50 protein-coding genes and 1 tRNA gene (1 of these 51 running past the window's edge) are annotated in these 57671 nt (G+C 62.5%); 20 read left to right on the top strand and 31 right to left on the bottom strand.

The features are described from left to right. On the top strand, positions 1-870 hold the 3' end of the coding sequence (gene recG, locus QN224_RS12760; protein WP_283976980.1) for an ATP-dependent DNA helicase RecG. The gene continues 1236 nt to the left of window position 1, outside the view; the window shows 870 of its 2106 coding nt (coding positions 1237-2106); its start codon lies off the left edge, out of view; the stop codon is at positions 868-870. 15 nt (positions 871-885) lie between these two features. Here recG and QN224_RS12755 read toward each other — a convergent pair whose 3' ends face one another. The 5 genes from QN224_RS12755 to QN224_RS12735 form a co-directional block, all read right to left on the bottom strand. Next, entirely contained in the window at positions 886-1578 is a 693-nt protein-coding gene (locus tag QN224_RS12755; RefSeq protein ID WP_173512925.1) for a DUF502 domain-containing protein, read from the bottom strand. Between the two features lie 18 nt (positions 1579-1596). Then, positions 1597-2094: an N-acetyltransferase gene (locus QN224_RS12750; protein WP_283976979.1), complete on the bottom strand. Its 498-nt coding sequence runs from the start codon at positions 2092-2094 to the stop codon at positions 1597-1599. After that, on the bottom strand, positions 2091-3917 hold the full coding sequence (glmS, locus tag QN224_RS12745) for a glutamine--fructose-6-phosphate transaminase (isomerizing) (protein WP_283976978.1): 1827 nt from the start codon (positions 3915-3917) through the stop codon (positions 2091-2093). The genes QN224_RS12750 and glmS overlap by 4 nt, the downstream gene beginning before the upstream one ends. Before the next feature lie 143 nt (positions 3918-4060). Continuing rightward, positions 4061-5431 carry a bifunctional UDP-N-acetylglucosamine diphosphorylase/glucosamine-1-phosphate N-acetyltransferase GlmU gene (gene glmU, locus QN224_RS12740; RefSeq protein WP_283976977.1) on the bottom strand — a complete coding sequence of 457 codons (1371 nt, stop codon included), beginning with the start codon at positions 5429-5431 and terminating at the stop codon, positions 4061-4063. Between the two features lie 155 nt (positions 5432-5586). Beyond that, complete coding sequence (locus QN224_RS12735) at positions 5587-7233, bottom strand: Na/Pi cotransporter family protein (RefSeq protein ID WP_283976976.1); 1647 nt, start codon at positions 7231-7233, stop codon at positions 5587-5589. Positions 7234-7590: 357 nt separating this feature from the next. Between QN224_RS12735 and QN224_RS12730 the strand changes: the two genes are divergently transcribed. From QN224_RS12730 to glp, 5 genes are read left to right on the top strand one after another with little or no spacing between them, the layout of a single operon-like run. Next, the gene (locus tag QN224_RS12730) at positions 7591-9483 is read left to right on the top strand and encodes a peptidylprolyl isomerase (protein WP_283976974.1); all 1893 of its coding nucleotides are present in this window, start codon (positions 7591-7593) and stop codon (positions 9481-9483) included. A gap of 32 nt (positions 9484-9515) precedes the next feature. Beyond that, complete coding sequence (gene trpD, locus QN224_RS12725; RefSeq protein WP_283976973.1) at positions 9516-10529, top strand: anthranilate phosphoribosyltransferase; 1014 nt, start codon at positions 9516-9518, stop codon at positions 10527-10529. Positions 10530-10544: 15 nt separating this feature from the next. Further along, positions 10545-11360, top strand: a complete 816-nt coding sequence (gene trpC / locus QN224_RS12720) for an indole-3-glycerol phosphate synthase TrpC (protein WP_283976972.1) — start codon at positions 10545-10547, stop codon at positions 11358-11360. Beyond that, positions 11360-11854: a cyclic pyranopterin monophosphate synthase MoaC gene (gene moaC / locus QN224_RS12715; protein WP_283976971.1), complete on the top strand. Its 495-nt coding sequence runs from the start codon at positions 11360-11362 to the stop codon at positions 11852-11854. Before trpC ends, moaC begins: the two co-directional genes overlap by 1 nt. Beyond that, a complete protein-coding gene (gene glp, locus QN224_RS12710; RefSeq protein ID WP_283976970.1) occupies positions 11854-13065 on the top strand; it encodes a gephyrin-like molybdotransferase Glp in 1212 nt (403 codons plus the stop codon). The genes moaC and glp overlap by 1 nt, the downstream gene beginning before the upstream one ends. Positions 13066-13280: 215 nt before the next feature. Here the strand turns inward: glp and QN224_RS12705 are convergent, their stop codons facing one another. From QN224_RS12705 to pcsA, 8 genes are all read right to left on the bottom strand, one after another. Beyond that, the gene (locus QN224_RS12705) at positions 13281-14573 is read right to left on the bottom strand and encodes a hemolysin family protein (RefSeq protein WP_173512915.1); all 1293 of its coding nucleotides are present in this window, start codon (positions 14571-14573) and stop codon (positions 13281-13283) included. A gap of 124 nt (positions 14574-14697) precedes the next feature. Next, entirely contained in the window at positions 14698-15444 is a 747-nt protein-coding gene (locus tag QN224_RS12700) for a FadR/GntR family transcriptional regulator (RefSeq protein WP_283976969.1), read from the bottom strand. A 272-nt stretch (positions 15445-15716) separates the two neighbouring features. Beyond that, the gene (locus tag QN224_RS12695) at positions 15717-16787 is read right to left on the bottom strand and encodes a BMP family ABC transporter substrate-binding protein (RefSeq protein WP_269283833.1); all 1071 of its coding nucleotides are present in this window, start codon (positions 16785-16787) and stop codon (positions 15717-15719) included. Between the two features lie 38 nt (positions 16788-16825). Next, positions 16826-17746 (bottom strand): ABC transporter permease, encoded by a 921-nt coding sequence (locus QN224_RS12690; protein ID WP_283976968.1) that lies wholly within the window; start codon positions 17744-17746, stop codon positions 16826-16828. Next, a complete protein-coding gene (locus QN224_RS12685) occupies positions 17746-18840 on the bottom strand; it encodes an ABC transporter permease (protein WP_283976967.1) in 1095 nt (364 codons plus the stop codon). The genes QN224_RS12690 and QN224_RS12685 overlap by 1 nt, the downstream gene beginning before the upstream one ends. Continuing rightward, on the bottom strand, positions 18830-20404 hold the full coding sequence (locus tag QN224_RS12680) for an ABC transporter ATP-binding protein (protein ID WP_283976966.1): 1575 nt from the start codon (positions 20402-20404) through the stop codon (positions 18830-18832). Before QN224_RS12680 ends, QN224_RS12685 begins: the two co-directional genes overlap by 11 nt. Positions 20405-20453: 49 nt before the next feature. Beyond that, positions 20454-21431 carry a quinone oxidoreductase gene (locus tag QN224_RS12675; RefSeq protein ID WP_173512910.1) on the bottom strand — a complete coding sequence of 326 codons (978 nt, stop codon included), beginning with the start codon at positions 21429-21431 and terminating at the stop codon, positions 20454-20456. A gap of 9 nt (positions 21432-21440) precedes the next feature. Beyond that, positions 21441-22166 carry a phosphatidylcholine synthase gene (gene pcsA / locus QN224_RS12670; RefSeq protein ID WP_173512909.1) on the bottom strand — a complete coding sequence of 242 codons (726 nt, stop codon included), beginning with the start codon at positions 22164-22166 and terminating at the stop codon, positions 21441-21443. Positions 22167-22446: 280 nt separating this feature from the next. On the opposite strand from pcsA, the gene QN224_RS12665 reads away from it, so the two are divergent. After that, positions 22447-23658, top strand: a complete 1212-nt coding sequence (locus tag QN224_RS12665; RefSeq protein ID WP_283976965.1) for a UbiH/UbiF family hydroxylase — start codon at positions 22447-22449, stop codon at positions 23656-23658. Here QN224_RS12665 and QN224_RS12660 read toward each other — a convergent pair. Both QN224_RS12660 and QN224_RS12655 read right to left on the bottom strand, forming a co-directional pair. Continuing rightward, on the bottom strand, positions 23626-24588 hold the full coding sequence (locus tag QN224_RS12660) for an AEC family transporter (RefSeq protein ID WP_283976964.1): 963 nt from the start codon (positions 24586-24588) through the stop codon (positions 23626-23628). The genes QN224_RS12665 and QN224_RS12660 overlap by 33 nt on opposite strands. Positions 24589-24806: 218 nt before the next feature. Then, positions 24807-25553 (bottom strand): cytochrome c biogenesis CcdA family protein, encoded by a 747-nt coding sequence (locus QN224_RS12655; RefSeq protein ID WP_283976963.1) that lies wholly within the window; start codon positions 25551-25553, stop codon positions 24807-24809. Positions 25554-25884: 331 nt separating this feature from the next. Here QN224_RS12655 and QN224_RS12650 point away from each other — a divergent pair. Further along, positions 25885-25960, top strand: a tRNA-Lys gene (locus QN224_RS12650). Positions 25961-26148: 188 nt separating this feature from the next. Next, positions 26149-26415 (top strand): hypothetical protein, encoded by a 267-nt coding sequence (locus tag QN224_RS12645; RefSeq protein WP_283976962.1) that lies wholly within the window; start codon positions 26149-26151, stop codon positions 26413-26415. 123 nt (positions 26416-26538) lie between these two features. On the opposite strand, the gene QN224_RS12640 is transcribed toward QN224_RS12645, so the two are convergent. Beyond that, entirely contained in the window at positions 26539-27831 is a 1293-nt protein-coding gene (locus QN224_RS12640) for a diguanylate cyclase (protein ID WP_283976961.1), read from the bottom strand. Positions 27832-28231: 400 nt separating this feature from the next. Continuing rightward, complete coding sequence (locus QN224_RS12635; protein WP_173512905.1) at positions 28232-29065, bottom strand: response regulator; 834 nt, start codon at positions 29063-29065, stop codon at positions 28232-28234. Between the two features lie 145 nt (positions 29066-29210). Between QN224_RS12635 and QN224_RS12630 the strand changes: the two genes are divergently transcribed. Further along, the gene (locus tag QN224_RS12630) at positions 29211-29747 is read left to right on the top strand and encodes an AAA family ATPase (RefSeq protein ID WP_283977474.1); all 537 of its coding nucleotides are present in this window, start codon (positions 29211-29213) and stop codon (positions 29745-29747) included. Between the two features lie 58 nt (positions 29748-29805). Here the strand turns inward: QN224_RS12630 and QN224_RS12625 are convergent, their stop codons facing one another. Next, positions 29806-30669, bottom strand: a complete 864-nt coding sequence (locus tag QN224_RS12625) for an alpha/beta hydrolase (protein WP_283976960.1) — start codon at positions 30667-30669, stop codon at positions 29806-29808. 169 nt (positions 30670-30838) lie between these two features. Here QN224_RS12625 and QN224_RS12620 point away from each other — a divergent pair, with 169 nt between their 5' ends. From QN224_RS12620 to QN224_RS12610, 3 genes are all read left to right on the top strand, one after another. Beyond that, positions 30839-32248, top strand: a complete 1410-nt coding sequence (locus QN224_RS12620) for an adenylate/guanylate cyclase domain-containing protein (protein WP_283976959.1) — start codon at positions 30839-30841, stop codon at positions 32246-32248. A gap of 97 nt (positions 32249-32345) precedes the next feature. Next, complete coding sequence (locus QN224_RS12615; RefSeq protein WP_283976958.1) at positions 32346-32609, top strand: hypothetical protein; 264 nt, start codon at positions 32346-32348, stop codon at positions 32607-32609. Positions 32610-32675: 66 nt separating this feature from the next. Beyond that, on the top strand, positions 32676-33083 hold the full coding sequence (locus QN224_RS12610; protein WP_283976957.1) for a GFA family protein: 408 nt from the start codon (positions 32676-32678) through the stop codon (positions 33081-33083). Between the two features lie 14 nt (positions 33084-33097). Here QN224_RS12610 and QN224_RS12605 read toward each other — a convergent pair whose 3' ends face one another. The 3 genes from QN224_RS12605 to QN224_RS12595 form a co-directional block, all read right to left on the bottom strand. Continuing rightward, positions 33098-33769 carry a redoxin domain-containing protein gene (locus tag QN224_RS12605; RefSeq protein ID WP_283976956.1) on the bottom strand — a complete coding sequence of 224 codons (672 nt, stop codon included), beginning with the start codon at positions 33767-33769 and terminating at the stop codon, positions 33098-33100. A gap of 145 nt (positions 33770-33914) precedes the next feature. Further along, entirely contained in the window at positions 33915-34487 is a 573-nt protein-coding gene (locus QN224_RS12600) for a DinB family protein (RefSeq protein ID WP_283977473.1), read from the bottom strand. Between the two features lie 266 nt (positions 34488-34753). Continuing rightward, positions 34754-35830: a class I SAM-dependent methyltransferase gene (locus QN224_RS12595; protein WP_283976955.1), complete on the bottom strand. Its 1077-nt coding sequence runs from the start codon at positions 35828-35830 to the stop codon at positions 34754-34756. Positions 35831-35998: 168 nt separating this feature from the next. Between QN224_RS12595 and QN224_RS12590 the strand changes: the two genes are divergently transcribed. The 3 genes from QN224_RS12590 (at position 35999) to QN224_RS12580 (ending at position 38403) form a co-directional block, all read left to right on the top strand. Beyond that, positions 35999-37048, top strand: coding sequence for a GlxA family transcriptional regulator (locus QN224_RS12590; RefSeq protein WP_269283866.1), 1050 nt, complete (start codon positions 35999-36001; stop codon positions 37046-37048). A 130-nt stretch (positions 37049-37178) separates the two neighbouring features. Then, positions 37179-37838 carry a dihydrofolate reductase family protein gene (locus QN224_RS12585; RefSeq protein ID WP_283976954.1) on the top strand — a complete coding sequence of 220 codons (660 nt, stop codon included), beginning with the start codon at positions 37179-37181 and terminating at the stop codon, positions 37836-37838. Positions 37839-37983: 145 nt separating this feature from the next. Continuing rightward, positions 37984-38403: a CBS domain-containing protein gene (locus tag QN224_RS12580; RefSeq protein ID WP_173512895.1), complete on the top strand. Its 420-nt coding sequence runs from the start codon at positions 37984-37986 to the stop codon at positions 38401-38403. A 228-nt stretch (positions 38404-38631) separates the two neighbouring features. On the opposite strand, the gene QN224_RS12575 is transcribed toward QN224_RS12580, so the two are convergent. Continuing rightward, complete coding sequence (locus QN224_RS12575; protein ID WP_283977472.1) at positions 38632-38895, bottom strand: hypothetical protein; 264 nt, start codon at positions 38893-38895, stop codon at positions 38632-38634. A 493-nt stretch (positions 38896-39388) separates the two neighbouring features. Here QN224_RS12575 and QN224_RS12570 point away from each other — a divergent pair, with 493 nt between their 5' ends. Next, positions 39389-40357, top strand: a complete 969-nt coding sequence (locus tag QN224_RS12570; RefSeq protein WP_283976953.1) for a FecR domain-containing protein — start codon at positions 39389-39391, stop codon at positions 40355-40357. A 53-nt stretch (positions 40358-40410) separates the two neighbouring features. On the opposite strand, the gene QN224_RS12565 is transcribed toward QN224_RS12570, so the two are convergent. The 5 genes from QN224_RS12565 to QN224_RS12545 form a co-directional block, all read right to left on the bottom strand. Next, complete coding sequence (locus QN224_RS12565; RefSeq protein ID WP_283976952.1) at positions 40411-42549, bottom strand: adenylate/guanylate cyclase domain-containing protein; 2139 nt, start codon at positions 42547-42549, stop codon at positions 40411-40413. 170 nt (positions 42550-42719) lie between these two features. Then, on the bottom strand, positions 42720-43319 hold the full coding sequence (locus QN224_RS12560; protein WP_283976951.1) for a YdeI family protein: 600 nt from the start codon (positions 43317-43319) through the stop codon (positions 42720-42722). 200 nt (positions 43320-43519) lie between these two features. Next, on the bottom strand, positions 43520-45751 hold the full coding sequence (locus QN224_RS12555; protein ID WP_283976950.1) for a xanthine dehydrogenase family protein molybdopterin-binding subunit: 2232 nt from the start codon (positions 45749-45751) through the stop codon (positions 43520-43522). Then, positions 45748-46725 (bottom strand): xanthine dehydrogenase family protein subunit M, encoded by a 978-nt coding sequence (locus tag QN224_RS12550; protein WP_283976949.1) that lies wholly within the window; start codon positions 46723-46725, stop codon positions 45748-45750. Before QN224_RS12550 ends, QN224_RS12555 begins: the two co-directional genes overlap by 4 nt. A gap of 2 nt (positions 46726-46727) precedes the next feature. Continuing rightward, positions 46728-47291 (bottom strand): (2Fe-2S)-binding protein, encoded by a 564-nt coding sequence (locus tag QN224_RS12545; RefSeq protein WP_283977471.1) that lies wholly within the window; start codon positions 47289-47291, stop codon positions 46728-46730. A 311-nt stretch (positions 47292-47602) separates the two neighbouring features. On the opposite strand from QN224_RS12545, the gene QN224_RS12540 reads away from it, so the two are divergent. Continuing rightward, positions 47603-48511: an AraC family transcriptional regulator gene (locus tag QN224_RS12540; protein ID WP_283976948.1), complete on the top strand. Its 909-nt coding sequence runs from the start codon at positions 47603-47605 to the stop codon at positions 48509-48511. A gap of 149 nt (positions 48512-48660) precedes the next feature. On the opposite strand, the gene QN224_RS12535 is transcribed toward QN224_RS12540, so the two are convergent. Next, a complete protein-coding gene (locus tag QN224_RS12535) occupies positions 48661-49299 on the bottom strand; it encodes a hypothetical protein (RefSeq protein ID WP_283976947.1) in 639 nt (212 codons plus the stop codon). Positions 49300-49522: 223 nt separating this feature from the next. Here QN224_RS12535 and ppk2 point away from each other — a divergent pair, with 223 nt between their 5' ends. After that, positions 49523-50443 carry a polyphosphate kinase 2 gene (gene ppk2 / locus QN224_RS12530; RefSeq protein ID WP_283976946.1) on the top strand — a complete coding sequence of 307 codons (921 nt, stop codon included), beginning with the start codon at positions 49523-49525 and terminating at the stop codon, positions 50441-50443. Between the two features lie 145 nt (positions 50444-50588). Here ppk2 and QN224_RS12525 read toward each other — a convergent pair whose 3' ends face one another. The 3 genes from QN224_RS12525 to QN224_RS12515 all read right to left on the bottom strand — a co-directional run bounded on the left by QN224_RS12525 (position 50589) and on the right by QN224_RS12515 (position 56681). Continuing rightward, positions 50589-51047 (bottom strand): DUF4168 domain-containing protein, encoded by a 459-nt coding sequence (locus QN224_RS12525; protein WP_283977470.1) that lies wholly within the window; start codon positions 51045-51047, stop codon positions 50589-50591. A gap of 482 nt (positions 51048-51529) precedes the next feature. Next, positions 51530-54115 carry a mechanosensitive ion channel family protein gene (locus QN224_RS12520; RefSeq protein WP_283977469.1) on the bottom strand — a complete coding sequence of 862 codons (2586 nt, stop codon included), beginning with the start codon at positions 54113-54115 and terminating at the stop codon, positions 51530-51532. Between the two features lie 286 nt (positions 54116-54401). Continuing rightward, a complete protein-coding gene (locus QN224_RS12515; RefSeq protein ID WP_283976945.1) occupies positions 54402-56681 on the bottom strand; it encodes a hypothetical protein in 2280 nt (759 codons plus the stop codon). Between the two features lie 387 nt (positions 56682-57068). Between QN224_RS12515 and QN224_RS12510 the strand changes: the two genes are divergently transcribed. After that, a complete protein-coding gene (locus tag QN224_RS12510; RefSeq protein WP_283976944.1) occupies positions 57069-57581 on the top strand; it encodes a hypothetical protein in 513 nt (170 codons plus the stop codon). The last annotated feature ends 90 nt before the right edge of the window (positions 57582-57671 follow it).

Genomic DNA, 57671 nt, shown 5'->3' with positions numbered 1-57671 from the left:
CTGAGACTTACCGCCAAAGGCATTTCCCCGCACATGCTCGTGATGACGGCGACGCCTATTCCCCGCACGCTCGTGCTTGCCGCCTTCGGCGACATGGATGTTTCCAAGCTGACAGAGAAGCCGGCCGGGCGAAAACCGATACAGACGGTGACGATCCCCACCGAGCGGACGGACGAGATCATCGACAGGCTCGATGCGGCCCTCGGGCAAGGCAAGAAAGCCTACTGGATCTGTCCGCTCGTCGAGGAGTCCGAGGAGAGCGACACGATGTCCGCCGATGAGCGCTATCAAAGCCTCGTCCGGCGCTTCGGAGACGATGTCGGACTTGTCCATGGCCGCATGTCCGGCCCGGACAAGGACGCCGTGATGCTTGCCTTCAAGCACGGCGAGGTTCGCCTGCTCGTGGCAACGACCGTGGTCGAGGTCGGCGTCGACGTTCCCGACGCGACGATCATGGTGATCGAGCATGCCGAGCGCTTCGGGCTGGCGCAGCTCCATCAATTGCGGGGCCGCGTCGGCCGTGGTGACGAGGCTTCGACCTGCATCCTCCTATACAGGAGCCCGCTCAGCGAGGCCGGCCGCGCACGTCTCTCCATTCTGCGCGAGACCGAAGACGGCTTCGTCATTGCCGAGGAAGATTTGAAATTGCGCGGCGAAGGCGAGCTTCTCGGAACGCGCCAGTCCGGCACACCCGGTTTCCGCATCGCGAGTCTGGAGGCGCACGGAGATCTTCTCGAGATCGCCCGCAGGGATGCCGCTTATGTCATCGAACGCGATCCGGATCTCACGTCGGCGCGCGGCGAAGCCTTGCGGACGCTTCTCTACCTTTACCGACGCGACGAAGCGATCCGGTTCCTGCGCGCCGGTTAGGCGGGTGTTCGGTAACTAGGCCGTCTTCTGGTGGGTGATCGGCCGCGGCGGGGCGTTGGCAAGCGGCTTATGGTCGGGCGCGACAAGGCCGCCGGAAATGAGGAGCTTGGCTGCGTCTTCGGCGCTCATCTGGAGCGGTATGATTTTCTCCCGCGGCACGAACAGCAGGAAGCCGGCCGTCGGAATCGGCGTCGGCGGAAGGAACACTGTGACCATGTCCATCCCCCGCTCATCGAACTTCGCGGCGATCTCACCCTTCACGTCCGTCGCGATGAAGACCAGCGACCAGAGGCCCGGGCTCGGATACTCGATCAGCCCCGCCTTTTTGAAGGACGAGGACTGCTCCTGAAGAACCGTCTGGAAGATCTGCTTCAGCGATTTGTAGATCGTACGGACGAGCGGCGTCCTGTTGACGAGCGACTCGCCGAAGGAGACGATCGACCGACCGACGAGATTGGCCGTCAGAAATCCGACGAGCGTGATGACAATGATCGCAACGAGGAGACCAAAGCCCGGTATGGCGACCGGCGAATAGGTGTCCGGATTGTAAAAGTTCGGCAGGTAAGGTTTCACCCACCCGTCCGCCCATTCGATGAAGGAACGAACCAGCCAGACGGTGATCGCCAGGGGTGCACAGATGATAAGCCCGGTCAGAAAATAATTGCGCAACCGGGTTGCGATGATGCCGCGTTTGGAGCCTTCCGTCATGCCGTTGCCATCAATTCGTCACATCGGCCCAAAAGCCGGATGATACGCGACATTGCCGGAAACCTTCGTTTCCGACAAGGCCAAAACCATGAAATATTGCGGCGCACAACCCGGAAAGACAAGTGTGGGTTCATTGCGAAATCCGAATTTTCGGTAGAACTCCGGCTCGCCGACAACGACGCAGCCGGAAGCGCCGGATTTCCCTAACATATCAAGGCCCTGCCGGATGAGCGCGCTGCCCACGCCGCGCCCCTGCCTGTCTGGCCGCACCGAAACTGGACCAAGGCCATACCACCCGGCGGCAGGGGGAGTGATCGTTACAGGCGAAAAGGCGATATGAGCGATCACCTCGCCCGCGTCTCTCGCAACAAGCGACAGGGCAAGCGCGCCAGCGGCGCGCAGGCGCTCGATGATGAGCGGTTCTGTCTGGTCGCTGTGCGGATGACCGGCAAAGGCGGCCGCCGTTACATCGCGGATAGCCTCGTGATCATCGCTCCGCTCCGGCCGGATGATCATTCGACCGTTACCGACTTGGCGAGGTTACGTGGCTGATCGACATCAGTGCCCATGAACACGGCGGTGTGATAGGCAAGAAGCTGGATCGGCAAGGCGAAGATCATCGGCGCGATAATCTCGTCGACATTCGGCAATACGATCGTATGCATCGTGTCGAGCTTCGACGCGGCAGCTCCCAATTCGTCAGTGATGAGAATGATGCGTCCGCCACGGGCCGCAACTTCCTGCATATTCGAGACGGTCTTGTCGAAGAACCGATCATGCGGCGCGATGACGATGACCGGCATGTTTTCATCGATCAATGCGATCGGACCATGCTTCAGTTCGCCGGCGGCATAGCCTTCCGCATGGATGTAGGAAATCTCCTTGAGCTTCAGCGCGCCCTCCATCGCCAGCGGGAAGCTGGTGCCGCGCCCGAGATAGAGTACGTCACGGCATTTCGACAATTCACGCGACAGGAGCTCGATCTTCGGCTGGATGCTGTTCAGCACCTGGCCCATGATGCGCGGCATCTCGGCAAGGCTTCTCACCAGCGCCTGTTCTTCCTGCTCGCTGACAGTGCCTCGCGCCCTGCCGGCGCCGATGGCAAGCGCGGCGAGCACGGCAAGCTGGCAGGTGAAGGCTTTGGTCGAAGCGACACCGATCTCGGGACCGGCGAGGATCGGAAAGACGGCGTCGGACTCCCGCGCGATTGTCGATTCGCGGGTATTCACGACGGCGCCGATCTTCAGACCGTGTTCCTTGCAGTACCTGAGCGATGCCAGCGTATCCGCCGTTTCGCCCGACTGCGAAATGAAAAGAGCGGCCGATTGCGGCGAGAGCGGGATCTCGCGATAGCGGAACTCGGAAGCGACGTCGATTTCGACCGGCAGACGCGCATAACGCTCGAACCAGTATTTGCCGATCAGCCCGGCGAGATAGGCGGTACCGCAGGCGGAAATAGCGAGGCTCGGCACTTTGGCGAAATCAATGGCGTCGGAAACCGGCGTCACCCGGTTCTCGATGAAGTCGATGTAGTGGCCGAGCGCGTGGGAGATGACCTCCGGTTGCTCGTAGATTTCCTTCTCCATGAAATGGCGATGATTGCCCTTGTCGACCATGTAGGCAGCAGCCATCGAAATCTGACGCGGACGCGTAACGACGTTTCCATCAATGTCGAAGATGTGCGCACCTGCCGCGCCGATAACGGCCCAATCGCCATCGATCAGATAGGTGATTTCATTGGTAAAGGGCGCCAACGCGATAGCATCCGATCCCAGGAACATTTCGCCGTTGCCATGGCCGATTGCGAGCGGCGGCCCGTTTCGTGCCGCCATGATCGTCGATGGATCATCTTCGAAAAGCACGGCAAGCGCATAGGCCCCCGTAACGCGCTTCAACATCGCGTGCATGGCTTCGCGCCGTCCCATGCCGTCACGATGGTATTTCGTCAGAAGATGCGCCACGACTTCCGTGTCGGTGTCGGTCCGGAACTCGGCGCCCGATGCGGTGAGTTCGTCCTTCAATTCCGCGAAGTTCTCGATGATGCCGTTGTGGACCACGGCAACGCCATCGGTGAAATGGGGATGCGCATTGCGTTCGGTCGGGGCGCCATGCGTCGCCCAACGCGTGTGTGCAATGCCGATGCTGCCGGCCAGAGGTTCCTCTTTGAGCCTCGTTTCGAGATTGATCAGCTTGCCCTCGGCACGGCGGCGCTTCAGCCTGCCTCCGTCGATGGTCGCGACGCCGGCCGAATCATAGCCCCGGTATTCCAGCCGCTTCAGGGCGTCGACCAACCGCTCCGATACCGGCTGACTGCCGACAATACCAACAATACCGCACATATCCCTCTCCGCATCCCCTTCACGCCGATGACCGCGTGGCAACTCTCCGAAGCGACTCTCGCCGCCTTCGGGCCTTGGTAACGAAATTGACGCTAGAGGCAATCCACCTCGATTTCACTTTCAGTTTCAGTGTTTAACGAGATCTACTCGGCAGCCTTTGCCTTCTTCTTGGCAGCCTTCTCCGCTTCGTAACGCTCCCGCAGGATCCTCGCCCTGCCCGGCTTGATTTCCTGACGCGCGCGCCCGAAGGCGACTGCGTCCGCGGGAACATCCTCGGTAATGACGCTACCAGAGGCAACCAGCGCACCATCGCCGACCGCCACCGGCGCGACGAGCGACGAATTCGAACCGACAAAGGCATTTTCTCCGATGCGGGTCACATGCTTGTTCACCCCGTCATAGTTGCAGGTGATGGTTCCCGCCCCGATGTTCGATCCGGCACCGACGAACGCATCGCCGATATAGGTCAGATGGTTGACCTTGGCGCCGGCACCGATTTCAGCCTTCTTGACCTCGCAGAAATTGCCGACCTTCGATTTGGGGCCGAGATCGGCGCCGGGGCGAAGGCGCGCAAACGGTCCCACGGTCGCGCCTGCACGAACGAGCGCGCCTTCAAGATGCGAAAATGCGTGAATGATGGCTCCGCTTTCGACGCTGACGGCAGGGCCGAAGACCACGTTCGGCTCTACCAGAACATCCTGGGCAAGCTCGGTGTCCCAGGAAAGGAAAACCGTTTCGGGCGCGATCATCGACACTCCCGCCAGCATCAGTTCGTGCCGCCGGCGCTCTTGCCAGAGACGCTCGATATAGGCGAGTTCCGCTCGTGTGTTGCAGCCGGTCAGTTCCTCCTCGGGGGCCTCGACGGCGATCGCCCTGCCTTCGGTGGTGCGAACGATTTCAACGAGATCGGTGAGATAGTACTCGCCCTTGACATTGGCATTGCCGATACGCCCGAGAAGATCGAGAGCCTTGCGGCCGTTAATGGCCATCAGCCCACCGTTGCAATAGGTGATGCGGCGCTCCGCCTCGGAAGCATCCTTGTGTTCGCGGATTGCGACCAGCACTCCGTCTTCGATGATGAGGCGTCCGTAACCGGTCGGATCGGCGGCTTCGAACCCGATGACGACAACATCATTGCCTTCGGCCAACCCGTCGCGCGCTGCCTTGAGTGGTCCTGCCGTGATAAGGGGGGTGTCGCCGAAGACGACCAGAATGTCGTCATAGCCTCTTGCGATCGCGTCGCGCGCCGCGAGCACCGCATGCCCCGTGCCAAGCCGCTCCTTTTGAAGGAACGAGGTCACGGTAACGCCTGAAGTTTGGGCAGCGGCGGAAACGGCTTCGGCATCACGACCGACAACGAGCGCCGCTTCCGAGATCGAGGCGCTGGCGAGGGCGTCGACGACATGGGCGATCATCGGTCTGCCCGCCACCGGATGCAGCACCTTCGATAGGGACGATTTCATCCGCGTGCTTTCGCCAGCCGCCAGGATGATCGCCAGGCAAGTCCGTTCCATTCTCATTTTCTCCTTGGCATTAATCGCAGGCGGAACGCCCTTACGCCTGACTCGACCGTGTTCTTATTAGCAAGATATTGCGAGAAACATAATTCTCACAATCACGTCGCGTTACCCGCGGTTAAAACCACCACGAAGGTTATCTGGCGCTGCGATCAAGCTTCCGGACGCAGCCTGCTTTCCGTCAGGAGACCGCTTTCCTCGAGAATAGGATAGGCCACGGAAGCAATGTGCGCATTGACGCGCTTCAGGTCTCGCAACATGTCGAGATGCAGCGAACTCGTCTGCAGGCTTTGCAGCAGGCCGTCGCGAAGCCGTTCGAGGTGCCGCTCCGCCGAGCGTTTCTCCATGTGGCGGACGTCGACCTTGACCTCGATCAGGTGGCGAGCGAGGTCCGCATTGCGGCTGACGAAGATCGTCTGAGCGATGCGCAGGTTGTCGATGGTCAGGTTGAACAGGCTTTTCAGCTCCTGATAGCCATCCTCGGAAAACTTCAACCCATTGGTGACTTTCTTGCCGATTTGCTCGCAGATTCCCTTCTCGATGATATCGCCCATGTGCTCGAGATTGATCGCATAGTCGATGATGACGATCGAGCGGCGACCGTCCTCGGCGCTGAGCCCGTCGCGGCCCAGTCGAGACAGGAATATCTTCACCTCCTGCTGGAGCAGGTCGACCTGCTTTTCCATTTTTCCGATGTCACGCAGCTCACCGAGGTCGTTGTTGTTGAAGGCATTCGAGGCGCGTGTCAGCATTGCCTCGACCAGATCCCCGACGCGCAACACTTCACGTGTCGCCCCGGAAAGCGCCATCACCGGCGTATCGAGCGTTGCTTCGTCGAGATAACGGGGGCCTGTCTCGCCAGACTCTTCGTCGGGAACGAACCGGCCCATCAACCGCGCCAGCAATCCTGCGAACGGCCAGGCGATAATCGCGACGACGAGATTGAAAACAAGATGGACGTCGACCGGCAGGTTTTGTCGCGGCAGCGGCAGATGTTGCAGCCATTCGGCATTGATCCCTGCAATCGGAAGCGCAATGAGGCAGCCGATGCCGCGCACCATGAGGTTCCCCAGCGTCACGCGGCGCGCGGGCGGCGCTGAACCGAGTGTGGCGATAACCGGCGGGACGGCTCCTCCGATATTGGCGCCAAGCACCAATGCGACGGTCAGCCCCGCGGACAGCACACCAGCAGAAGACAGGGAAAGAACGAGCATGACGATCGCCAGGCTGGACGACGACGCGAAAGCCAGGCCCGCCGAGATGATCAGCGCAACGGGCCAGGCGCTGTCGAGCATGCCGAGAAATGCTGCGAGCGCACGGGATTCGCGCATCGGTTCCGTCGCGACCGAGAGCAGATCAAGCGACAGCAGCATCAAACCGATGCCGACAAGCGCGAAGCCGGCGCCCTGACGCGCGCTCGACCGGCTCATCCGGTGCATGACAACGCCTGCGAGAATAATGACCGGCGAGAGCCACTCGATCCCGGTGGCGACGATCCAGGCGGTCATCGCCGTGCCGACATTGGCGCCCAGCAGAACGATCTGCGCCATCTGCGCGCGCACCAGCCCCTTCTCGACGAAGGAAGCCGTCATCAAGGCGGTGGCGGTCGAACTCTGCAATGCAAGGGTCGCGATGAGACCTGTCACAAACGAGCGAACAGCGCCGCTCGTTCCCTGCGCGAGGCCGGTGCGCAGCCTCGATCCGAATGCACGGGTGACGCCATCCTTGACGAGCGACAGGCCGAACAAAAGTAGCGCCACCGCTCCGAAAAGATTGACCATCACGATCGTTGACTGCATGGCATGAATTCCCGTAACGGCCGCTGGAATCGGAGTAGTTTACTCCATTATCGAGCACACAATTCCCATTTCGTCGCTATGAGACATGCGCTGGAAATCGCAAATTTCGCAGATCAGTTTCGGTCGCCGGCTAACGAATCCGACATCGACTTTCTTGTTAGCGTCCGATCTTGCCCGAATCCCGCGTTTTTTCTGATCATCCTCGGACGCCACGCGGGAAAAAACCGGTTGCATCCAATCGTCCGACCAACGGGCCGCAATTTGCCGCTGAGCGCCCTTCAATTCCTGTCTGGTTTGTTCTAAGGAACGAATTCGTTTGGCGTAAAGCCACCGCATTACAACAAGGTTTCTGCCCCTATGCTCGAATCGCTTAGAAAAGCTTCCCAGACATGGATCGTCAAAGGCCTGATGGCCATTCTCGTCCTGTCCTTCATGGTATGGGGCGGTCAGACGCTGATGGTGGCGAGTGTTCCCAATGCGGTGGTGACGGTCGGCGACGTCAAGGTCTCGCCCAGTGATTTCCGCCTGGCTTACGAGCGCCAACTGAGCCTGCTTTCGAGGCAGCTCGGGACACCGCTGACGCGCCAGCAGGCCCGTGCCTTCGGCATTGAGGCACAGGTTTATTCCCAACTCGTCGCTGGCGCAGCGCTCGATCAACTTGCCCAGGATATGAATCTCGGCCTTTCCGAGGACCGCCTTGCGAAGCTCATTGGCGAGGACCCGGCCTTCCACAGTGTCAACGGCCAATTCGATCGTCTGACTTTCTCAAGCGTGCTGCGCAACGCGGGCCTTACCGAACAGGATTACATCAACAACCGCAGCCAGGTGGCGGTCCGGTCGCAGATCGTCGATGCGCTGTCCGATGGATACACCGCTCCCAAGGTGCTGACAGACGCCGTTGGCAAGTATCGCCACGAAAAGCGCTCGATCGACTACCTGATGCTCTCGAACGCGAACATCGATGCGGTCAAGGCGCCGGCCGACGACGTGCTTGCACCCTGGTTCGAAAGCCACAAGGCGAACTATCGCGCTCCGGAATACCGCAAGTTCAGCTACATCAAGCTGGAACCGGAAGACCTGATTGCTACTGAAACCGTATCCGATGAGGAACTGCGCGCCGACTACGAGAAGCGCAAGGAAAGCTTCCGCTCGGCAGCAACGAGAACTGTCGAACAGCTCGCCTTCCCTTCGCGTGAGGCAGCAGACGCTGCGGCAGCCAAGCTCTCCACCGGCACGTCGTTCGACGATCTGGTCAAGGCCGAAGGCAAGAGTGCGGCGGATGTTCTTCTCGGCGAATTCACCAAGGATCGCATGCCCGACGCGAAGATCGCGGAGGCTGCCTTTGCCGTTCCGGCAGAAGGTGGTGTTACGCCGGTCGTGGAAGGCGCGTTCGGGCCGGTCATCCTGCGCGTAACCAACATCAAGCCGGAAACCACACGCAGCTTCGACGAGGTGAAGGAAGAACTGCGGAAGGAAATCGCCCTTTCTGCCGCGCGCGAAGAGGTCGTCAGTCTTCACGACAGGATCGAGGATGAACGTGCCGCCGGCGCCACGGTCAAACAGGTGGCCGACCAGATGAAGCTGAAGCTCGTGACCATCGATGCGATCGACGCCACGGGCCAGGATCAAAATGGTGATGAAGTCCCCGGAATTCCGGAGGCGCGCACGCTTCTCCAGGAAGTCTTCAAGGCGGAGGTGGGGCTCGACACGCTTTCGGTCAATATCGGCCGCGACGGCTCTGCCTGGTTCGATCTTGAAGAGGTCATCCCGGCCCGCGATCGTACGCTGGACGAGGTTCGCGACGAAGTGGCTGCGGATTGGACCGCGGAGCAACAGCGAATGGCGCTGGCCACGAAGGCAGCAGAGCTCAAGCAGCGCGTCGAGAAAGGCGCAAAGCTTGCGGACATAGCAACAGAGCTTGGCCTTGTCGTCGAGACGAAAGCTGGCCTCACCCGCTCGACCGAAGATGCTGCACTGAGCCCAGCCGCTGTTGCGGCAGCCTTTGGCGGTCCAAACGGACACGTTGCCAACGCGCCGGGCATCGACGGCGAAGGGCAAATCCTCATTCAGGTAACGGCCGTCGACGACAGCGCCCCGGCCAACGCCCTCGAAAATGACGACCGTCAAATCGAAGCCGTCGCTCGCGCTAGCGGCGACGACATCCTTGACCAGATGGTCTCCACCCTGCAGGCGGTTTACGGGGTGGCGATCAATCAGACGCTCGCCGAAACCGCATTGGCGCAACGCTGACGGACAATGCTGACCGACAAGGAAACGAACTGATGAGTGATTTGAAGCCGTTCGTCGCGAAAGTGGCAGCTCGCGAGGCACTGAATCGTGAGGACGCGCGGGCGGCTTTTGAGATCATCATGTCCGGAGCGGCAACGCCTTCGCAAATCGGCGGCTTCCTGATGGCACTTCGGGTGCGCGGCGAAACCGTCGACGAAATCGTCGGGGCCGTGGGCGCGATGCGCGCGCGCATGCTGCCGGTCGATGCCCCGAAAGATGCGATCGACATCGTCGGCACCGGTGGCGACGGGGCCGGCACCTACAACATCTCGACGCTCGCCTCCCTGATCGTCGCGGGCGCCGGCGTCCCGGTCGCCAAACATGGCAATCGTGCGCTGAGTTCGAAATCCGGCACCGCCGACGCGCTGTCGTGCCTGGGCGTCAAGCTCGACATCGGACCCGAGGCGATCGCCCGCTGCATAAGCGAGGCCGGCGTCGGTTTCATGTTCGCCCAGCAGCACCATTCCGCCATGCGCCACGTCGGCCCAACGCGGGTCGAGCTCGGTACGCGGACGATCTTCAATCTGCTCGGCCCGCTCTCGAATCCGGCCGGCGTCAAGCGGCAGCTCGTCGGGGTCTATGCGCCGCAATGGGTAGATCCGCTTGCCGAAGTGCTACGCGACCTCGGTTCGGAAAACGTATGGGTGGTCCATGGCGACGGGCTCGACGAAATCACGACGACCGGCGTGACCAAAGTTGCCGCGCTGCAGGACGGCAAGATCACGAGCTTCGAGTTGACACCGGCCGATTTCGGCCTTCCCACGGTCACGCTTGAGGCGCTAAGAGGCGGAGACGGGGCACACAATGCCGTCGCGCTGCAGGCTGTCCTCGACGGCGCGGAGAACGCCTATCGGGACATTTCGCTTGCGAACGCCGCCGCTTCATTGATGATAGCGGGGCGCGCCAATGATCTTATCGAAGGCATCGCGCTCGCCCGGCAGTCGCTCTCGAGCGGTGCGGCGAAGACTGCCCTGCAGCGGCTGATCAGCGTGTCCAATGCCGCTTGAGGAGAAGGTAGCTCCATGACGGATATCCTGCGCAAGATCGAAGCCTATAAGCGCGACGAGATCGCCGCGGCTAAATCGCGCGTTCCTCTTGAGGAACTGAAGGCAAGGATCGCGGATCAGACATCGCCGCGGGGCTTCCTTGCGGCCCTCGCTTCGCGCCGCAAGGAAGGCGAATTCGGCCTGATCGCCGAGATCAAGAAGGCAAGTCCTTCGAAAGGACTGATCCGTCCCGACTTCGATCCCCCGGCGCTGGCCAGAGCTTATGCCGCCGGCGGCGCAGCCTGCCTGTCCGTCTTGACTGACGGACCGAGCTTCCAGGGCGCGCCGGAGTTCCTGACGGCAGCGCGCGCCGCCTGTACTCTTCCGGCGTTGCGCAAGGACTTCATGTTCGATCCCTATCAGGTGTTCGAAGCGCGAGCTTGGGGCGCCGACTGCATCCTGCTGATCATGGCGTCCTTGAGCGACGACGATGCGCGCCGCCTCGAGGATTCGGCCTTTGCGCTCGGGATGGATGTCCTTATCGAAGTGCATGACGCCCGGGAGATGGAACGGGCGCTAGCGTTGACTTCCCCGCTCGTCGGCATCAACAATCGCAATCTCAGAACATTCGATGTCGACCTCGCCGTCTCTGAACAACTGGCGGCGATGGTTCCGCACGACCGGCTCCTCGTCGGCGAAAGCGGCATCTTTACGCATGAGGATTGCCGGCGCCTGGAAAAGAGCGGCATCACCACGTTTCTCGTCGGCGAGAGCCTGATGAGGAAGGACGATGTCGAGACGGCGACGCGGGCGCTGCTGACGGACTCCGGAAGCGTATTGGCGGCAGAGTGATGAGCGGTCCCTCCCTCACCCACATCGACAGTGCCGGCGAGGCGAACATGGTCGATGTCGGCGACAAGGCCGAGACCGTTCGTGTCGCCGTCGCCGAAGGCCACGTAAAAATGCGCGGCGAGACTCTCGCGTTGATTCTTGAAGGCAACGCCAAGAAGGGCGATGTCATCGGCACGGCGCGGCTTGCCGGCATCATGGCTGCGAAACAGACATCCAACCTCATTCCACTCTGCCACCCGCTTATGCTGACGAAGGTCGCGGTGGATATCGTGCCTGATGACGCCCTGCCCGGCCTGCGCGTCGAGGCAATGGCAAAGCTGACGGGGCGGACTGGCGTCGAGATGGAGGCCCTGACAGCCGTCAGCGTTGCCTGCCTTACGATATACGACATGGCAAAGGCCGCCGACCGCGAGATGGAGATCGGCGGCGTTCGGCTGGTCAGCAAATCGGGCGGGCGCTCAGGCGATTATCGGCGCCAAGGAGAGACGCGCTAATGTCACTGCTTTCGGTTGAGGATGCACTCGCCAGAGTGATTGGCAAGGCTCGGCCGCACCGTCGGACTGAAACACTCCCACTGCACGATTGTCTCGGCCGGGTGCTGGCCCAGGATATTGCCGCACGGGTCACGCATCCCGCCTTCGATAATTCCGCGATGGACGGCTACGCGGTTCGCCACGAGGATATCGCTGACATCGGCGCGCAGCTTGTCGTCATCGGTCAGTCCGCCGCGGGCCATGGATTCCGGGGACGGGTGCATGCCGGTGAAGCCGTGCGCATCTTCACCGGTGCGCCCCTGCCCGCCGGCGCCGACACCGTGATCATCCAGGAGGATACTGAAAAGCTTTCGGGCGGGAAGATCCGCACGTTGTTTGCCCCGGCAAAGGGCCGTCACATCCGGCTTGCAGGACAGGATTTCGTGGAGGGCGACATTGCGCTTGTCGCCGGCAGCGTGCTCGATGCCGGGCGACTGACGCTCGCTGCGGGCATGAGCCATGAAAGCCTGCCGGTGTTCGAGAGACCGAGGATTGCTATCGTCGCCACCGGCGACGAGTTGTTGCCGCCGGGAAGTTCCCCTGGTGCGGACCAGATCATCGCATCGAATACTTACGGCGTCGCCGCAATTGCGCGCGAGAACGGCGCCGAAATCCTCGACCTAGGCATCGTGCCGGATGACCAGGAGGCAATTTCCGCCGCCGTTGCCAAGGCCCAGGCGGCTGGAGCGGACGTCCTCGTAACGCTCGGCGGGGCCTCCGTCGGCGATCATGACCTTGTTCAATCGACTCTGCTTTCGCGCGGCATGGTGCTGGATTTCTGGCGCATCGCCATGCGCCCCGGCAAGCCGCTCATGGTGGGCGAGCTCGCCGGCATGACGGTGCTTGGCTTGCCCGGCAATCCCGTCTCGAGCCTCGTATGCGCCTTGCTCTTTCTCGAACCGCTGGCCCGGCACTTGGCGCATCTGCCGCCTCGGTCGCGGATGACAACGGCAAAGCTTGCAGCCCCCTTGCCGGTCAATGATCGCCGGCAGGACTATATCCGCGCGCGCCTGACCGTCGAACCTGACGGATCGCTCCTCGCCCATCCGTTCGCGCGCCAGGATTCCTCGATGATGAACGTCTTCGCGCAATCCGACGGGCTCATCGTTCGCGCTCCACATGCCGCAGCAGCTTCGAGCGGCGATCCATGCAACATATTACGGCTGCGCTGACCCGCTCAACCCAAGCAAAAACGCGCCCGCTGCGACTTTCTACATGATCAGCCGCCTGTCATACGACAGACATGGAAAGCGTATAGCTAGGAAATCACTCAGTCATCTGTCCCGGCGGCTGACTACGGATGAACTAGCAGGCGCCAGGGCAGTTTGAGGAAAGGTCGGGTACGCCCCGGCCTTTGCTTTTTTGGCAAAGCGGCTCGCCGGGAACGTCAGGCTTCGTCGTCGGCGCCGCGGGCGACGAGAATCTTGTCAATCCGGCGACCGTCCATGTCGATGACCTCGAAGCGGTAACCATGGGCCTCGGCGATATCGCCCTCCTCCGGCGTCTTGCGCAACTGCTGAACGAGAAAACCCGCGATCGTTTCGAAATTGCCGTCCGCCTCGATGCCTTCGATGCCGATCGCCAGATGAATCTCGTCGATCGGCGTGCGTCCGTCGACAATATAGCTACCGTCCTCGCGCAAACGGATATGCGCGTGCTCGATGTCATCGTAGTTCGACGGCAACACGCCGACGATCGCCTCCAGGATGTCAGCCGTCGTAATGATGCCTTCCGTACTGCCGTACTCGTCGACGATCATCGCCATGTCGATGCTCGATGTCTTGAAGGCATCAAGCGCCTTCAGGCATGAGGCCGTCTCCGGCAGCGTCAGGATCTCGCGGAGGTGCGCACGCAGGTTGAACGACGCAGTTGCGGGGATGTTCAGAACCTCCTTGGCCAGAATCGCGCCGAGAACATCGCCTGTGGGGCCATCTACGACGGGATAGCGGGAGTGGCCGAACTCCCGGACCTTGCGCCGGATCACCTCAAGGTCGTCGTTGACGTCGATGAAGCGCATCTCCGTGCGGTGCGTCATGATCGATTTCACGTTGCGATCACCAAGCCGAATGATTCGGCGGAGCATTTCATGCTCGCTCTTTTCGATCGCGCCGCTTTCGACGCCTTCCGCCATGATCGCCTGAACCTCCTCTTCCGTCACATGATCCGGATCGTCCGGACGCATGCCGAACAGGCGTATCGCCCCTGCAGCCGCCATCTCGAAAAGATAGACGACGGGTGCGGCAATACGGGAGAGCAAAGTCATCGGCCTCGCGACGAACATCGCCAGTCCCTCGGAATTCCTGAGCGCGAGCTGCTTCGGAATGAGTTCGCCGATAACGACGGACAGGAAGGTGATGAGCGTGACCACCAATCCGACAGCGACAGTGTGTCCATAGGGGTTGATCCAGGCCACCCCGTCGAAGAAGGGAGCTATCTTGGCGGCGATCGTTGCACCGCCATAGGCGCCCGCCAGAATGCCGACAAGGGTTATGCCGACCTGCACCGTGGACAGGAACTTTCCGGGATCATCGGCCAGCCTTAGCGCGGCCTCCGCCCGTGGATTTCCCTGTTTTACCATTTGGCGAAGCAATGGTTTGCTTGCCGAGACGATCGCCATTTCCGAGAGCGCGAAGAAGGCGTTTATCAAGAGCAAGACAAAAATGACAAAAAGCTCGGCCATGGTCTCCAGGTCACCGTTGATGGAAGGCCGCACTGCACGGAACGACCGTCTCCCAGATAGGCTACGGGCGAAGCTCGGGCAAGGTCAGGCTTCAACTTCGTGGCGAAAGGCGGCGGCGCCGCCTCTATGCGGTACCCGCGTGCAGCGCCTGTCGAACACGATCGCGACCAACCTTGATGACATGTTCCATCGCCGAACGGGCCGCCGCCTCATCCCTTCTGCCGATTTCTTCGACGATTCGCATGTGATTGCGGGCGACCTCGTCGATGCCGCTCTTTTCGGCGGTGGGCGAACTCAACTTGAACACGCCGACAAGTGCCGCCTCGATCAGGCTGCCGACCGTGCGCAGGAAGGGGTTCCCGGAAGCGTCCAGAACGGAAAGATGGAACTTGAGGTCGGCGACGGCGAGGCTTTCAGCGGTGTGGTTCGCGTCGCCCATCGCGACGGCGAGACGCATCATGCCGCTGATTTCCGCATCAGTCGCGTTTCGCGCCGCCAACGCCGCGGCATGCGGCTCGAACGCAAGCCGCACCTCACTGAGATGGTAAAGGAATTCGTCGTCGACACCGGATGCGAAATGCCAGGTCAGGATGTCGCTGTCGAAGAGATTCCAGTCGTTCTTGGGCCTCACACGCGTGCCGATGCGGGCGCGTGGCACGACGAGCCCCTTGGCCGCCAAGGTCTTCATAGCTTCGCGCAGCACGGTTCTTGAAACCCTGAAACGCGCCGCCAGTTCCGGGTCGCCAGGCAGGATGCTGCCGACCGGAAATTCCCCTGAAACGATCGCTTTGCCGAGTTGATCCACCACTTGCGCATGACTCGTGCGTTTCGGTGCGCCGGATATCACTGTCTCAAACAGGCCCTTGCTCAAACCCGTTCCCCCCTCCCAAGAATACCTCCGCGGAGGCCGCGCACTCGTGTATCGTTCGTGGCGTTTCAACCGCCATCTTCATGCCCCAGCGCGAAGGGAGTTCAACTCTAGTTCGAATATGCGATTCCTCAAAGCCGCTCCGAAGCCACGGCGGGGTCGGTTTGTCGCACCTGATAGTCGGCCGCCCAAAAATCGGCAAACCCCGCGTGTTGACGCGGGGTTTGCCGGCTGTCGAACTAAACGACGTGGCTGGTTTAGCAGGTCTAGCCAGCTTATTGCGGCAGCTTGTCGTCAACGCCTTCAACGTAGAAGTTCATGCCGAGCAGCGTGCCATCATCAGCGCTTTCGCCCGCCTTCAGCCAGGCGCTGCCGTCCTGCTTGTTTAGCGGGCCGGTAAACGGCTTCAATTCTCCCGATTTGATCTTGGCCTCGGTTGCTTCGGCCATCGCCTTCACATCATCAGGCATGTTCGTGTAGGGCGCCATGGTCAGGATGCCGTCCTTCAGGCCATCCCAGCTCGATGTCGTTGTCCACTTTCCATCGAGAAATGCCTGCGTGCGCTTCACATAGTAGGCGCCCCATGTATCGACGATCGCCGTCAACTGCGTCTGCGGACCTGCCGCGATCATATCGGATGCTTGGCCGAATGCCTTGATGCCGCGCTCGGCAGCAACCTGCATTGGAGCGGTCGTGTCGGTGTGCTGCGTCAGGATATCGACACCCTGGTCGACCAGTGCCTTGGCGGCGTCGGCCTCCTTGCCGGGGTCGAACCAGGTATTCGCCCACACGACCTTGATCTTGAAGTCCGGATTGACGGAGCGGGCGCCGATCACGAAGGAGTTGATACCCATTACGACTTCCGGAATCGGGAACGAAGCGATGTAGCCGGCGACGCCCTTCTGCGAAAGTTTGGCAGCGATCTGGCCTTGGATGTAACGGCCTTCATAGAAGCGGCTGTTGTAGGTCGCGACGTTCGGGGCGGTCTTGTAGCCGGTCGCGTGTTCGAACTTCACGTCGGGGAATTTCTCGGCGATCTTGATCGTCGCGTCCATAAAGCCGAACGACGTCGTGAAGATCAGCCCGCAACCCGAACGCGCCAGGCGTTCAATTGCGCGCTCCGCGTCGGGACCTTCCGGCACGTTTTCGAGAAACTGCGTCTCGATCTTGTCTCCAAGTTCCTTTTCGAGCTGTTGGCGGCCGATGTCGTGTGCTTGCGTCCAGCCGCCGTCGGTCTTCGAGCCAACGTAGACGAAGCAGACCTTGGCCTTTTCCTGAGCACTTGCCGCGGACGTGAAGCCGAGCACGGCAGTTGTGGTTGCGAGGGCGAGCATTAGTTTTTTCATTTTGACCTCTGTCGGTTGTCCGTCTGGCTTGTTTTTGTTCATCGGTCCGGCACAAACGGTTTGCCGAGCGACGCCGGCGTGTTGATCAGGGTCATGCGCCGGTTGTGTGAGATAAGAATAAGTACGACGATTGTCGCGATATAGGGAAGCGAAGAAAGGAATTGCGAGGGAATGCCTATACCGAAAGCCTGCGCGTGAAGCTGGCTTATCGAAACCGCCCCGAAGAGATATCCGCCGGCAACAACGCGCCAGGGGCGCCAGGATGCGAAGACCACCAGGGCAAGCGCAATCCAGCCGCGCCCCGCGGACATGTTCTCCACCCATTGCGGTGTATAGACGAGCGATAGCTGCGCACCGGCGAGGCCGGCGCAGGCGCCGCCAAACAAGACCGCCAGATAGCGTGTTCTTATGACATCTACGCCGAGCGCATGGGCCGAGGCGTGACTGTCGCCCACGGCGCGCAGCTTCAGCCCCGTGCGGCTGCTGAACAGAAACCAGTGGACACCGGCAACCACCGCGATCGACAGATAGAAGATCGCGTCCTGGCGGAACAAGAGCGGCCCGAGAAACGGAATCTCAGAGAGTAGTGGTATCGCGATCGGCTGCAGCTTTATCCCCTGCATTCCGAGAAAACTCTCGCCGAGCATGCCGGATACGCCGAGCCCCAGAAGCGTCAAGGCCAGTCCGGTCGCCACCTGGTTGGCGACAAGCGTCAGGGTAAGAAAGGCAAAGAGGAGCGAGAACAACGCCCCACTGGCGATGCCGGCCAGCAGGCCGACATAGGGCGCCCCGCTAAGCTGCGTTGCAGCAAAGGCGCAGACGGCGCCCATGATCATCATCCCTTCGACGCCGAGATTGAGGACGCCCGATCGCTCCGCGACAAGTTCGCCCGCAGCGGCAAGGACGAGCGGGGTAGCCGCCGTGATGACGCTCAACAGGATTGCTTCAACGATGCCCATCAGTGGCTTCCATCCGTCTTGATCGCGGCGAGCCTCTCCCACACGAGCCTTATGCGATAGTGAATAAGCGTGTCGCAGGACAGCACGAAGAAGAGCAACAGTCCCTGAAACACACGCGTGACCTTCTCCGACACGCCGATCGAGAGCTGTGCCGCTTCGCCGCCGAGATAGGTCAATGCCAGGACCAGACCGGCGGCGATGATGCCGAGCGGATTGAGGCGGCCGAGAAAGGCGACGATGATGGCCGTGAAACCGTAGCCGGGCGAGATCACCGGCCGCAGCTGCTGGATGGCGCCGCTCACTTCCGCAATGCCGGCAAGCCCAGCCAATGCCCCGGAAAACAGCATCGAAAACCAGATCATCTTGCGCGACGAAAAGCCGGCAAAGCGCCCTGCCCGCGCGGACTGGCCGAGCACGGTGATTTCGAATCCTCTCAGCGTGTAACGCATCATGAACCAGACCAGGACCGCCGCGATGACCGCGAAGGCGAAGCCCCAATGCGTGCGCCCTGAGGCAAGCATTTCAGGAAGGATCGCATCGGCAGCAAAACTGCGGGTTTCCGGAAAATTCATGCCCTGCGGATTGCGCCAGGGGCCACGCACGATCCAGTCGAGAAAGAGCTGGGCGACATAGACCAGCATCAGGCTCGTCAGGATCTCGTTGGTGTTCATATGCGCCTTGAGGAAGGCCGGTATCGCAGCGAAGAGAGCGCCGCCAAGCATGCCGAGCACCATCATCATCGGCAGCACCATCGGCGATTGCCAGTCGTAGAAGACGACGGGCAGGATCGAGCCCGCGATCGCCCCCATGATGAATTGTCCTTCGGCTCCGATGTTCCAGTTGTTGGACCGGAAGCAGACGGAGAGGCCGACACCGATCAGGATCAGCGGCGCGGCCTTGATCGCCAACTCGTGCAGCGACCAGACTTCGCTCAAGGGTTCGACGAAGAAGCTGTAGAGCGCGATAACTGGATTCTTGCCAAGCAGCGCGAACATGATTCCGCCGAAGATCATGGTCAGCGCGAAAGCGATGAACGGCGACAGAATTGAGAACAGCGCCGAAACCTGAGCGCGTTTTTCGAGTTCAATGCGCATGCGCCACTCCCGCGCCTTCCGTCTTGGCGTACATGCCCCCCATCAATAGACCGATCTTCTCACGCGACAGTTCCCATGCCGGATAAGGATCGGAAAGGCGCCCTTCGCTGATGACGGCGATCTCGGTCGCCACCTCGAATATTTCGTCCAGATCCTGGCTGATGACGAGCACCGCGGATCCTGCCTTGGCAAGATCGACCAGAGCCTGACGGATGCGGCTTGCCGCCCCCGCGTCAACGCCCCACGTCGGCTGGTTCACCACGAGTACGGATGGCTGGCGATCGAGTTCACGACCGACGATGAATTTTTGCAGGTTACCGCCCGAAAGCGAACCCGCCGGCGGGTCCTCGCCGCTCTTGCGAACATCCATAGCCTCGGAAATCCGCCTGGTCGCAGCCTTCACTGCACTTTGGCGGATGATCTTGAGGAATCCGCCACCGAGAAACGCCCGCTTGTCGGATTGATTGCGTGCCAGGACCAGATTGTCCGACAGGGAAAGCGTCGCGACCGCCGCGTGCCCATGCCGCTCCTCCGGGACGAAGCCGGCCCCCATCAGACGTCGCGCGTTGATGTTCCTTGTTCCAACTGGCCTCTGCCGTATCTGCACCGCGTTGTCGTCGGCGACCGGATATTCCCCCGACAGCGCGTCGAAAAGCTCGCTCTGGCCATTGCCGGCAACACCGGCGATCGCCAGCACTTCACCCGCCCGAACCTTGAGACAGATGTTCTTCAGCGAAACCGCAAAAGGCGTGCGCGCCGCGACCGAAAGATGGCGTGCCTCCAGTTGCACGTCGCCCTTGATGTTCGTGCCTTCCGGGGTCACCGGCGCCACATCGCTTCCGACCATCATCCGCGCCAGCGAGGCCGGCGTTTCCGCACGCGGATCGCAAGCCCCGGTCACCCTGCCGTGCCGCAGAACCGTCGCCCGGTCGCAGATGCGCTGAACCTCCTCGAGACGATGGCTGATATAGAGGACCGAACGCCCTTCGGCCTTCAGCTTCTGCAGTGTCTCGAACAGGCGGTCGGCCTCCTGCGGTGTCAGCACGGAGGTCGGCTCGTCAAGAATGATCAACTGCGGATTTTGCAAAAGCGCGCGCACGATTTCGATCCGCTGGCGCTCGCCGACAGAAAGATCGGCAACATGCGCTTTCGGGTCGAGCGGCAAGCCATAGGCGTGCGAAAGCCGCGACGCCTCGTCGGCGACGCCGGCAAGCGACACGTTCCGATCCATCGAAAGGGCGATGTTCTCCGCGACCGTGAGCGCCTCGAACAAGGAAAAATGCTGGAAAACCATGCCGATGCCGAGCTTGCGGGCGTCACTGGGGCTGGCGATGCGCACCGGTTCACCCTGCCACGCTATCTCGCCGGCCGTGGGCGCGAGAACCCCGAAGAGCATCTTCACCAAGGTGGACTTGCCCGCCCCGTTCTCACCGAGCAGGGCGTGGATTTCTCCGGGCTCTATCTGCAGATTGATCGCGTTGCAGGCTGCGAACGAGCCGAACAATTTCGTCAGGTTGCTCACGGCCAACAATGAACCGCTCGCAGTTTGTCCCTTAACAGGCACGCTGCCCTCTTTTCCCCTCTTTTGATCCCCGCCCACCTTCAGGTTTCGGTCACGGAATCAACAATGTCGTTCCACTCGTTTTTCTTGTTTCCAGATCCGTATGCGCCCGGCCAGCCTCGGCGAGCGGATAAGTCTGATTGATATTGATACGCACTTTGTTGCTTTGCACAACATCAAACAGGGAATTTGCACACGCCTCCAGCGCCGGCCGCGTTGCGACATAGGTGAAAAGCGTCGGGCGGGTTGCAAAGAGCGCGCCTTTCTGCGCCAGCATGCCGACGTTGAACGCCTCCACCGGGCCGGAAGAATTGCCGAAACTGACCCACAAGCCGCGCGGTTTCAGGCAATCCAGCGAGGCTGGAAAGGTATCACGGCCAACCGAGTCGTAAACGACGTCGACACCTCGCCCGCCCGTCAACTCCTTCACCCGCGTGACGAAATTCTCCGTCCCATAATTGATGACATGGTCGTAGCCATGGGCGAGAGCGAGATCGATCTTCTCCTGGGATCCCGCCGTGCCGATCACGGTCGCGCCCAGCGCCTTGGCCCACTGCCCGGCGATCAGGCCAACGCCGCCGGCGGCCGCATGAAAGAGCAATGTCGTCTCCGGACCGACCTTGAAAGTCTGGTTGAGGAGGTATTGGGCGGTCATGCCCTTCAGCATCATTGCAGCCGCCGTCTCCAGGCTGATGCCGTCGGGGACCTTCAGCAGTTGCGATGCCTCGACATTGCGTTCGCTCGCATAGGCACCATCGGCGGAAGCGTAGGCAACGCGGTCGCCGACCGAAAACAGGTTCACGCCATCGCCTACGGCGGTGACGATGCCGGCCCCCTCCTTGCCCGGAATGAACGGCAAGCCGGTCGCCGATTTGTAGAGGCCCGTCCGGAAATAGACGTCGATAAAGTTGAGACCGACCGCCACTTGCCGGATCTGGACCTCACCCGGGCCAGGGGCCGACAGCGTGACCCCTTCCATTTTCAGGACTTCGGGTCCACCGAGTTCGCGAACAACGATCGCCTGTGCCATGGTCAACTCCTACATGCGGCCGAGATTGGGGAATATCTGCAGAACAAAACCGATGACGTAGAGATAGACCCCGGTTACCACGACGCCAATAGCTACCCAGGCGGGCGTCTCGAAATGCAGAAGCAGAGCATAGATGCCGAGCGCGGACCATAGCAGGAAGACGCCGAGATTGAGCGGCCTCAGCCTTTCGACGCGCACGGGATGCAGGAAATTGATCGGCAGGAACGTCAGCACGACGGAAAGGAAAACGACGATAGATGCCGTCAGTTCGCTTGCCTGGATCACGAAGAGCGTGAAGACGACCATGTTCCAGACGACCGGAAAACCGGAAAAGAAATACTCGTCCGTCTTCATTCCCATGTCCGCATAATAGATTGCGCTCGATACGACGATCGCGCCGGCGGCCACGAAGGACCAGGGCTCACCGATCATGCCGCTTTGATAAAGCGCGAATGCGGGCAGCAAGACGTAGGTCACGTAATCGATGACGTTGTCGAGCGTATCTCCCGACCAGTTGGGCAGCACTTCCTTGACCCGCACCTTGCGTGCGATCGGCCCGTCGATGCCGTCGACGAGCAGCGCCAGCCCGAGCCACCAGAACATGTCGACGAAACGATGCTCGGCCGCCGCCACGACTCCGAGAAAGGCGAGGAACGAACCGGAAGCCGTCAGGATGTGTACGGAGAAGGCCCTTATCTCGGCGTAAGGAACTCTTCGGTAATTAAAGAACTTCATGGGCGACGCCGCCTATCCCCTACATCCCGTCTTTTTTCGCGACCAATAGGTCACGCCTCGACCGCATCGGCGGCACTTTGGCCGTAATATGCACCGTTTGCGATGCATCGCCAGCAAAATTCAAGTGCAAAAGCATCGTAAGGGAATTGTCCTGTGGACATGCGGCGATTGCCGCCGCGCTGATTCAGCCCATTTATTTCAATGGGCTATGCGAGTAGAACAGTCGCCGAGGTATTGAGAAATGCGCGAGGATGCGCGCGGGAAGAGGTCCCTGTCGGCTATGGATCACTACGACATCGTCATTATCGGAGCGGGCCTTGCAGGATCACTCGCTGCGATCGCGCTGGCGCGAAACGACCACCGGGTCGCATTGATCGGGCCAAAGCCCGCAATCGCCGATGGACGCACCACCGCGCTCATGGACCAGTCGATCGAATACCTCAAGAAACTCGATCTCTGGGACGAGATCGTGCCGCTGACGGCGCCGCTCGTCGCCATTCATATCATCGACGCAACAAAGCGGCTGTTGCGTGCGCCGCCGGTCAATTTCAGGGCGTCGGAAGTAGGATTGGAGGCCTTCGGCTACAACATTCCGAATGCACCTTTCCTCGAAATCCTAGAGAAGCATGAAGCCGGGTTGCCGACGCTCGATCGGCTGACCGCGGCGGCAACGACCTTCGACCTCGCAGAAGAGGAAATGAGGATCGGGCTCGACGACGGCCGAACGGTCACCGCCGACCTGATAATCGGCGCCGACGGGCGGCGCTCTGTCGTGCGTGAGGCCTCAGGCATCTTCGTGCATACGTGGTCCTATCCGCAAACGGCTGTCGTGCTGAATTTCGGCCACGAGCTTCCGCATCAGGACGTGTCGACCGAGTTCCATACCGAAGCCGGACCGCTCACCCAGGTTCCGCTCCCCGGCAACCGCTCAAGCCTCGTATGGGTTCAGAAGCCGCGCGATGCGGAAGAGACGCTGAAGCTCGCGCCGGATATGCTTTCGCGCGTCATCGAGGATCGGCTGCAATCCATTCTCGGCAAGGTTAAAGCAGAGGGCATTCCGCAGTCCTTCCCGCTCTCCGGCATGACTGCCCGCCGCTTCGGCAAGGGGCGCATCATGCTCGTCGGCGAAGCTGCTCATGCATTTCCGCCGATCGGCGCCCAGGGTCTCAATCTCAGCCTCCGCGATGTCATGACGCTCGTCGAACTCGTGGGACGGGCGACCGGCAGCAAACTGCCGGCCGGCACCGGTGACCGGTTCGACAGCCGCAGGCGGATCGATATCGTCAGCAGAACCGCGAGCGTGGATCTTCTCAACCGCTCCCTGCTCTCCGGCTTCCTTCCGGTTCAGGCGCTGCGCGCCGTCGGCTTGCATCTGCTCTCCTCCGCAGGTCCGCTTCGCGGCCTGCTGATGCGCGAAGGCATTCATCCCGGCAGCACCATTACCGCGCTCAAGGAAAGCTTACGGGAAAAGGTCAGCCGGAAGAGCGCCTGAGCGGATCAGATATAGCAGGCCCGTTACGGTTGCGACCGACAGCAGCGTCGTGATCAGGATCGTCGCCGAGGCGCGCTCCTGCCAGACGTGATACTGATGGGCGATCACGAAGACATTCGTCGCCGTTGGCAACGAGGCGAGCAGCACCGCCGTCTGCACCCAGACAGGATCATAGCCACCGCCGAGGCTGAGCGCGGCATACATCAGCAGCGGGTGAAGGATCAGCTTCACCGGAACGATGTAACCGATTTCGACGGGAATCCGTTTGATCGGCCTCAGTGCCAGCGTAACGCCCATGGCAAAGAGCGCGCAAGGAGCAGCCGCCTGCGCCAGATAGTCGATCAGCCTTTGCAGTGGCACCGGTGGCTGCACAGCAAGAAACGCCGCGGCGACACCGGCCAATGTCGACAGAATGAAGGGATGCAGCGCAATCCTGCGCGCAATGCCGAGCGCGAGCACGGCAGGCGGCTCCTTCCGACCGCCCGCAGCGGCCATCATTGCGGGCGCAACCGTGAAATGCGCCGCGTTCTCGAAGCAGAAGATCAGCGCAACGGGAACGGCCGCCGCCTCACCCAGCGCAAGCAACGCCAGTCCCGGCCCCATGTAACCGATGTTGCCATAGGCGGCGGCAAATCCCTGGATCGTCGCCTCGGGGATGGTGCTCCGGCGCAGAAACACTCCGGCCGCGAAGATCAGTGCAAAGACGACATAGGTCGTCCCGACACTGGTCAGAATAAAGTCAGCGCGCGTCAGCTGCTCGACCGGTGTGCGTGAGACCAGCTTGAAGAAAAGGGCGGGCAAGGCGAGATAAATGATGAACGTGTTCAGCCAACCCATCGCTTCGCCGGGATGATCGACGAAGCGAGCAGCGACATAACCGAGAAAGATCAGCCCGAAGAAGGGCAGCACCAAGCCTGCAATTTCCGCCATGTCCCCTTCCCTCGCTCGCCACCGTGCTTACAGTGCCGCGCGTCCAATCAGACGCGCAAGGCCGCTGTAAAGCTTTGAGTTTCTGCATGAATCGATTCCGATTTAAGGAGTCGTGCAGTAGCCCGATTCCAGGGAAAGCATGTAACGGTTTCCGTCCGGAATTGCGTCGTTTCAAAGAGTTGGACCGTTTCACCGTTTCAAATGAACGGCAAAACGCTCTAGCCGATTTGCATCAGGATGGGAAAGGTCTGCTGAAACCAGATCGCGACCGAACTGACGAAGCCGAAGAGGAAGGCGAGGCCCGCCAGGACGAGCAGTGCGCCCATCAGCTTCTCGACGAGGCCGAGATGACGCCTGAAGCGCGAGAGAAACTGCATGAAAGCACCGGAAAACCCTGCTGCGATCCAGAACGGAACGGCAAGGCCGAGCGAATAGATCGCCAAAAGCAGCGCGCCGTCGGTTACCGTGTCGCGCGCGGCAGCGACCCCGAGAATGGTGCCGAGCACAGGGCCGATGCAGGGTGTCCATCCGAACGCGAAGGCAAGGCCCATAATATAGGCACCCGACAGCGTAGCCGGCTTGCCGCCACCCTGAAAGCGCGCCTCGCGTGCGAGCAGCCCGATCCGGAAAACGCCAAGGAAATGCAGCCCCATCACGATGATTATGATGCCGCCGATGCGCGACAGCAGATCCATGTATTGCCGCAACAGGAGACCGATCGACGATGCCCCAGCCCCAAGCGCGACGAAGACGGTCGCAAAGCCGAGCGTGAAGAACAAAGCCGCCGGCAGCACGGCACGCCGGGTGCTGGCGACCGCGACGGTATCGCCACCGCGAAACTGGTCAACCGAGACGCCGGCCATATAGCAGAGGTATGGCGGGACCAGCGGCAGGACGCAGGGCGAAAGAAAGGACAGAGCGCCTGCGAGGATGGCGGTCCAGATGGAAATATCGGCAATCGACAACGGCTACAACTCCGGCACTCGGCATATCGCCTCTCTATACGTATACGTATACAGTGAAACCAAATACGTATACGTATACAGTGAAACCAATCACCTTTTGGCGATCATTTTGCCGCACGCATCGCCGCCCTCGGCCGTGGAACCAGAGTGAAGACACCAGGTTCCGCATTGGCGCTGACACGGCACTTATGCAAATCGGCGGCATTCTCGATTTCAGATCGCTTCGATCCGAATGCATAAGCGCCATGCAACGCAATTTTTGGGTTGACCACGACGAAGCTCGCGTGCATATGTCCGCCCACTTCCACCGGGCTTCACGGCCGCGGCGCGGGAGCGCGTAGCTCAGTCGGTAGAGCAACTGACTTTTAATCAGTAGGTCCAGGGTTCGAATCCCTGCGCGCTCACCACCCAATTGCCAATGAAATAAACGGGTTGCATGCATTTTCTAACGTTACGATGCATGCTGCGTTTAGATATTTACCGCACTTTTCCGGCTTGCGGCACATGATGAGCGCACGGCACAGGGCAGCAACGGAATCGGCTTACCAGAAGCGTCTTCCATGCTAAGCTCTCGCTCGCTGAGCCAAGGTATTCCATGTGCGAGAATCGCTATGACCGTCGCAAAGAAACCGACGGCGCGTGGACGATATTTGACATCTTCATGGGTATGCCGGCACGCGTGAACGATGTTGAGCAGGTCGGTCTTGAGATCGAGCAGGCTGACGTTCTGGTCGACTTTCTGAACGAGTTCTACACAATGCGACGAGCCGCGAGTGTGCATGGAGGGATAGCTACGCGGGCTGCCAAAGCTAGTCAGGGCTCTGCTCGCAAGGCCATGCCTCAGCCAGCGCAGCGCCAATGACCGCCTGCACTGGCCAGTCAGCTAAAAATTATCCGCTGCTATCCGGCATACAACGTCCTGGACGGCTCAACACTTACGCCTGGGAAAATACAGCGCCGAATTTTGCAGCCCTGTCAGCTAACCTTACGACGCCAGCGCTTCCAGTAGCGTCAGTTCCGACACCACCCGGTTCCGCCCGGCATGCTTCGCCATGTAGAGGAATTGGTCGGCGGCGTGGAGATAATTGTCGAAGGCTTCCTGTGCCTCGATGGTCGCAAGGCCGATCGAGATCGTGATCGTCAGTTCCTCGTCGTCGGCGACGATCTTCGAGCGTTCCATTTCGAGCCGCAGCCGCTCGCAGAAATCATAGGCGCGCCGGACATCGAGCGCATTGAAGAGAATGCCGAATTCCTCGCCGCCGAGGCGCGCGAGCAGGTGCTCCTCGCCCACCAGCGACTTCAGCCGCCGCGCCACGTGCTTCAGCACGATGTCGCCGATCTCGTGGCCATAGGTGTCGTTCAGGCGCTTGAAATGGTCGATGTCGATGACGGCGATCGAGGCGCCTGCGCCGCGCCTCAGGCATTGCTCGACGAGGCGTGGCCCCGTGAGGAAGAAATGGCGGCGGTTATAAATGTTCGTCAGATAGTCGCTCGCCGCCATCCGGCGAAGCGCCTGCAGGCGCTTGTGCATGGCGATAGCCTGCGCTACCCGCGCGTTGAATTCCGCTTCGAGGAAAGGCTTTCGGATGAAGTCCACGCCGCCGGCCTCGAGAAACCGCGCTGCCAGCCGGGCATCGCCGTCATCGGAGAGGCCGATGATCGGCGCGGCATCCTCGCCCTGGCGGTTGCGAATTTCGGCGACCAGGACCGCGCCAGTCATGTCGTCGAGCTCCGTCTCGGTGACGATGAGATCGGCAGCCTCGCCGGCATCGAGAAATTGCAAGGCCTCTCCGGCCGTGCTCGCCTCGACGATCGAATAGCGCTGCCGGCGCAAAAGGCCGGCGAGATCGTAGCGCGAGGCCCTGTTGGGATTGACGACCAGCACTGTCGTCCGGCCCTCTGTCAGGGCCCGATCGACCGCCGAGATCAGCCGCTGGATCGACTCCGGTTCGTTCTTCACGATGCAGTCCAGCACGTCCTTGCCGAGGATCTTCTCGCGCGTGCCGTCGTTGAAGGCAGCGGTGAAGACGATCACCGGCAAACGACTGGCGAGAACGAAGTCAAGCGCCTCACAGTTCGGCGCATCAGGCAGGTTGAGGTCGAGCACCGCGAGCGAGAATTCGTCAGGTCCGGCGGCAAGCTCGGTCTTCACTGCTTGGAACGTTCCGCAATGCGTCACCCGCGCACCGAGCCTGGTTTCGAGTCCGTATTTCAACGCCGTCGCGAACATCCGCGAATCCTCGACGAGCAGCAACCGCTTGTCGCGATGCTTCTGCACGCAGTTCGCCTGCCCGGACGTGCGACGCAGTCTCAAAATTCCAGCAGCCCCCATCCCTGCAGCACCGGCGGCCCGCCAGAGCTGCCAGCTAACTGCAACCAACTTAATTCATGCACGATGTTGCATGGTTCCCTGCATCGGCTCCGATCCAGGGTTTCATGCAGCGGGTTCATGCATTGGCCGCACGCGTTTCCCTAGGATGACGCTTGCCCTAAACGATTGCGCCGGTACCGACCCTCATCTGCCGAGTTGCCATTCGGCAGGGTCCGTCACCGGGTTTCCCCATTTCTTGTTTTAAACGGATTGAAAGGCCTGCCGGTTGCGATTTCGTTAACGCAGCAACCGGCAGTGCGAAATAGGATACGCGGCTTACACGCGAGGCATCGGAAGGGAAGCCGGATCAGGCCGGGATTTTCATCTTGCCGCTCAGCGTCCGGATCTTCGTCAGTGTGTCGAGGTTCTGGTTGACCCGGCAGTAGAATTCCTCGTTGACGAAGGGGCGCACGACGAAATCGTTGCCGCCGGCCTTGAGGAACCGGGCGGAAAGCAACCGGTTCGTCGAGGACGAGACACCAATGACGCGCAGCTGATGCGGGCCGTATGCCGCGCGGATGCGGCGCGTCAGCTCGAAGCCGTCGATATCCGGCATGTTGTAGTCGGTGATGACAAGAGCGATATCGGGATTGTTCTTGAGGATTTCGAGCGCGGCGGCACCGCTCTCGGCCGAGCTCGTGCGGAAGTTATAGCGTTTCAGCTGCGTTGTCAGAAGCGCGCGCGCCGTCGGGCTGTCGTCGACGATCAGCACGTGATGCTTCTGGTTGGTCAGAAAGCGGCAGACCGACTCCGCCAGCATGTCGACGGCGAAGACGCTGTCCTTGATCACATAGTCGACGATGTCCTTGGCCAGGATCGCCTCGCGCGTCTTCTCCTGGAAAGAGCCGGTGAAGACGATCGTGGGTACGCTCATCTCGATCAGGTAGTTCAGCGCCTCGCCGTTTTCCGCACCCGGGAGATTGATGTTGGAGATCGCGAGCGAGGCCGGAAAAGAGGCGTTCTCGACGGCGAACTGCAAATCCTCGTAGTCGCGGCAGACGATCACGTCGATGTCGAACAGCTCCTTCAGCCGCTTCGAGACCATCGAGGCAAAGAGGTTTGAGTCCTCGGCAAGCACGATGCGGTGCTCGCCAAGGGATTCGCCGGAATAGTACATTCCGGAAACGCCGAAGAATGACATTGATCGCCTATGAGAAAGAGTGTCCCGGGAAGCATGCTAGGGGCAAAAGCTTTTATTGGGGGTTAATGCTACCCGACACTCGGATTGCTGTTTCGCCGCGATGATATGGAAGTCTTGAACGCATTCCCATAGAACGAGCCCCATGATCGATCTTGCAGGCCAGATTCTCATCCTGACGGGCACGCCAGGATCCGGAAAAACGACGACAGCGAAGGCCCTCGCAAGGGAGCCAGGGTCGCCGAAGGTGCATCTTCACGCCGATGATTTCTGGCATTTCATCAAGCACGGCGCGATTGCGCCCTATCTGCCCGAATCCGCCGGGCAGAACAGGATCGTCATCGATGTTCTGGCAAGGGCTGCGGAGGGATATGCGAGCGGCGGCTATTTCGTCGTTGTGGACGGCATCGTCGGACCCTGGTTCCTGCCGGCATTCACGGCCCTGACTGTACCGCTGCCTTACATCGTCCTTCGCCCGCCGCTAGACCTCGCCATCAGGCGTTGCCGCGAACGCGGCGGCGACACGCTGACCGATCCCGGCCCGATTACGGAGCTTCACAGGCAACTCTCGACGCTCGGAGAGCTTGAACGGCATGCATTGCGGACGGAGGACTGGAGCCGCGAGCAGATGCTGCGAAAGGTGATTGCGGCCGTGGAAAGCGGGGCGTTTCGCCTGCAGCCGTGACGGTACAGGCGAAACGGCAGGCAGATCGTTTCAGCTCTGCCTTCGGCTGGCGATCTTCCTATTCGAACATGCCTTTCGGCGTCTCGCCCTTCAGAAACGGTTCGATGAAGGCATGCAGCAGCTGCGGCTGTTTGATGACGGCGGTGTGCGACGTCGCCGGCAGGACGGCGAGGCGCGACGCCGGCAACGGCTTGCCCATGTCGCCCATGACGCCGCCGCCGAGCAGCCGGAACAGCGCAACCGAATGTTCGAGGGTCGCGACATCGGCGTCCCCGGTCACGATCAGCACGGGAGTCTTCAGCGCCTTCACGTCCGCCTCCCATGCCATCGGCTCCTTTTCGAGCTGGATCAACTTCTTGACCAGGTCAGGAAACCCGTCCGGGTTGGCCGCGAGCTTGCGAAACTCTTCCGCAAACGGCATCGCCAGGAACATCTCGACCGTCATCTGCGGGATGAATTCCTTGAAGGCCGGCTGCCAGCCCTCGGCATCGTAGGCGACGGAAGCGGCGACGAGCTTGTTGACCTTCTCCGGGTGGCGGATAGCAAGCTGCAGCCCGGCGGCCGAACCCATGGAATAGCCGAAGACATCGGCCTTCTCGATGCCGGCGGCATCCATGAACGCCGCGACGTCGTCCGCCAGGTTGGGATAGGTGATCGGCCTGTCGATGTCGGTGGTGCGGCCGTGGCCTTGCAGCTCGAGTGCGTAGACCTTATGGGTCTCGGCAAGCTTGGGGATGATCTCTCCCATCGACGGGATATTCATGTAGGCGCCGTGGAGCACGATCAGCGGATCGCCCTCGCCCGAGACCTCGTAATACATCTCCATGCCGTTGACCTTGAGCCGATCTCCCACGGGTTCGGATTGAGCGAGCACGGGGCCTGCGACAAACAGGGCCCCGGCAATCAGAGCGGTACGGTACATCGATATCCCTCCTCGTTCGTGCGCGGCCTGTGCCGGCGTCGACAATAAGACGAACGGCCTTTGCGCACTCCGACATGGCGCTCCGGCTTTTATGTCGGGCGATACTTCCCGTCAGCGGGATAATGACAAATCCGCTGTCCGTGCCGCGATTTCCGTATAGAATGCGCGCATGGGTGAAGCTCAGACTTTGTTCGATGCACTGCGCCAATCGGTCAAGCCGGAGATCGTCGATGCCTTCGAGCGGCTCGTTCGGGATGCGCCGGACCGCAAGCTCTGCCGCATCAACGCGCTTGCCTTCGCGGCGGCCGAAGGGCTCGACGAGGAGCTGACGATCGCGGCCTTCCTGCATGCCTCCCATCACGGCATCTTCGAATTGTCCTGGAACGTGCTCTGCCCGGGCTGCGGCGGCGTGCTCGACGCCAATACGTCGCTCAAATCCGTGCAGCGGGCGGAATATACCTGCGCCCTCTGCGCCGCCGGCTACGAGCCGACGCTCGACGAAATGGTCGAGGTGACCTTCACGGTGAACCCGCGGGTGCGCCACATCGAGGGGCACAGTCCGCACAAGCTCCCGCCCGCCGAATATTTCCGCCAGGTCTACTGGGGCTCTGGCGTCGACCTGCCGGAAGAGGGATTTGAAGCGAAGATCGACGAGTTCATGATCGAGGCGCTCGAATTGCCGCCCGGCGAGAAGGCCGTCATCGCGCTGCAGCTTCCGGCGCAGTTCGTCATCATCTTCGAGCCGGTGACGCATGCGGCGCAATTCCTGGAGGTGACGGGCGAGCCGACCAAGGAGCGAAGGAACCTTGCCCTCGTCTTCGACCGCGGCCACCGCCACAACGAGACCTTGCGCCTCCAGCCCGGGCCGCTGAGAATCCAGGTGGAGAACCACGCCGAAGTCCGCACGCTGCCTACGGTGTGCATCGCAAACGACGTGCTCCACGACATGCTCGGCCGCCGGCGACCATTCCTGACGGCCAAGCGCCTGCTTTCCAACCAGACGTTCCGCGACCTTTATCGCACCGACACGATCGACGTCGACCAGCGGCTGAAGATCACCAGCCTCACCTTCCTCTTTACCGACCTGCGCGGCTCGACCGAACTTTACGAACGCGTCGGCGATCTCGCGGCCTTCGATCTGGTGAAGACCCATTTCAGCGTCCTGAACGAGATCGTCGCGGCCGAGGCCGGTGCTGTCGTCAAGACCATCGGCGACGCGGTGATGGCGACCTTCCCGACACCGGACCGGGCCGTCGCCGCGGCGATGCGGATGCGCGATGCGATGCGCGAACTCAACGAGGAGCGCGGCAGCGAGGACCTGCTCCTGAAGATCGGCATCCACGAGGGACCGTGCATCGCCGTCAGCCTCAACGAACGCCAGGACTATTTCGGCCAGACCGTCAACATCGCCTCGCGCGTCCAGCACCTCGCCACCTCGCGCGAGATCTTCGCCACCGGTTCTGTTATCGAGGACCCACGCGCGTTGAGCCTCCTCAGCGACCGCGGGCTCAATCCCATGTCGCACAACGTTACGCTTCGCGGCATCACCAACGAGATCAGCATTTTTGCGATCCCGTGAACGCCGGGCTGGGCAACTTTGGCAAAAGGCATGCTCCGTCGTTCATTGCCAATTCAGGCTCGATGGCCGAGTATCATGGCAACGCAAGGAGCAAGACATGCGCATCCAGCTTGCCCTGTTTGCTGCCGTGGCCCCGTTTGCTGCCGTGGCGATGACGACCGGCACCGCGGATGCCGGGAGCCAGTCGTCGAATTCGAGCTCGAACAGCTCGTCCAACAATGGCGTCGTCCGCGAGCGGATCGTCGAAACCTATTGCGAAGACGGCTATTGCGAACGCTACGTTCTGCGGCGGGTATATCGCGACCATGGCCACGACGGCGGCCGACGCTATCGCGAACGCTACTATGACGACGATGATTGAGGTCATGGCCTAATCACCGTCATCCGCTAGTTTCGGCCGCCGCCGACATGTCCCACGAGGTGCACCATGGTGTCCCGAACAGCCTCCTGCTCCTGCGGCCAGTTGCGGATCGACGTCCAGGGCGAACCGCTCGGCGTCGGCGTTTGTCACTGCCTCGCCTGCCAACGGCGCACGGGCAGCGTCTTTGCGGCGCTGGCAGCCTTCGCCGCCCCCTACGAGGTTTCCGGCACCGCAACCGAATATGTGCGCGTCGGCGATCAGGGGGCGCGATTCAAGTTCCGCTTCTGCCCCGTCTGCGGGACGAACCTCTTCCACACAGAGGAAGGCTACGAGGGATCGTCTGTCGCGGTTGCCGTCGGGGCCTTCGCCGACCCCAGCTTTCCGCCGCCCGAAGACTCGGTCTACGATTGCCGCAGGCACTCCTGGGTACAGCTGCCGCCGGGAATAAGGACCTACGACAAGGATCCGACCTGAGGCAAGGCTCAGCGTCAAAGGTTGTCGGCTGCGGCGATGATCTCGGCCGCGGTCGGGAAGGTGCAGAGGCTGTCCGGCCCGTCGCGCGCTTCGAGCTGCGCCCAGCGGACGATGCCGGCCGCATCGACGAGGAAGTGCCCGACGAGCTGCGTGCCGTGGTTCGCAAAGATCGCGTTGTCGGTTTCGTCCGGCTCGAACCCGTCCTTGGCGTTGAGCACCACGTTGGCGGCCATCGGCTGCAACGGTTGCGGCAGCTCGCCGGTCGGGTTGATGCGCGCCCCTTCGAACTGCTCGACCTTCGCGCGAGAAGGCCACTCGGGCTCTTCGCTGCCCTCGGGCAGGAATTCGATGTGCGGCACGCCGAACGCCCGGTGCGCGCGGCAGTCCGGGTCGCAAAGAAGGGTTACCGGCGTCGGCTGATAGCGGAAATGGAGGCGCGCGCGCTCCACCGGCGTGTTGATCACGGCGAGCGTCTCCACCCCGGCCGCGTGCAGGACAGGCTGCACGCGGGCAAGCTGCTTCACCTGGCGCCGGCAGAACGGGCAATGCAGCCCGCGAAAGAAGCCTATCAGGAACGGGCGGCCACGCAGGCTGTCGAGGGAGACGGTGCCCTCGGCGTTGGCCGCGGGGAGCGCGAAGGCAGGCGCGGCTTCTCCCGGCTGCAGCGGACGTATCGGCTCTCCCATCGGATCGTTCCCCTGTGGTGTCGTTCAGATGAAGACGGCCAATGACCGTAGCACGTGCCGCGGGAATGCGCAGCGCCGAATCCCTTATCCATCTGACGTTGCGTGTCGCGCCGCGCCGTTGGGGGCCGCTGATCTCGGCACGCCCCTATCGCGTCAGCCGGGCCTCGGTCCAGCCCAATGCCTTGAGGTCCTCGACGCGCGCCTCGCCATTGTCGGCGAGAATGAATTCGTCGATCTGCGGCGGCGGGACGCTCGTCCCCGAAAGCATCGAATGGATCTGACCGCGGTGGTGCTGGCCATGCAGGAAAACGTGAAGCAGCGTATCGGCGACGGTTTCGCTAAGTGTCCTCTCCGGCCAGGGAATGCTGATCTTGCGCGCAAGCTCCTCTATCGTCAGGCTTTCGCTGAAGCCGAGCAGCCATTCGTCGACCTCCGCCCGTTCGATCGCGAATTCGGCCGCCGTCGCGCGGCTTCCCGGCGATCCCGGCAGGCCGAGCCGTTCGCCGCGCAGTGTGTCGATATAATACCGGTCGGCATTCAGGAGATGAACCATCGTCTCCTTGAGCGACGGGAAAAAAGAAGTGCGCGGCGCCTCCCATTCACCGGGGCTTAGCGCCATGCAGGCGCGATCCAACCGCGCATTGGCAAGGCGGGCGTTGCGTGCAAGCTGGCGGTAGGGCCGGCATATCAAATCCTGCGGCAGGGTCATGCCACGCATAGTGGGACGATTGCGACGGCGCGTCCAGCCGGCAATTGTCGTTACGCCCCCTTGGAACGACTGGAGCGTTTCGCCGTCTTGTCGAACGGTGAAACGCTTCAATCCTTTGTCACGACGCGATTCCGGACTGTTGCACACGTTCCCGGGATTGCTCTTTAAAACAACGCAATTCCCGACGGAAAACCGCTGCACACTTTTCCTGGAATTGCTCTTTAAAACAACGCAATTCCCGACGGAAAACCGCTGCACACTTTTCCTGGAATTGCTTAGCGCCGCGCCTCGAGGATCAGGTTGAACGGCGTCTCCATCGCCCGGCGGAAGCGATTGAAGCCGGCCTTGCGGAAGACATCCGCGAGCCGTGCTTCGCCGGCCTGGGCGCCGAGCACGAGGTGACCGCCATCGGAAATCGCATGGGCGCAGCAGATCGTCGTCGAGGCGGCATAATAGATTCTCGCGACCGGCGAGATATTATCCTCGACCCGATCGTTGGCGAAGGGCTCCACCAGCATCACCGTCCCCTCGCCTGCCACCGCCTTTGCCGTATGCGCCGCCGCGGCGACCGGGTCGCCCATGTCATGCAGGCAGTCGAAGAAGCAGATCAGGTCGTAATTCGCCCCCGGGTAGCTGTCCGCCCGCGCGGCCGCAAAGGTGACCCGGTCCGAGACGCCCGCCTCCGCCGCAACCTTGCGCGCCTCGATGACCGATTCCGGGTGCGTATCGAAGCCATGGAAGCGCGAGGCCGGAAAGGCCTTCGCCATAAGCACCGTCGAATGCCCATGCCCGCAGCCGACATCGGCCACGCGGGCGCCGGCCTGGAGCTTCTCCACGACGCCGTCGAGAGCCGGCAGCCATTCGGCGACCAGGCTTGCCTTGTAGGCGTTCCTGTAGAAGGCGGCGACGCCGCAATAAAGCCGGCCATCATGGTCGCCCCAGGGAATGCCCGTGCCGCTGCGGAAAGCCTCCACCGCCTTCTGCTCATCCGACCACATGGAGGCAGGGACCGACCAGGCGTTGGGGATGAAGACAGGGCTGTCCTCCTCCGCGAGCACAAGCGCCTGTTCCGGCGACAGCTCGTAGGTGCCGCTCACCGCATGATAGGTCACATAGCCGCCCGCCACCTGGGAGCCCAGCCATTCGCGAACGTAACGTTCCGCGCAGCCCGCGCGGCTCGCCAGTTCGTTCGAAGTGAGCGGGCCGGCTCCGGCCATCGCCTTGTAGAGGCCGAGGCGATTGCCGAGGCTTACCATCACGCCGCCGTAACCCGCCGAGAGATCGCCGATCGCCCGCGAGACGAGCGCATCGAGCTTCGCCTGATCGATCCTGTTGTTGTCCAGCTTTTCCATGTCCGTGCTCCTGTCATCCATTCGAAGGTCCAAGGATTTGAAGGATCGCATCTGCGGTGACCGGGCGGCAGAGCGGGATTGTCCGGAATCGGGCCGTTTGCGCCATGCGCCGTCTCGCGGTAGAACTTATTCACCGACGTGGCGCCGCCCGCCTTTCATGGATTCGAGATGCCGCGCAACACCGCCGAGACCGGATCACACCCGCTTCATGTGAGCCTCGTCGCCATACCCGAGGCGGTCGTGTCGACGCTGAGCGGCATTTTCGACGTGATGAACGCCTTTGCCGTGCTACCTCCACCCGGCGACGCCCCATCCGGTGCGCCGCCGTTTCGGGTCGAGATCGTGGGACTGCAGCCCGGACCGCTGGAACTCGCCAGTCGCGTGCCGGTGATCGTGCAGCGCGGCATCGCCGCGATCGAGACGACCGACATCGTGATCGTCCCCTCTATCCTGCTCGGACCAAAGGGGTGGCAGAAGGGTCGACATCCGGATCTGGTCGACTGGCTCGGCGCCATGCATCGGCGCGGCGCGCTTCTGTGCTCGGCCTGCTCGGGCCTGTTCCTGCTCGCAGAGACCGGACTTTTCGACGGCGTCGATACGACGGTGCATTTCGGTTACGCCCAGGCTTTTCAGAGCACCTTCCCGAAGGTGACGATCCACCCTGAACGCGTTCTGGTCGTCTCCGGGGAGCGCGAGGAACTGATCACGTCGGGCGCCTCGATGACCTGGCATGATCTGGCACTCTATCTGATCGCCCGCCACGCCGGAGCAACGGCGGCACAGGCCATCGCGCGCTACTTCGCGCTGCAATGGCATCAGGACGGGCTCGCGCCCTACATCGTCTTCGAGGGGCGCAACGACCACGGAGACGTTGCGATCCGGGCGGCGCAGGAATGGATCGCGACGCATTTCTCTGTCGCCAACCCGCTGGAGGAGATGGTCCGCCGCGCCGGACTCACCGAACGCACGTTCAAGCGCCGGTTCACCGGAGCAACCGGCCTGAGCCCGATCGCCTACGTCCAGCGGCTGAGAATCGAGGACGCCAAGCGCCGGCTCGAACGAACGGAAGCCCCCGTCGATGAGATCAGCTGGCAGGTCGGCTACGAGGACCCCGCCTTCTTCCGCCGCCTCTTCAAGCGCGTTACGGCGTTGACGCCGGGAAGCTACCGCCGACGTTTCAGGATTCCCGACTACGCCCGGCCGCAGCGGAGGAAATAGCGGAGACTTCACCGTCCGAACGTCCCAAGCGGAGATTATTGTTGAACCGCTGTCGGTCTCGCCCGCTGTCGCGCGTCCTAGATCCAGAAACAAAGCTACGCCAGAAACAAACCCGCGAAGGAGAACCATAATGAGGAAGATCGTCGTTGGTGCATTTGTAAGTCTCGATGGAATCATGCAGGCGCCGGGCGGACCAGACGAGGATCCGACCGGCGGTTTCAAATACGGTGGATGGGTCGCGCCCTATTTCGACGAGACCATGGGCGCAGCGGTCGACGAGATGTTTGCCAAGCCGTTCGATCTTCTGCTTGGCCGGAAGACCTACGACATTTTCGCGGCGCACTGGCCCTATGCCGGCGCCGATGATCCGATCGGCACGTTGTTCGACCGCATCACCAAATTCGTCGCGACGCGCAATCCGGATTTCAAGCTCGGCTGGCAGAACAGCCAGAGCCTTGGAAGCGACGTCGTTGCCACGCTCCGGAAGCTGAAGAGCGAGGACGGGCCGGACCTCCTGACGCAGGGCTCCACCGACTTGCTGCAGACGCTTTTCCGGAATGATCTGGTCGACGAGATGTATGTGTCGATCTTTCCGGTCGTGCTCGGAAAGGGCAAGAAACTGTTCGGCGACGGCGCCTCGCCGATGGCGCTGAAGCTGGTCAATTCGAAGGTCTCCGGCTCCGGTGTGACCGTCAACAAGTACGCCCGCGCGGGCGAGGTCGTCACCGGCTCGTTCGAATTCGAGCAGCCGACCGAAGCGGAACTGGAGCGGCGAAAGAACCTGACCTGAGGGGGACGAATTACCGGATCGACCGGTGTCGAGGGCCGCTCCGCCGACGGCGCGAGCGGTCCTTCCCTTGCGTAATCCCGCCGGATATCAATGATTAGCCATGATTTCCGCCTATACTTCATGTTTGCCGAACATGGAGGTTACGATGAGAATCTCGGAAGCCATGCACTCCGGAGTACGTTGGATCTCGCCGGACACGGACCTGCGCACGGCGGCACGCATCATGAAGGATGACGATATCGGCGCCCTGCCCGTCGGCGAAAACGATCGCCTGGTCGGGATGGTCACGGATCGCGACATGGCCCTGCGGGCCTTCGCCAACGGCCACGATGTCTCTTCGCTCACGGTGCGAGACGTCATGACCAATGAGATCGTCTTCTGCCGTACCAGCGAATCCATCGAGGACGCCATCCACCTGATGGAAGAGAAGAAAATTCGGCGGTTGCCGGTGATCAATGAGGACAAGCGGATGGTCGGCATGCTGTCGCTCGGTGATATTTCCCACTGCAGCAGCCGGGAAATGACGGGCGAACTGCTCAAGGCCGTCAGCGACCATCACGCCTGATAGAGAGTGCCGATAGCATGGTCGCCGCTTCGGATCGCTGAGGTGACGATCCATGCCGTTGCCGCGGAGGCGCTTGCCGGCGTCACTTTCGGCAAGGAGTCAATCACGGTGCGTCCGCGCCGTGAACGACCTGCATCCGCGAGGTCAGATCGATACGCCTTCACCTCGCGGCAAGCGCGGCAGTCTGCGTCGCGACCAAGCCACTCGTCCGCGGCGTGGCGCCCACGCCTATTTGACGACGACGGAGCCGTTGACGATCTCGATCGTTTCGTCGCCCTGAAGGCCAATGCGGTCGCCGCTCGGCGCTGTCACGAAGCAGCCGCTCGGGCAGATCATTTCCGTTGCGCCTGAACCCACCGCGACTTCCATCCGGCTCTCGCCCTCGACGACGACCAGTACGGCGGTCTCGCCGTCCTTGTTCGTCACGGTCGCAGCGGAAGCGGCTCCCGTCACAAGAATGCCGGAAAGCAAAGCAATCAGGATTGTCTTCATCGCCCACCGACGCTCATCAAGCGCCGCCCCTTGTCGCCGGTCGCGCCCTACGTCCTTGACGTAAGCTCCGGCCCCCTCTTCAGCCCGCGCCAGCCTAAACCGCGGCGGGACGAATTGCATGCGTTTTATCGCTGGACGGCTGAATGCGTGCTGAACGGTGCTCCGCCCCTACGGAGTCTTGTGTCCGACGTGAATCTCAAGACCATAAAACGTTGCTTTTACTCGTGTTTTCTTGAAGTCGCAGCAGCTCGAGGCGATCCGTTAGCCCGAACGGATTAGAGACACGCCACCCCGTCACATGGTAAATAGTCAAACAACTTCGAGTGGGGCGAAGAACAAGTGCTGCAAATATTTCAGCCAATCCCCGCTCCAGCTGGATCGTTTCATTGTCCGTGGAAACAGTGAAATCGATCTAACTCTTTGAAACTAGTGATCACGCAGAAAGACTTCAGGTTGTTACAATCCAGAGTCGCCGTGATCCAGGAGGGGTGCCATGTCTTATTTGCGTGGCGCTGCAATCGTCGCACTCGGTGTCATGTTTTACGGTCCGGTATCGTTGGCCGCCGAGGTAATCGGCGAGGCAACGCGGATCAGGACTGAAGTCAGGGGTGCGGGCGGTCCGCTGGCGGTCAAAGACCCGGTCCACCGGGACGAACGGATTCTGACCTCAAAATCCGGACTGGGACAATTTGTGTTCCGCGACGGCACCAAGCTGGCCATAGGCTGGGGCTCGTCAGTGGTGATCGACAAGTTCGTCTTCGACGACTCCAACTCCCTGCAGAAGCTCAGCCTAAGGGCGACGAAAGGCACGTTCCGCTGGATCAGTGGAAAATCGAAAAGCACTGCCTACGAGATCCTGACGCCCGCCGGAACGATCGGCGTTCGCGGCACCGCCTTCGACTTCTATGTGCGTGGCGACGGGACGACCGCCGTTGTCCTGTTGAACGGCGCGGCCAGCTTCTGCGGTCCCGGCGGCTGCAAGCAACTGACGCGGCGGTGCGACTGCATCGTCGCCAACCGCAACGGCAAACTCTCGGATGCCCGCCGCGTCGACCGCCGCATCCTGGAGACGCTCGGCGACGAGGCAGCATTGCCGTTCCTCTCCGGCAATCAGCAGCTCGCCGGAGGGCTAGGCTGGGTCGGCGGCGGTTGCAGCATTCGAGCGGCGCTTCCGATTCCGCCAACGCAAGTCACTCCGCGACGCGCCCCCAAGCCTGAGGCACCAAAGCCTCCGCCACGCGAAAAACCCCGCGTCGACCACGACAAGGATCCTCGCGATCCTGGCAGGCCACGTCGCGACGATGACAAGCGTCCCGACCATGACGAGCCCCGCCGCGATCCGGGCAGGCCCAGTCACGAGCATGACGATCCACGTCCCGACCGCGGCGAGTCTCGTCCCGACCATGGCGAGCCCGCGCGCGATCCCGGCGACCCCCGCCCGGATCCGGTACGCGAGGGCTAGGCGCAAGACTTATTGAATTCGGGATGGGCAACGGCTGTTCCGCCTCATCCTCATCAGGCATGATCGGCGAAGTGGTCAGCCCGGCGAGAGATCCGGCGGTAGAAGTCCGCCAATCCGTCGAGTTTCGCCGCCTTGAGCTTCGCCGCGTTCAGGATCTTGCGGTTCGGCGCGCGGGAACGCAGCGCGTCGACGAGCTTCAAGTGGAGGCACCGCAGTTCGGCGAATTCGGCCGAAGCGCCGACTTTTTCGTCGCCGACGACCGCGAAGAGCCTGCTCCGCGTGCTTTTCCCCTTGAGCGCCAGCGCCCCCGCCTCAAGCAAGGCATGGCCCGGCAGCGCCTTTGCGGTCTCCTCGGACACCAGAATGTCGAAGAGGACGTCCTTGCACGAGGCTTCGATCCGCGCCGCGACGTTGACCGTGTCGCCAACGGCCGAATAGTTGAAATGCGCCTCGGCGCCCATGTTGCCGACGCAGGCGATGCCGGTGTGAATGCCGACCCCGATCGAGACGCTCTGCTCGCCTCCGAAGCCGAACGCGTCGTCGGCATTGAGGCGCGTAAGCGTCTCGCGCATGGCGAGCGCGGCGCGGACGGCTTTGGCCGGGTGGTCGGCGACATCGACCGGGGCGTTCCAGAAGGCCATGATCGAATCCCCGATGAACTTGTCGAGCGTGCCCTCGTTGGCAATGACGTGGCGGCTCAGCGCATCGAGAAGCGTGTTCAGGAAACCGACGACGGCGGTCGGCGCAAGCCGCTCGCTGATTTCGGTGAAGTTCCTGACGTCGACGAACATCACCGTCAGTTCGCGGTCGTCGCCGCCGAGGCGCAGCGCATCCGGGTTATGCTCGATGCGGTAGAGCAGCGACGGCGAAAGATAATGGCCGAAGGCACGCCGGACCGCTCGGCGTTCCCGGTCGGTCACCAGGAACCGGAATGCCGTTGCGGCGAAATGCGTGATCGATCCGCTGACGATCGGGGCTAGAGGATCGAAGAGCAGCCCGCCATAGAGAAAGGCGAGCCAGGACGCGACAAGACCCATCGCGGTGATGAACAGGCCGCAGGCGAGCGCGACCGCGGGGCTGACAAAGGTCGTCAGCATCACCAGCAGGCAACCCGCCGCGGCGATGCACAGGATCTCGAGCCCGTCGGCCCAGTCCGGGCGCGAGAGAAAGCGGCCGGACAAGATCTGCTCCACGGTTTGCGCGTGCAGCGAGACGCCGGGCACGTTCTGCCCGAGGGCGGTCGTGCGGATGTCCTGCAGGCCCGCGGCCGACGTCCCGACGAACACGATGCTGCCCTCGATCGCGGCCTTGGTCGCGGGACTTGGATCGCCGGGCGCGAGCACATGCCTGGCGGAGACATATCGTTCGGCCCGGTCGGGGCTGACATAGAGCCAGAGTTCGCCCGCCGCCGTCACCGGAACCACGAAATCCCCGATCTTCGCATGCGTCATCGTATCCTGCACGTCCGGGGCGCCGGCCAGCACGTAGGTCGTGGCCCCCTGCGCGACGCGCAGCGCTTCGAGCGCAAGGTTCGGATAAAGCTGCTCGCCGTCGCTCAGGAAAAGAGGCACCGCCCGCACAACCGGCGACGGAGCACCGGGATTGAGACTGATATGCCCGAGACCGGCGGCATTTTCCTCAAGCTGCGGCCGGAGCGGCGTCGCCGCCTCTATATGCGGCGGCGCGGCGAAAAGGCTTTCGCCCGTAAACGCAAAGCCCGCCTTGACGGGCGGGCGATAGCTTCCCTCGTTCGAGAGGCCGAAGCCCAGAACGACGGGCCGTCCCACGATCGATTGCGCGAAGATCTCGTCATTGTCGGGCAGTCGGCCAAGCAATGACGGGTCGACGCCGTCAATCTCACGAACGATATTGCGCGGCGAAAGGCGATCGGGCTCGGCAAACAGAATGTCGAAGGCGATTGCCGAGACTCCCATCTCGGTCAGCCTGTTCACCAGCGCGGCGATGCGATCTCTCGGCCACGGCCACTGGCCGAGCTCCCGAAGCGACGCCTCGTCTATATCGACGATCCGGACCGGCATGTTCTCGAAGGCGCGCGGCGCAATGCGCTGATACTCGTCGAACGTCAGATTGCGCGCGAGCCGCAGCAACGGCGGATCGCTTGCCCGCAGCATTGTCAGCGCCGCTACAATCGCCAAACCGATAATGACGCCCACCTGCTGCGCGCGTGTCATGCAGCATCTGCCCCCCTACAGCGCCGCGCGTCTTATCAGACGCGCAAGGAACGCAGTAGCGCGGGCAAGCTTACTGCATAAACCGTCAAAGCGGAATCGGATAGATCATCGCCGATTCAAGGCGTTACGGCCGCGTCCCGCGCGGCAGAACCGTGGCCCCTATCGGAAAATCATTTTCTCCCTTGCGGGTATATCGTCTCGCCGCGCTTCAGCATTTCGACAAAGGTCTCGATCTTCCTCTTGCGCCCGGCCTCGGTCTTCATGTTGTGGGTGCGGAAGGCCAGCGCGAAACGGTTCTGCTCGCTGAGCTTCACCAGCATCTCCCTGGCCCGGGGTTCGGCGTCGATGGCGGCTTGCAGATCGTCCGGGATCTTCATGTCTTTGCCACTTGCATAGGCGCGCTCCCAACGCCCGTCCGCCTTCGCCAGTTCGACCTGCTTCAGCCCGTGCTCGGTCATCCGCCCCTCCCCGATCAGCCGGGCGACATTGTCGACATTGATCTGGCTCCAGGTGCTTTTCCTGCCGCGCGGCGTATAGCGCTGCAAAAAGCTCTTGTTGTCGAGCCCCTTGCGCAAGCCGTCGATCCAGCCCCAGCACAGCACGACGTCGATCGCTTCCTTGGGTGTGATCGACTTGAGCCCCGAACTCACCTTGTGGATCTTGATCCACACCTCGTCCGCCGTGTCGTAGTGCGCGCCGAGCCAGCGATAGAAGCTCTCGGCATCCTCGAACTCGCGGACCTTCTCCGGATCGACCGTTACCGGGGCCATCGGCAGACCCACCCTTCTGTTGCCGCCATGTTTAGCACCAATCTCCCGCGACGATTCACTCGGCCGCCATCTTCACGCAGCAGGCGATCGAGTGCAACGCATGGAAGCCGATCAGGCGAACTCGAACAGGGGCTCCTCGGCATGGGCAAGACGGGAGGGACGAAGCGTTCGGCCGGGGGGCGCCGACCGAACGCGGGATGTCATGAGACCAGCATGTCCTCGATCCGGATCGGCAGCGTGCGCACGCGAATGCCGGTCGCGTGGAAGACGGCGTTGGCGATGGCGGGGGCCATACCGACGAGCGCGATTTCGCCGAGGCCCTTGACGCCGAGCGCATTGACGTGCGGGTCCACCTCGTCGACGAAATGCGCTTCGATGTCCGGAATGTCGAGGTTCACGGGCACGAGATAGTCCGCCATATGCGCGTTGACCGGCCGGCCGTCGCGCGCGTCGAGCACGGTCCGCTCCATCAGCGCCATGCCGATGCCGCCGACCATGCCGCCGATGCACTGGCTTGCGGCAAGCCGCGGATTGATGATGCGACCGGCGCCATAGGTCCCGATCGCGCGGCGTACCCGGATCGTGCCGACATCGGGATCGACCGCCACCTCCGCAAAGACGGCGCCGAAGGCATGCATCGAGTATTTGCCTGCGATGTCGGGATCGCGCTTGGTGGACGCGCTCGCCTCGATCGCACCGCCGGCGCTCGCCGCAATGTCGCCGTAGGACTGGCCCGGGGCTGTTTCGCCGCGGCGGCGCAGGCGCCCCTCCTCCCACATGACGCCATCGATCGACGCGCCGAAGACCGGCGAGCGCTGGTCGGCGACGGCACGCCTTGCTGCCTCCTCCTGCACGGCGATGCAGGCGGCGCGGATCGCCGAGCCGACGGACGCCATTGTCCACGAGCCGCCATGGGAGGGAGCCGGCGGATAGTCCGAGCGGCCAAGGCTGAAGCGGACGTTCTCGACCGGCAGTCCGAGCGTCTCGGCGGCAACTTGCGTCATCGACGTATATGTCCCCGGCCCCATGTCGCTCGCCGCCACCTCGATCTCGGCGGTTCCGTCGGGAAGCAGGCGCGCGAGTGCGCTCGATGGAGCGTGGAACGCCGGATAGCTCGCGGACGCGACGCCCATGCCGATCAGCAGCCGGCCATCGCGCATGGAGCGCGGTTTCGGATCGCGTTTCGACCAGCCGAAACGCTCGGCACCGGCATCGTAGCACTTCATCAGCGACCGGCTCGAGAACGGCTTGTCCTCGGCCTCGTCGATCTCAGGCTCATTCAGACGGCGCAGTTCGATCGGGTCGAGACCGAGCTTGTAGGAAAGCTCGTCCACGGCGCATTCGAGCGCGAAGACGCCGCTCGCCTCGCCCGGGCCGCGCATGTAGGTGGGTGTGCCGGTGTCGAGCTTCACGAGCCGGTAGCGGGTCCGCACATTGGGGCAGGAATAGAGGAAGCCCGAGACTGAGGTCAGCGCCTCGATGAACTCCTCGTAGCGGCTGGTCTCACCGTAGCCCTCATGGATGAGGCTCTTGAGCTTGCCGTCGCTCGCCGCCCCGAGCGCGATGCGCTGGAGCGTGCGGGGCCGGTGCCCGGTCGTGAAGAACATCTGCTTGCGAGTGAGAACGAGTTTGACCGGCCGCCCCACCTGCCGTGCCGCGATGGCCGCAAGCGTGACGTGCGGCCACGTCCTGAGGCTCGTGCCGAAGGCGCCGCCGACGAAGGGACAGATCACCTGCACGTTCTCAATCGGCAGGCCGAAGACCGCGGCGATCTCGGCCTGTTCGTTGATGACATACTGGCTCTTGCTCCAGAGCGTCAGCCGGTCGCCGTCCCAGGCCGCGACGGTGGCGTGCGGCTCCATCGGATTGTGGTTTTCGCGGGCGATCTCGTAGCTCTCGTCTACCTTCACCTCAGCGCTCGCGAGCGCCGCGTCCGCGTCGCCCCGCCCGGCGTCGGCATCCGCCCGACCACCCCGTTTCGTGGCCTCCGGAACGACAGCGCTGGCGAGCAGACCCCTCGGATCGACGACCGGACGCTCGGCGGCGTAAGCGACATTAAGTGCCGCGGCGGCGCGTTCGGCGTGGTCGAGCGTATCGGCGACGACGATCGCCACCGGCTGGCCCCAGAAGCGCACCTTGTCGTCCTGCAGCACATGCAGACGCTCGCCGAAGGCCGGATCGATCGACCCCTTGTGCTCGCCATAGGCAAGTCGCGGCGCGTTGAGGTGGCTGATCACCGCGATCACGCCCGGCATGGCGGAGACGACCTCCGCCCCGATCTCGGTGATCCGGCCAAGACCGGCCGTCGCGCTGACGATCACCGCATAGGCCCGGCCCTTCTGGTTGAAATCGGCCGCATAGCGTGCACCTCCCGAGACTTTGGCGCGGCCGTCAATGCGGGGGAGCGGTTGTCCGATGACATTCGTCGTCATGCCATTTCTCCGACCATTTCCAGCGTGCGGACGATCGTCCGCTGCAGGAGTTCAACCTTGTAGTGATTGCCGGCAGCCGGCCGTGCGCCTTCCACCGCCAGCCGCGCAGCGGCCTCGAAGGCCGATCGGCCCGGCTCCTTGCCGATCAGCGCCGCCTCTGAGGGGCGCATCCGCCACGGCCGCGTCCCGACCCCACCGCAGGCGATCCGCACCGAGCGGATCACGCCGCCTTCCGTTTCCATGGCAACGGCCGCCGAGACAAGCGCGAACTCGTAGGACTCGCGGTCACGCACCTTGAGATAGCGCGCGCGACGGCTGTGAGGGCCGCCGGGCACGCGCACGTCCACGATCAGTTCGCCCGGATTGAGCGTGTGTTCGAGATGTGGCGTATCGCCGGGCAGCCGGAAGAGTTCTTCGACGGGAAAGGTGCGCTCGCCTTCCGGCCCGCGTACGCGCATCGTCGCGTCGAGCGCGATCAGCGCCACCGCAACGTCGGACGGATGGGTGGCGATGCAATGATCGCTGACGCCGAGGATGGCGTGGCCGCCGTTCAACCCATCGATCGCAGAGCAGCCCGAACCCGGCTCGCGCTTGTTGCATGACGCATCGAGCATGCGGAAATAGGGACAGCGCACGCGCTGCAGCAGGTTTCCGCCGATCGAGGCGACGTTGCGCAACTGCGGCGATGCGCCTTCGATCAGGGACTCGGCGACAAGCGGCTGCAGACGCAGGGTATCGGGATGGGCGGCGACTTCCGTCATCCGGGCAAGCGCGCCGATGACGAGATCGGAGCCTTCGGCGCGAATACCTCCAAGCGGGAGATCGTTGATGTCGACGAGCCGTTCGGGACGTTCCACCTCCTCGCGCATGAGATCGATGAGCGTCGTCCCGCCGGCGATATAGCGCGCGCCTGCGGCCGCGGCGGCGATCGCCTCCTGTTCGCTGCGGACCTTTTCGTAGCTGAATGGAAACATGGTCAGGTCCTCCCGGCGGCATCGGCGACGGCGGCAACGATGCCCGGATAGGCCCCGCACCGACAGATATTGCCGCTCATCCAGAACCGGATCTCCTCGGGCGAATGGGCGTGCCCCTCGGCGATGCAGCCGACGCCGGACATGATCTGGCCCGAGGTGCAGAAGCCGCACTGGAGCCCGTCATGCTCGATGAACGCCGCCTGGAGCGGATGGAGTTCGTCGCCTTTCGCCAGTCCCTCGATCGTGGTGATCTCGGCGCCATCGTGCATGACGGCGAGCGTCAGGCAGGAATTGATCCGCTTACCATCGACCAGGATGGTGCAGGCACCGCAGGCGCCTTGGTTGCAGCCCTTCTTCGTGCCGGTGAGATCGAGCGTTTCGCGAAGAACGTCGAGCAGCGACTGGCGCGGATCGAGCTCCAGTTCGCGCAAGTCCCCGTTGACCGTCAGTCGTATGCGCGCTGGCGTCACGTTCGTGCCCTCCTGATTTGCGGTTGTTGCGGCCGGCGAGGCGGCTTGCGCCGTGCCGTGAGGAATGGCCGCGAGCGTCGCGGCCCCTGCTGCCATCTGCAGAACGTTGCGTCGGGAAAATGCGAAATGGACGGCCTCGGTTGTGACCGGTGATCCCGCTTCCCCGCTCTCGGATTTGTCGTGTTCGGACATGGTAAACGCAGACTCCTTGCTGGAACGCGTGTTCGTTCTTTCAAGCGATCAGTCGATTTTGGGAGTGCAACGGGCCAAGCTTATGCAGGCGCGTCGAGCGCGCCAGCGTCCATGTTGCTGCGTTTTGTACGGAAGTGCTATGTTTTTGCGGGGCGTCCGGGAAGAACAGCGGCAACGGACCTCGAGCGGTAATTCCACTTGATAGGAGTTCGCGAATGGCCAGAGGAGCATATGGCCAGCGCTTGGGCGAGTCTGTCGGCGTCGAAGCGCCGCCGAGCATAAGCGTCCAGCGTCTGCAAAGGACGGAGTTCGCCGCGACGCGCGTCAGCTGGGACAAGAGGGAAGGAGACGGCGCCGGCCGGATCGAGCGGGAGAACGGCTACCTCGTCTGCCTGCAACTGCTCGATCTTGAGCCGCATCCCTATTGGGTAGGTGGTCGCCCGGTGCAGATTGCGCCGATCAGAAGCGGCCAGTTCACGCTTCTCGACCTGAATTCCGAGCATTCCTCCGTCCTCACGGACCCCATCGACTGCCTGGCGATCTACATATCGCGCCAGGCTTTCGACAGAATGGCCGAGGAACGGGGCGTCTCGCGCATGGGCACGATCGGGATAGCGCCTGGCGTTCCCAACGACGACATCGTCGTGCGGAGTCTCGGGACCAGCCTCCTGCCCGCACTGCAAAGGCCCGAACAGGCCAATCAACTTTTCCTCGACCATGTCGGCATGGCCCTGCTCACCCATCTCGGCAGCAATTATGGCGACATGCCGACGGGGCACCGGCCGCGGCGCGGCGGCCTTGCGCCCTGGCAGGAAAGGCGCGCCAAGGAGATTCTGCTGGCGCATCTCGACGGCGACATCGCGCTAGAGGCCCTCGCCCGCGAATGCGGTCTCTCGCGCAGCCATTTCGCCCGCGCCTTCAAGGAAACGACCGGCGCCCCACCGCATCGATGGCTGCTCGCCCGGCGCATCGAACGAGCACAGGACCTGCTACTGAACTCGAGCCTCTCGATTACCCAAATCGCCAGCAGTTGCGGCTTTGCCGACCAGAGCCATTTCACCCGGGTCTTCGCGAAAATCGTGCAGGCCGGTCCGGGCGAATGGCGGCGTACCCGCCGCCGTTAGATCACTTCACTGTGCCAAACAGTGAAGTGATCTCGCTCTTGAACCGCGCAATTGCGGACGGAAAACCATTGCACACCACTCCTGGATTTGCTCCAGCCGGACCGCCGCCCTGCCGTTCGGGGCTCCGGAAACATGCGATACCGTCCCGCTCAGTTCGCGGCGAAGCAGTAGAAGAGCCCATCGCCGCCGGTGGTCTTGAAAGCCTCCTGCGTGCAACCGCCGCGCGTCGTGTGCGAGGAATTCCAGGACTTGGCCGCGGCGGAATCGTCGAGGCCGGTCCGGTCGCTGTGGCCGACGATCGCCGCGCCCTCAGTCCCGCCCATCGTCCAGTTGCCGCAGGTCTCTGCCGCGGCGGTCCCGTCTGGATTCGAGCCCGTCAGGATGTCGTGACGGTTCGGCGTGTCGCCGCGGCCGTTGATGACCTCACCCTTTTCATTGAGCGCGGTCTGCTTCGTGACGTTGTTCTTGTCGCTATGGAGCGACACCACGTCATCGGCGATCTTTTCGCCTTTGGCGTTGTACCACGGGCCGCTGCCGATCCGATCCTTCGCATTCTCCGCGTCGGTGGAAAGATAGGCTTTCCAGGTCTTGCCGGTCGAACCGCTCGCCGTCGCGAGTGTGTTGCAATAGGCGTCAGCACCCGCAAGACCGCCAAGGTCGCCGCCCTTGCCGGGATTGGCGCTGGTGACGAAGAAGCTCATGCTCGTATCCTGGGCATGAGCGGGGGCATTGGCGGCCACGACCGAACAGGCCAAGCCGGCCGCAACAAGTGCAACTGTGCGTTTCATGGTCTCCTCCCTGATGCAGGTTCCAAACCCGCGACAATAAGCCTATGGCGGCGAAGATAGGAGTAAAATCAAAACCTTGTGATAGGATTCGCGAGAGGATCGCTGCTCACGGCGTGGCGGGCGAACCGCCCCGGCACAGGTGGCGGCCAGCGGTTCAAATTTCTTTCACGCGGTTGTGGAACAGTCGCGAGAGACCGCGGTTGACGGTGAGAATACCGGAGAGATGAACATGGACAAGAAGGACGCCGAAGGCCCGGACTGGCTGGAAGCCGAACTGGCCGATACGATCGATGAGGACTATGAGCTTGAGCTTTCCGAGCCGGCCCTTTCCGATGAGATCCGCAAGATCTACCGCAAGGCGCACCCGCCCTCGATTCCACGCCTCGAATATTTCCGCGCGCTGCTCCAGCTGCAGGCGGAGCTGATCAAGCTGCAGGATTGGGTCGCCTATCACAAGGAGAAGGTCGTCGTGATCTTCGAGGGGCGCGACTCCGCCGGCAAGGGCGGCGTGATCAAGCGCATCACCCAGCGCCTCAATCCGCGTGTCGTGAGGGTCGTGGCGCTGCCCGCCCCTTCCGACCGCGAAAAGACGCAATGGTACTTCCAGCGTTACGTGCCCCACCTGCCGGCCGGCGGCGAGATCGTGCTCTTCGACCGGTCCTGGTACAACCGTTCCGGTGTCGAGCGCGTCATGGGTTTCGCCACCGAAGACCAGGTGGAGCAATTCTTCAACGATGTGCCGGAGTTCGAGCGCATGCTCGTGCGCTCCGGCATCCGGCTGGTCAAATACTGGTTTTCGATCACCGACGAGGAGCAGCAGATGCGGTTCCTGATGCGCATCCACGACCCCCTGAAGCAGTGGAAGCTGTCGCCAATGGACCTGCAGTCGCGCGTGCGCTGGGAGGCCTACACCAAGGCCAAGGAAGAGACCTTCGCCCGCACCAACATTCCCGAGGCGCCGTGGTACATCGTCGAGGGCAACGACAAGAAGCGGGCCCGACTCAACTGCATCGACCACCTGCTCCAGCAGATCCCCTACGAGGACGTGCCGCACGAGGACATCGCCTTACCCGAGCGGGTATTCAATCCCGACTACGAACGCAAGGTTCTGCCGCCGGAACTCTACGTGCCGTCGAAATACTGACGAGCTACGACGCCGCGCGTCCTTTCGGGCGCGCAAAGGCTGGCACTTTCGATGATGCGAGTGCCCGCGAAAGTGCGGGCACTGCCTTTGGGCGCACAGTGTGATTACCGTTGCGCCGGTTCACGGTGGCTTCCGCGCGCCGCAATTATTGCTGAGCCGGTGCCTGCGCGGGTGCGGAGTTCTGGATCTTCTCCTGAACCTTCTTGGCCAAAGCCGGGTCGTTCTGTGCGGCCGTCAAGATGGATGTATATTCCTCCACGGAAATATCCGGGGAGGCTTCAACAGCCTGAACCATCTGCTGGCTGGCTTCGGTCTGCAGCTTTTGCTTCGCAGCCTCGTCCGGTGTCGCTTCGATCTTGGCCGAATATTCCTGCCTGACCTTGTCGACTTGCAGATAGGCGACCGCAAAGGCCTCGATTTTCTGGTCGCTGACGGCCGCGCCGGTGCTATCGGGCTGCCCCTGCATCGGCTGCGTCTGTTGCGCCTGGGGCTGCGTCTGTTGCGCCTGGGCCATTTCCAACGCGGACGCCGGGCTGAAAGCCATCAAGCTGAATGCCGCAGCGGTCAACGTTGCAACGGGTGTATAGCGAGTGATCATGTTCATTCCTCTGTAACGTGCATGACTTGATCGGCAGCAATACCGCCTTACAGCGCCCGTGGGTCTCCAGACGCGCAAAGGTCGCTGTAGTACTTGAATTGCAGCATGTTCTGGATCGGTACCGGTCCAAGGAAACACGCAGCAGTCGTTCGTTCCCCCCGCTAGGGGGGCGACGCATTGGTGACGATGAACCGTCTAAGAGTGCTCGATGGGGCGGTACCGGGGCGATTTGCTGACCATTGAGCGGCAGCTTTGTGGTCATCGATGTGAGCGGCGCGGCGAGCGTAACGACGATCTCCGCCCCCGCTTTGGCCAAAACCGCGGCGGCGCAAAGCGAACGTTTGGCGGTTAGCAATGCGCTTCTCATTCCTGTGCCCGTCACTGGAATGAGAAGCGCCAGCCTTCGTGACAACCCGACGTGCCGAAGCAATTCAGTCCCGTCCGCGGCTGATCCCGGCGCGCAAACCTCGCAGACGGCGGCCGCCTCGTCACCCCCTGCGGGATCCGCGTTTGGCGACGCGGGACGGCGCGCTTTCCGGCGCCTCCTCCGGCTCGGCCGAAGGCTCGGGCTCTTGCGCGGGCGAAGGCTCTGCCTCGGCCGGAGCTTCTTCCTCCGGCGTCGTATCCTCGATCTTCAGCGGGAACGGCGCGCCGATTCCCTCGTCGCGGAAGCGCTCGTAGATCGAGACACGGATGTCGTTGCGCACGTTGCCCGCCGTCAGCACGTCGGCGACATAGATGCGCAATTCGAAGGTCATGCGCTCGTCGCCAAAGGCAGTGAAGCCTACCGAAGGCGACGGGTTCTTCAGCACCATCGGATGGACGGCGGCGATCTCCTGCAGCAGATCGATCACCCGGCGCGGATCGCTCGCATAGGTAACGGTGACGGTGATCTCCGAACGGCCGAGCTTGTTGCGGTGCGTCCAGTTGCCGACCGAGGCGTTGATGAGCAGTGAGTTCGGCATCATGATCGACTGGTGCTGGAAGGTCTCGATCTCGGTGGCGCGCACGGAGATGCGTCGGACGAAACCTTCGGTCGTGCCGCTGACGATCCAGTCACCCACCTTGAAAGGCCGCTCGACGAGCAGGATCAGGCCAGAGACGAAGTTCGAGACGATGTTCTGCAGGCCGAAACCGACGCCGAGGGACAGAGCACCGGCGACGAGCGCGAGGCTCGACAGGTCGATGCCTGCCGCCGAGAGGCCGATGAGGCCGGCAAGGCCGACGCCGACATAGCCAATGCCGGTGCGGATAGAGTTGCGCACGCCGGCATCGACGCGGCTGCGCGCCATGACGTTGCCGTCGATCCAGCGCTGCACCCAGCGGGTGACGACGAAGCCGAGCGCGAAGAAGAGCACGCCGGCAAACAGGCCGACGAGCGAGATGGTGATCGTGCCGATCCTGATCTCGGTCAGCACGCGATAGGCCCAGGATTCGATATCGGCGGTCTGGAAGCCCCATTGCAGCAAAATCAGCGGAATGAAGAACAGCAGCACCAGCGCATAGATGCCGAGCCCGGCCGCAAGCCCGATCTGGTCGAGTGCCACCTGCTCCAGATTGAAGCGGCGCTCGAGGTAGCGCCCCGGCACCGTTTCGGCAAAGGCGCCCTGACGGGAGACGGACTTGCCCGTGAGAATGCCGATATACATCGTCACCAGGATCGCGCCGGTGACAATGATCTGCGTGGCGATGAAGCGGGCAAGACCGACATAGCCGGCAAGCGCGATGGCGACAAGCAGTGCGCCGAAGAGAAGAAACGAAATCCAGATGACGCGCGGCCAGGCCCGCCCCGGCGCATCGAAGGGCTCGTCGGGCCGCAACATCGGCCGGATCCAGGCCATCGACATCAGGATGAGGCCGATGATGATCGAGGCCACGAAACTCTTGGCAACGGTCAGGATGACCGGCGAGCCGAGAGATTCGCTGATGCGTCCAGCGAGGTAATCGAGGACGTTGACCAGCGCCATCGCGACGATCGAGATGAACAGCATGCGTGCGCCCTGGTCGGAAACGCGCACGAGACGCCAATTCGATTGCCGAGGAGACAGCACCGCCTGAGCGAGGCTGGTGACGAAGAGCAGCACGACGGCGACCGCCAGCGTGATCGCCAGAATCGGCGCAATATCCGGACGCAACACATTGAAGCTATTGAGGAAGAAGTAGCTCGACATTGCGAAGGCGGTTGCCGACACTGTCGGGATCACCGTGGACCAGAAGGCGACCGAGAGCTGTCTGAAATAGTTCGGCTCCTCCTCGTCTCCATTGTGCCGGAGGAAGGGCGCGAAGAGACGGCGGCTGCCGGCGAGAAAGATCAGCGCCGCGCAGAGCGAGAGGAAAATCGCGATGAGAAGCGGTACGCGCTTGTAGTTCCAGGCAAAGGTCAGCCAGCTTCCGACGCTGCGCGACAGCGCTTGAGTCTCGCCGATCGTCGTCGTGACGGCCTCCGCCAGCGTTGCCGCCGAGATCTCAGTGTGTCTCAGAAGCGTGTTGGAGAAGAGTGCGCGCCTTGTTGCGGTGATGCCGTTGGCAAGCTTCTTCGCCTCCACCGAAAGGTTTTCGGCACGCCCCGTCAGCGCGTTTATCTCCCCCCGTTCGGCGATCAGGCGTTTTCGTTCCTCCGTCACGATAGCGGCTTCCGGCGGTTGCCCTTCGCCGGGCGGCTCACCGAGCTCGGTGAGCCTCGCCTTGATTTCCTCCAGTCGCGGCCGCATCGCAACCGTGGCGGCGATGATCTGGCCGGAAAGGGCATCGACCTGCACCTTCAATTCTGCCAGCAGCGTATCGTCTTCCCTCGCCTTTTCGACGCGCTCGCCAAGCAGCTTCAGCTCACGATCGGCATTGGCGAGTTGCTCCTCAGCCTGCTGCAGAGCCGGAGAAGCAGTCTCCGCGCCATCATCGGGCTGGTCCTGTTGCGCAGGCTGGGCCTGCGGTGCCGGTGCGGCCGGCTGCGTTTGCTGGGCCGGCTGTGCGGGTTGGGTCGCCTGCTGGGCGATGGCCGGGCCGCTGCCGGCAAGCGCAACGGCTGCGGTCAGGACGGCGAGCGAAACGGCGGTCAACTTTCCAACAAGATGCAATTCGATACCCTTCGAAGTCCCGGATGACGACACGGAATCACGTCCAAGCCTAGATCACGATGATTCCAGCTTGAATCAACCGAAAACAGCGAGCGTGCCCGGCCATTGCCGTTCCTCCCGGATCTCGCGCCAACGCTCGCGACGATCCGCTCTGCATGCGCAACACGGCAAAAAAATGCAGAAGCAGAGGATTGGGACGTTTTTTTGCCTGATCCCCAGGGTCCATGCCGCGCTTTCCGCTGACGAGGGGCGCGGCACGCGAATGTCCGGCCGATGGCACGCACGGCTACTGCACGCCCTGAAAGGTCGTAACGACATTGAGGCGGGCATTGCCGTCCTCGTCCTCGCTGACGGACACAAGCGCCCACCAGCCGGCGGTGAGACCGCTGCCGGTCCAGCTCAGGACGGTCGGATCGGGGTTCATCAGCCCGGGGAAGGTTTGAGGCGGGAACACCGCGCCGTTGATCTCGCCGGCGACTGCCCAGGTGGTCGCGAGACTGACCGTGACCTTGGCCTGACTTCCGGCTGGCGGCTGCGGCAGCGCGATGGTGGCACTCGCGCCGTTTGCCGTGAACGACTGGCCGGCTAGCCACTGCGGCGTGACCGTCCATGTCGCACCGGTGAGCGCGACCTTCTGCGGGATCGGCGCTCCCGGGCCGACATTGAGATGGAGCTTGCCCGTCTGCGGCGGCGGGTCAGTCAGGGTGATCGAGAACGGCGCGTCGAAATATTGGACCGGCGATTTGACGAGCCCCGCCGGGTTGGGCTGGCCGGCCTTGGGCGAGAAGGAAACGGCGGTATCCGTGCTGCCGACGACCTTGCCATCAAGCAGGACCTGTGCACCGGTCACCGCACCGCCGGTATCGACGTCAACCGCCGTCACCGTAACCGATGCGGTCGAGCCCCGCTCCACGGTCTCCGGCGTGACGCTGACCTTCAGATGGCCGCGCGTGACGGGCACGCCGCGCCCCTCCTTGGCGCTGGCGTGAGCACAAAGCGTCTGCACGACAAAGACCACGTCCTCTTCGGTAAGCGGCGGCGCCCCTACCGGAATCCAGGCATCGGAATATTGCGTGTCGACGCTCGACCGGAGCACACCGTTGACGAGCAGATGCGCGCGGGCGCCGCGCAGGAAGCCGTGGGCGTAGACGAAGGGCGCGGCCGGCCTGACCGGCGCCCCGATCTCCGGCACCGGGATCGGCGCGGGCAAAGGATACACGCGGTCCGCCGCGGAATCGCCGTTGGCATTGCAGCCATATTGCCGGATGAAGACCTTGTCGTCCTCGACGAGCGGGAACCACGTCTTGAAGAAGACCGTCGGTTGATCGACGAAGACGGGATCGCCGAGCGGCAGACCCGTTGCAGCCGAGCGCGCCTCGACCTGCGAGCCGGGATGGGCGCTCTGCATCACTACGACACGGGCGCAGTCGTAGAGCGGGCCGGCGAGGATCGGCACCATATAGGGTCCGCCTGCGGCCGCAAATTTCGCTGGCGCGGCTTTCGCGCTCGTCAGCCCGCAACGGCTCTGCGCGGCCGTCAGCAGCACCGGCTGGCCGGCGGACGTGACCGGGTTGACGCCGGGCGGCAGGTTGAAAGGCTCGCTCGAGGCGCTGACGCCGGCCGTTCCGATCGCGGTCTCGACGATCGTTCCCGGATTGGCCGGGTCGGGTGCGCGGGTGTAGACCGTGACGACCGATCCCGGCGCAAGATTCGAGAGTTTGATTTGCGCGATCTGCGGGCAGATGTCGGACTGGATCGTCGGCGTCGGAGGCGTGACCGGTGGCCCGACCGGCACTGTGGTCGTACCGCTTTCGCTGTTGAGACGCGGGAATGCCTGCTTGACGAGCATCTTCCCCTGCCGGAACTGCGGCGCGCCCCAGGCGGCATAAGCCTCGGCCGGATTGAACCAGGTGGTGACGACGCCCTCGTTGTCGGCGATGAGGTCGGCCGACGGCGTGATGCCCGAAACGTTGATACTGGTCTCGCAGGCGGTCACCGGCTGGGCGACGTTTGGCGTTGGAAGATCCACCTCACGGCCGATTTGCACGAGCGGAAGACTGGCGACGGAGGGGCTGGAGATCCCGGCCAGCGTCTGCTCCGCCACGAGCGGCGTTCCGGCATCGAGGCTGGCGCCCGCAAGGATGGGGATCCAGGCGGTGGTTTCGCTGCCGCCGCCAAGCCCGACGACCGTGCCGTTATTGCTGATCGTTACCGAAGCGCCGGGCACGAGGCCACTCAGCCGCACGGCGGACATGGCCGTCGTCAGCGGCGAAACGAAGACCGGCGACGGCAGGGGGTTGGGGAGGTCGATGACCGGCACGCCTTGCGGCGAAGGCGCGCTGCTGCCGTCCGTCGTCGTCTGGACGGCGGTGATCAGTTGCCCGGCATTCGGCGTGTCGAAGATTGTCACCCAGACGGTGCCGTTCGATCCGGCGACGGATTTTCCGATCTGGCCGCCGTCGGCGAAGAGCTCGACCGTCGCATCGGCGAGAACTCCGGTGACCCGAACTGAGGGAGAGAAGCGCGTGATCGGCCCATGCACGATGGGCGGAAGCGGGAGAACCATGAAACACTCCTGGGCGGAGGGGCGTGCGCCGGAAGGACGCACGGCGCTGCAGTTCAGTTTCGAACGACTAAACGCAATTCGCTGCAAGGGACGTATGTCAGATTTCGGAAAACGACCTTGGCATAGCCCAAAACGGTTGTATTGTCAATTGCTTGGCAATCAAGAGGCGCAATCGTAGGCGGCTCGTGGTCGCCTGTAGTGGCGAGATGGGCCGAAGCGATAACGACCACTGACACCGCCCCTTCCCCTACTCCACTAAAACCAACTTGCCGCCACCCCCATCCTTTTATGCGCGGTCATCGCCGTATCGGTCCCGGGGAACGCTTTGAAGTCCACGACATAAGGCGTATGATGCGGCCTTGGCGCGGTCTGCTTTGGGGGGACGAAATGGCGGAAGCGTTGCATCCGGCGGCAGTGGATCATCTGCCTGTTTTCATTACCGCACCGGGAGAGACGGACGTCCTGTTCAATGTGATGACCGTCTTCGTGCTGCTGATGGTCTTCCTGGTCGGCATCCTCTATCTCAGGCTGCACGCGCTGCCCGAACACATGGCGCACGGCGCCAGCAAGGGGCAGTTGCAGATCATCGGCGTGCTGTGTTTGATCGCGCTCTTCACCCACAATCATCTGTTCTGGATCGCCGCGCTGCTGCTCGCCATGGTCGAGTTTCCGGACTTTGCCTCCCCTGTGAAGTCGATCGCCCGCTCGCTCGCCAGGATTGCCCGCCGCGACGAGAGGACCGACGAGCGCGAGGCCGCGCAGAGCGGACTGGCGGCGATGAGGTCAGAAGCTCAACGGAAAGCGCCCCCACCGGAGCAGCCGCCGGCGGGCGGGCCGCAATGGGTGTCGCTCGAAGTCGTGCCGGCGCCGGGCGACGACAAGATCGAGCACAGGGGGTGAGCCATGCTGGAATTCCTGATCTGCTCGCTGCTCACCATCTTTCCCGACTTTCTCTTCCGCCGCTATGTCCAGGGCAAGCGCATCGGCCGC

Source organism: Sinorhizobium sp. 7-81, assembly GCF_030124405.1.
GTDB classification, from domain to species: Bacteria; Pseudomonadota; Alphaproteobacteria; order Rhizobiales; family Rhizobiaceae; genus Sinorhizobium; species Sinorhizobium psoraleae.
Note: the sequence above shows the minus strand (reverse complement) of the source record. Positions and strands in the feature narration are given on the sequence as shown.

What these genes read in the sequence shown, in the direction of transcription:
- QN224_RS12535 (WP_283976947.1), bottom strand. Translation starts at nt 49,299, where the DNA reads ATGAAACGCACAGTTGCACTTGTTGCGGCCGGCTTGGCCTGTTCGGTC.
- trpC (WP_283976972.1), top strand. Translation starts at nt 10,545, where the DNA reads ATGACGGATATCCTGCGCAAGATCGAAGCCTATAAGCGCGACGAGATC.
- QN224_RS12600 (WP_283977473.1), bottom strand. Translation starts at nt 34,487, where the DNA reads ATGCGTGGCATGACCCTGCCGCAGGATTTGATATGCCGGCCCTACCGC.
- QN224_RS12545 (WP_283977471.1), bottom strand. Translation starts at nt 47,291, where the DNA reads ATGGCAGCAGGGGCCGCGACGCTCGCGGCCATTCCTCACGGCACGGCG.
- glmU (WP_283976977.1), bottom strand. Translation starts at nt 5,431, where the DNA reads ATGGAACGGACTTGCCTGGCGATCATCCTGGCGGCTGGCGAAAGCACG.
- QN224_RS12690 (WP_283976968.1), bottom strand. Translation starts at nt 17,746, where the DNA reads ATGGGCATCGTTGAAGCAATCCTGTTGAGCGTCATCACGGCGGCTACC.
- glp (WP_283976970.1), top strand. Translation starts at nt 11,854, where the DNA reads ATGTCACTGCTTTCGGTTGAGGATGCACTCGCCAGAGTGATTGGCAAG.
- QN224_RS12735 (WP_283976976.1), bottom strand. Translation starts at nt 7,233, where the DNA reads ATGCAGTCAACGATCGTGATGGTCAATCTTTTCGGAGCGGTGGCGCTA.
- moaC (WP_283976971.1), top strand. Translation starts at nt 11,360, where the DNA reads ATGAGCGGTCCCTCCCTCACCCACATCGACAGTGCCGGCGAGGCGAAC.
- pcsA (WP_173512909.1), bottom strand. Translation starts at nt 22,166, where the DNA reads ATGAAGTTCTTTAATTACCGAAGAGTTCCTTACGCCGAGATAAGGGCC.
- QN224_RS12585 (WP_283976954.1), top strand. Translation starts at nt 37,179, where the DNA reads ATGAGGAAGATCGTCGTTGGTGCATTTGTAAGTCTCGATGGAATCATG.
- QN224_RS12730 (WP_283976974.1), top strand. Translation starts at nt 7,591, where the DNA reads ATGCTCGAATCGCTTAGAAAAGCTTCCCAGACATGGATCGTCAAAGGC.
- QN224_RS12610 (WP_283976957.1), top strand. Translation starts at nt 32,676, where the DNA reads ATGGTGTCCCGAACAGCCTCCTGCTCCTGCGGCCAGTTGCGGATCGAC.
- QN224_RS12550 (WP_283976949.1), bottom strand. Translation starts at nt 46,725, where the DNA reads ATGTTTCCATTCAGCTACGAAAAGGTCCGCAGCGAACAGGAGGCGATC.
- QN224_RS12590 (WP_269283866.1), top strand. Translation starts at nt 35,999, where the DNA reads ATGCCGCGCAACACCGCCGAGACCGGATCACACCCGCTTCATGTGAGC.
- trpD (WP_283976973.1), top strand. Translation starts at nt 9,516, where the DNA reads ATGAGTGATTTGAAGCCGTTCGTCGCGAAAGTGGCAGCTCGCGAGGCA.
- QN224_RS12575 (WP_283977472.1), bottom strand. Translation starts at nt 38,895, where the DNA reads ATGAAGACAATCCTGATTGCTTTGCTTTCCGGCATTCTTGTGACGGGA.
- QN224_RS12660 (WP_283976964.1), bottom strand. Translation starts at nt 24,588, where the DNA reads ATGGCGGAAATTGCAGGCTTGGTGCTGCCCTTCTTCGGGCTGATCTTT.
- QN224_RS12695 (WP_269283833.1), bottom strand. Translation starts at nt 16,787, where the DNA reads ATGAAAAAACTAATGCTCGCCCTCGCAACCACAACTGCCGTGCTCGGC.
- QN224_RS12510 (WP_283976944.1), top strand. Translation starts at nt 57,069, where the DNA reads ATGGCGGAAGCGTTGCATCCGGCGGCAGTGGATCATCTGCCTGTTTTC.
- glmS (WP_283976978.1), bottom strand. Translation starts at nt 3,917, where the DNA reads ATGTGCGGTATTGTTGGTATTGTCGGCAGTCAGCCGGTATCGGAGCGG.
- QN224_RS12755 (WP_173512925.1), bottom strand. Translation starts at nt 1,578, where the DNA reads ATGACGGAAGGCTCCAAACGCGGCATCATCGCAACCCGGTTGCGCAAT.
- QN224_RS12515 (WP_283976945.1), bottom strand. Translation starts at nt 56,681, where the DNA reads ATGGTTCTCCCGCTTCCGCCCATCGTGCATGGGCCGATCACGCGCTTC.
- QN224_RS12595 (WP_283976955.1), bottom strand. Translation starts at nt 35,830, where the DNA reads ATGGAAAAGCTGGACAACAACAGGATCGATCAGGCGAAGCTCGATGCG.
- QN224_RS12685 (WP_283976967.1), bottom strand. Translation starts at nt 18,840, where the DNA reads ATGCGCATTGAACTCGAAAAACGCGCTCAGGTTTCGGCGCTGTTCTCA.
- QN224_RS12620 (WP_283976959.1), top strand. Translation starts at nt 30,839, where the DNA reads ATGGGTGAAGCTCAGACTTTGTTCGATGCACTGCGCCAATCGGTCAAG.
- QN224_RS12570 (WP_283976953.1), top strand. Translation starts at nt 39,389, where the DNA reads ATGTCTTATTTGCGTGGCGCTGCAATCGTCGCACTCGGTGTCATGTTT.
- ppk2 (WP_283976946.1), top strand. Translation starts at nt 49,523, where the DNA reads ATGAACATGGACAAGAAGGACGCCGAAGGCCCGGACTGGCTGGAAGCC.
- QN224_RS12675 (WP_173512910.1), bottom strand. Translation starts at nt 21,431, where the DNA reads ATGGCACAGGCGATCGTTGTTCGCGAACTCGGTGGACCCGAAGTCCTG.
- QN224_RS12555 (WP_283976950.1), bottom strand. Translation starts at nt 45,751, where the DNA reads ATGACGACGAATGTCATCGGACAACCGCTCCCCCGCATTGACGGCCGC.
- QN224_RS12560 (WP_283976951.1), bottom strand. Translation starts at nt 43,319, where the DNA reads ATGGCCCCGGTAACGGTCGATCCGGAGAAGGTCCGCGAGTTCGAGGAT.
- QN224_RS12565 (WP_283976952.1), bottom strand. Translation starts at nt 42,549, where the DNA reads ATGACACGCGCGCAGCAGGTGGGCGTCATTATCGGTTTGGCGATTGTA.
- QN224_RS12665 (WP_283976965.1), top strand. Translation starts at nt 22,447, where the DNA reads ATGGATCACTACGACATCGTCATTATCGGAGCGGGCCTTGCAGGATCA.
- QN224_RS12540 (WP_283976948.1), top strand. Translation starts at nt 47,603, where the DNA reads ATGGCCAGAGGAGCATATGGCCAGCGCTTGGGCGAGTCTGTCGGCGTC.
- QN224_RS12705 (WP_173512915.1), bottom strand. Translation starts at nt 14,573, where the DNA reads ATGGCCGAGCTTTTTGTCATTTTTGTCTTGCTCTTGATAAACGCCTTC.
- QN224_RS12605 (WP_283976956.1), bottom strand. Translation starts at nt 33,769, where the DNA reads ATGGGAGAGCCGATACGTCCGCTGCAGCCGGGAGAAGCCGCGCCTGCC.
- QN224_RS12615 (WP_283976958.1), top strand. Translation starts at nt 32,346, where the DNA reads ATGCGCATCCAGCTTGCCCTGTTTGCTGCCGTGGCCCCGTTTGCTGCC.
- QN224_RS12525 (WP_283977470.1), bottom strand. Translation starts at nt 51,047, where the DNA reads ATGAACATGATCACTCGCTATACACCCGTTGCAACGTTGACCGCTGCG.
- QN224_RS12645 (WP_283976962.1), top strand. Translation starts at nt 26,149, where the DNA reads ATGTGCGAGAATCGCTATGACCGTCGCAAAGAAACCGACGGCGCGTGG.
- QN224_RS12635 (WP_173512905.1), bottom strand. Translation starts at nt 29,065, where the DNA reads ATGTCATTCTTCGGCGTTTCCGGAATGTACTATTCCGGCGAATCCCTT.
- QN224_RS12625 (WP_283976960.1), bottom strand. Translation starts at nt 30,669, where the DNA reads ATGTACCGTACCGCTCTGATTGCCGGGGCCCTGTTTGTCGCAGGCCCC.
- QN224_RS12580 (WP_173512895.1), top strand. Translation starts at nt 37,984, where the DNA reads ATGAGAATCTCGGAAGCCATGCACTCCGGAGTACGTTGGATCTCGCCG.
- QN224_RS12750 (WP_283976979.1), bottom strand. Translation starts at nt 2,094, where the DNA reads ATGATCATCCGGCCGGAGCGGAGCGATGATCACGAGGCTATCCGCGAT.